The following is a 56,929-nucleotide window of genomic DNA, read 5'->3' as shown; positions in this document are numbered from 1 at the left end:
AGAATGGCAAAAATACTCTGGCGGTTCGTCTTGGGCCGGTCAATGCCCGCCGTTATCATGCCTGCCTGCTCACTGGCGCGCTGGTTTGCCTGGCGCTGTTTAACCTGATTTCGTTGCAGAGCGTGTGGGGCTGGCTGTTTGTGCTTGCCGCGCCGCTGCTGATTAAGCAGGCTCGCTTTGTGATGCGTGAGCTCAGCCCGTCCGCCATGCCGCCGATGCTGGAGCGCACGGTAAAAGGCGCGCTGCTGACTAACCTGTTGTTCGTCATCGGGATTGTCTTAAGCCAGACGCTCAGTTAGCTGACAAATATCAATTAACAATTGATGATTTTGCCAACAACGCATTTCGCACGATATACTGAACACATTCGCAGCAACTGAGCGTTAAACCTATGAAATACGATACCTCCGAGCTTTGTGACATCTACCAGGAAGATGTCAACGTCGTTGAACCGCTGTTCTCCAACTTTGGTGGGCGGTCGTCGTTTGGCGGACAGATCGTCACGGTGAAATGTTTCGAGGACAACGGGTTGCTGTACGATCTGCTCGAACAGAACGGCCGCGGCCGCGTACTGGTGGTCGATGGCGGCGGTTCCGTGCGCCGTGCATTGATTGATGCTGAGTTGGCCGGCATTGCCGTCCAGAATGAATGGGAAGGCCTTGTGGTATACGGCTCCGTGCGCCAGGTGGACGATCTGGAAGACCTGGATATCGGAATTCAGGCCATCGCGGCCATACCGGTAGGGGCGGCGGGTGACGGCATCGGCGAAAGCGACGTGCGCGTCAATTTCGGCGGCGTGACCTTCTTCTCCGGCGACCATCTCTACGCCGATAATACCGGCATTATCCTTTCCGAAGATCCGCTGGATATCGAGTAGTAAAACCGTAAGCGTGAACCATAAAAAAACCGCCAACAGCAATGTGGCGGTTTTTTTTGTCCCTCGGGATTCGCGGTCCGTTGGGAAGTCTACAGACTAACACCAAGGAACTTCATCATACTCTCGTCTAAACCTTGGGCAACCCCTCAGAACCTTTATAAAATCCTAATTGTCTATGAAAACCTTAACGCTATGGTTGATGCTCTTTATGATACAGCGTCCCTTTCCGCCATCTCGCAAATGGGCATCGGTCCAGGGAAAGGTGTATTCACTACCGTAAAGCAGGCTAACACCAGGGCTTTTTATGGTTGGATGTCAGTCAGCGAGAACCATAAAAAAAGCCGGGCGGCGGCATCGCCTTACCCGGCCTGTTCAGTTCATCCCAATGGGAATCAGACTTCTTCCATACGTCCCAACAGCGCCTGCAGGCGATCCTGCCAGCCGTTCTGCTGTTCGCGCAGCTGGTTGTTTTCGCGCTCCAGTTCTTCGCGGCCGTGCTGCGCGTTCTGAACTTCCTGCGCCAGGCTGTTGTTCTTCTCTTTCAGCTCTTCAATTTCCATCTGCAGCAGGGTGATGGTGTCAATCGCCTGCTGTACTTTCGATTCCAGTTTCTCAAACACTTCTAAAGACATGATGCTACCTCTCCTGAATTGCAAGGCGACGCTTTAACATAAACGCGCACGACATATACCGTCGATTGTATGGAGCGCGGCGCTCTGTGTCCAGCGACACACCGCGCAGATCGCGGTTTGCAACACTTTTAGGTCTGGTCCTGGTGCGTTCGCGTCATATACCCCTAAATTGTTAACTGATTCGTTAATGAAATGATTCAGCTCACATTCCTGTACCGATCCTGCACTGCTGCAAAAATGTGCTTTATGGCGCGAAAACGCTCATTTTATTGACGCAGACCACACATTTTGATTTCGATATTTCTCGTTTTTGCTCGTTAACGATAAATTAACACTATGTCTACAGGGCATCGTGGCTGTCACGGGCGGCCATGCTAACAATAAACATCAATTTCTTCAGGATTCCGATTATGAGTCAGACATCAACCTTAAAAGGCCAGTGCATTGCCGAGTTCCTTGGTACCGGGTTGTTGATATTCTTCGGAGTGGGCTGTGTCGCTGCACTGAAAGTGGCAGGTGCCAGTTTTGGTCAGTGGGAAATCAGTATCATCTGGGGTCTGGGCGTGGCGATGGCCATCTACCTGACCGCAGGAGTGTCTGGTGCACATCTTAATCCGGCGGTGACAATCGCACTGTGGCTGTTCGCGTGCTTCGACGGACGCAAAGTTGTTCCTTTCATTCTTTCTCAGTTTGCCGGCGCGTTTTGCGCAGCGGCGTTAGTTTACGGGCTTTATTACAATCTTTTCATCGACTTCGAACAGACGCATCATATGGTACGCGGCAGCGTCGAAAGTCTGGATCTGGCAGGCATCTTCTCAACCTACCCAAACCCGCATATCAATTTTGTGCAGGCGTTCGCAGTTGAAATGGTGATTACCGCTATTCTGATGGGCGTTATCCTGGCGCTGACCGACGACGGAAACGGCATTCCGCGCGGCCCGCTGGCCCCCCTGCTGATTGGCCTGCTGATTGCGGTGATTGGCGCCTCCATGGGCCCGCTGACCGGCTTCGCGATGAACCCGGCACGTGATATCGGACCAAAAGCGTTCGCCTTCATCGCAGGCTGGGGCGACGTCGCCTTCACCGGAGGCAAAGACATTCCTTACTTCCTGGTACCGCTGTTTGCGCCGGTTGTCGGGGCTGCGCTGGGTGCGTTCAGCTACCGCAAATTAATTGGTCGCCATTTACCGTGCGACACCTGTGTGGAAGAGGAGAAGGAAACGACTTCTACCGCACAACAAAAAGCTTCGCTGTAATCTGACTACGGGACACATACCATGACCGAAAAAAAATATATCGTTGCGCTCGACCAGGGCACTACCAGCTCCCGCGCTGTCGTAATGGATCATGACGCGAACATCGTCAGCGTGTCACAGCGCGAATTTGAGCAAATTTATCCTCGTCCAGGCTGGGTAGAACACGACCCGATGGAGATCTGGGCGTCACAAAGCTCCACGCTGGTCGAAGTGCTGGCGAAAGCCGATATCAGTTCCGACGAGATTGCCGCGATTGGTATCACTAACCAGCGTGAAACGACGATTGTCTGGGAACGTGAAACCGGTAAGCCTATTTACAACGCCATCGTCTGGCAGTGCCGCCGTACCTCTGAGATCTGCGAACAGCTGAAGCGCGACGGCATGGAAGAGTACGTGCGCAGCGCCACCGGTCTGGTGGTTGACCCGTATTTCTCCGGCACCAAAGTGAAATGGATCCTCGACCATGTGGAAGGTTCACGCGAGCGTGCTAAACGCGGCGAGCTGCTGTTCGGTACCGTTGACACCTGGCTCATCTGGAAGATGACCCAGGGACGCGTTCACGTCACCGACTACACCAACGCCTCGCGCACCATGCTGTTCAACATCAACACCCTGGAGTGGGATGACAAGATGCTGGACGCCCTGGATATCCCACGCGCGATGCTGCCTGAAGTGCGCAAGTCTTCAGAAGTGTACGGTCAGACCAACATCGGCGGTAAAGGCGGCACCCGTATTCCTATCGCCGGTATTGCTGGTGACCAGCAGGCGGCGCTGTTCGGCCAGCTGTGCGTCAAAGAAGGGATGGCGAAGAACACCTACGGCACCGGCTGCTTTATGCTGATGAACACCGGCGAGAAAGCGGTGAAATCAGAAAACGGCCTGCTGACCACCATCGCCTGCGGTCCACGCGGCGAAGTGAACTATGCGCTGGAAGGTGCGGTGTTCATGGCCGGTGCGTCTATCCAGTGGCTGCGCGACGAGATGAAGCTGATCAGCGATGCGTTCGATTCCGAGTACTTCGCGACCAAAGTGAAAGACACCAACGGCGTGTACGTGGTACCTGCGTTCACCGGTCTGGGCGCACCGTACTGGGATCCGTATGCACGCGGCGCAATTTTCGGCCTGACGCGCGGTGTGAACTCTAACCACATTATTCGCGCCACCCTGGAATCCATCGCCTACCAGACGCGCGACGTGCTGGAAGCGATGCAGGCTGACTCCGGCATTCGTCTGCACGCCCTGCGCGTGGACGGCGGTGCGGTCGCGAATAACTTCCTGATGCAGTTCCAGTCCGACATTCTGGGCACCCGCGTTGAGCGTCCTGAAGTGCGTGAAGTGACGGCGCTGGGCGCGGCGTATCTTGCCGGTCTGGCGGTAGGCTTCTGGCAGAACCTGGACGAGCTGCAGGAAAAAGCGGTGATCGAACGCGAATTCCGCCCGGGCATTGAAACCACCGAGCGTAACTTCCGCTACAGCGGCTGGAAGAAAGCGGTGAAACGCGCCCTGGCGTGGGAAGAGCACGACGAGTAAGCCCCCCAAAGGGGAGAGGGGACTTAAAACCCCCCTCCCCACTCTGTGATAAACTTCGTGCAATTCCTTTTGATTGCACGAGTACCTCATGAAACGTGAACTTGCTATCGAGTTTTCCCGCGTCACCGAAGCGGCCGCCCTTGCAGGCTATAAATGGCTGGGTCGTGGCGACAAAAATACCGCAGACGGCGCAGCCGTCCATGCCATGCGCATTGTCCTTAACCAGGTCAACATCGACGGCACCATCGTGATCGGCGAAGGCGAGATCGACGAAGCGCCAATGCTCTATATTGGTGAAAAAGTCGGTACCGGCAAAGGCGATGCCGTGGATATCGCCGTCGACCCGATCGAAGGTACGCGCATGACGGCAATGGGTCAGGCCAACGCCCTGGCGGTGCTGGCCGTAGGCGATAAGGGCTGCTTCCTTAACGCGCCAGATATGTACATGGAAAAGCTGATTGTCGGGCCTGGCGCAAAGGGCGCAATCGACCTCAGCCTGCCGCTGGAAGAGAACCTGCACAACATCGCCAAAGCCCTGGGCAAACCCCTTAGCGAACTGACCGTGACGATTCTGGCCAAACCGCGCCACGACGCCACCATCGCGCAGATGCAAAAGCTCGGCGTGCGCGTGTTTGCTATTCCTGACGGTGACGTTGCCGCCTCGATCCTGACCTGCATGCCGGACAGCGAAGTAGACGTGCTGTACGGCATCGGCGGCGCGCCGGAAGGTGTCGTCTCTGCGGCAGTGATCCGCGCGCTGGATGGCGACATGCAGGCTCGTCTGCTGCCCCGTCACGAGGTAAAAGGCGACAGCGAAGAGAACCGCCGTATCGGAGAAAACGAGCTGGCGCGCTGCGAAGCGATGGGCATCGAGGCCAATAAAGTGCTCGCGCTGGACGAGATGGCCCGTAGCGATAACGTTGTCTTCTCCGCGACCGGCATCACCAAAGGCGATCTGCTGAACGGTATCACCCGCAAGGGCAATATGGCGACGACCGAAACGCTGCTGATCCGCGGTAAATCGCGCACCATTCGCCGCATCCAGTCTATCCACTATCTCGACCGCAAAGACCCGGACGTACAGACGCACATTCTGTAAAACCGTTTGATCGATAGAGCTTTCCGGCCCTGACGGGCTGGAAATTGTCACCACAAGTACGGAAGATAGAACAGAGAAACAGCACAGGAGAAGATCATGGCGGACTGGGTAACAGGTAAAGTCACGAAAATAGAGTTCTGGACCGATGCGCTATTTAGTCTCACCGTCCATGCTCCCGTACACCCGTTTAAAGCCGGGCAATTCGCCAAGCTGGGGCTGGATGTCGACGGCGAACGCGTGCAGCGCGCCTACTCTTACGTTAACGCGCCTGATAACCCGGATCTTGAGTTCTATCTGGTCACCGTTCCGGACGGTAAGCTCAGCCCGCGCCTTGCCGCCCTCAAGCCCGGCGACGACGTGCAAATTGTGAGTGAAGCGGCAGGCTTCTTTGTGCTCGAAGAGATCCCTGATTGTGACACGCTCTGGATGCTGGCAACCGGCACGGCCATCGGCCCTTATCTCTCTATTTTGCAGTACGGCAAAGATCTGGAGCGCTTTAAAAACATCGTGCTGGTGCACGCTGCACGCTACGCTGCAGACCTGAGCTACCTGCCGCAGATGCGGGCGCTGGAACAGCAGTACGGCGGAAAGTTAAAGATTCAGACGGTGGTCAGCCGCGAAACCGTAGCAGGAGCGCTGACCGGTCGCGTGCCGGCGTTAATTGAGAGTGGAGCCCTGGAAGACGCGGTAGGTTTGCCGCTGAACGCTGAAACCAGCCACGTCATGCTGTGTGGCAATCCGCAGATGGTTCGCGACACGCAGCAGCTTCTGAAGGATACCCGGCAGATGACGAAACATCTTCGCCGCCGACCGGGCCATATGACCGCCGAACACTACTGGTGATCAGCGGTACTTCACCTCAACGGTGTCTTTACCGTATTTGTTTTCGCTCTGGGTGCCAATAAACGCGCCCAGATCGACAATCATCATCACGAAGATGACCGACGGCAGCAGCCTGCCCACAACCCACGGCAGGATGGACGGCAGCATCGCCCAGTTTCCCGCCACCAGCATCCACGCCAGAATAATCAGAAATGCCCACGCGCCGGAACGTCCGCGATCGTGCAGCCGTTTCACGACGACAGCCGCCGTTGGCCATAGCAGACAGACCAGCGCGAAGGCCGCCGTTTGCGTGCTTAGCCATGCGTTATAGGCAACGAAAAACAGAAGCAGCATGGCGACAATCCACGTCACCATCCAGATCCAGAAATCACGGCGTCCAATACGCCCTTTGAACGAAAACAGCCACTGCTGTATGGTCATGTAAGGTTCCTTATTATCGTATAGCGCGCATTTTACCCTGGAGTTGTGACCTTTTGACAAGCCGACCAGATATCGTTTTAATCATGAGCACTTACGGCCAGGGGCAATGTTGATGAAAAGTTCGGCACGTTCTCTCTTCCTGTGTTTAGCGCTGCTCAGCGTGGGTTATCCCCTGCACGCCGCCGAAACCACTGCCCCAACCACAGCTCCGTATCTGCTGGCGGGCGCGCCGTCATTCGATCAGTCCATCAGCGAGTTTCGTGAAACCTTCAATCAGGCCAACCCTACGCTGCCGCTGGATGAGTTTCGCGCCATCGATGGCCCCCGCGACACGCCTACCCTGACCCGTGCGGCAAGCAAGATTAACGAGAATTTGTATGCCTCCACGGCGCTGGAGCGCGGGACGTTAAAAATCAAAAGCATGCAAATCACCTGGCTGCCAATACAGGGGCCAGAGCAGAAAGCCGCTAAGGCGAAAGCGCTGGAGTACATGAGCGCGGTATTGCAGGCCTTTACCCCTGCGCTGACGAAAAAGCAAAGTCAGCAAAAGCTGCAAAAACTCCTTACCGCCGGGAAAAACAAGCGTTACTACGCCGATACCGAAGGCGCGATCCGCTATGTTGTAGCGGACAACGGCGAAAAAGGACTGACCTTCGCTGTTGAACCGATTAAGCTGGCACTATCTGACACTCTCGACGGGGCGAATTAATGACAAAAAGCAAAGCCTTTCGAGGGAAAATCTCTATACTGATTCACAGACCATGCTGCCCGACAGGGTGGCCATATTCCTTAATTCGCTTATTGAGCGTGGAGAATTGAAATGCGACATCCTTTAGTGATGGGTAACTGGAAACTGAACGGCAGCCGCCACATGGTAAACGAACTGGTTGCGAACCTGCGTAAAGAGCTGGCTGGCGTGACGGGCTGCGCGGTTGCTATCGCTCCGCCGGATATGTACCTGGATCTGGCTAAACACGCCGCTGACGGCAGCCACATCATTCTGGGCGCGCAGAACGTTGACGTTAACCTGTCTGGCGCGTTCACCGGTGAAACCTCCGCTGAAATGCTGAAAGATATCGGCGCGAAATACATCATCATCGGCCACTCCGAGCGTCGCACCTATCACAAAGAATCTGACGAGTTCATCGCGAAGAAATTCGCCGTGCTGAAAGAGCAGGGTCTGATCCCGGTTCTGTGCATCGGTGAAACCGAAGCTGAAAACGAAGCGGGCAAAACCGAAGAAGTGTGCGCACGTCAGATCGACGCTGTGCTGAAAACCCAGGGCGCGGCAGCGTTCGAAGGCGCGGTAATCGCTTACGAGCCAGTCTGGGCGATCGGTACCGGCAAATCAGCAACCCCTGCGCAGGCTCAGGCGGTTCACAAATTCATCCGTGACCACATTGCGAAAGCCGACGCCAAAGTCGCTGAGCAAGTGATCATCCAGTACGGCGGTTCCGTAAACGCCTCCAACGCTGCTGAGCTGTTCACCCAGCCAGACATCGATGGCGCGCTGGTTGGCGGTGCATCCCTGAAAGCGGACGCTTTCGCGGTGATCGTTAAAGCGGCAGAAGCGGCTAAACAGGCGTAATTGCCTTTGTGGCGGGTGGCGCTTGCGCTTACCCGCCCTACAAAAACGCTACAACTTACCTAACACGCTAAACCACAGATAATCCAGCGGCAGCAGCACCAGATAAGTTGCCACCGCCAGCGCCAGACAAAGCACCATCCCCGCCCTTGCAGGCACCTTCCCGAGCCCCATCGCCACCACAATCGGCGACGCCTGATACGGCAGCAGCGGCGTAGAATAGCCCAGCACCTGAATCATGATCACCGACAGCAGCGGGAAGCCGGTCGCGTCCGAGAAGCTCTGCGCCAGGGTGGTGTAAAGCGCCGGCACGCCGTTGGCGGTCATAATGAAGTTGAGTGCGGTGGTAATACCGGTCAGCGCCAGGAAACTGGTGAACGGTCGGTCTGCATTCAGCGGCATAATGCGGAGCAACGCCTCGCCCACCGCCGTTCCGATACCGGTTTGGGTCACGACGATCGCCAGCCCCAAAATACCGGCAACGTAGATACAGGTGCGCATATTCACCCCCGCAGAAAACTCCTCCCCGGTGATAAAACCTATACGCGGCAGCATAACGATGACCGACGCCGCCAGCCCCGTCCACGCGGGTCCCACGCCGTGCCAGCTCTCCGTCACCCACATCCCCAGCACCACCGCCAGCAGCCAGGCGAGACGCTTTTCGTCCCGCCCCATAGGCTCAGACGGCGCCTGTTCCTTCGGCGGTTTCGGGCTACCGGGAAATAGCCAGCAGATCAGGCCAATCAGGATCAGACCTTTGAGAATGCCCAGCACCGGCGTGTGCAGCAGCAGATACGGGACATAGTTCAGATGGATGCCGTACGAGCCTTCCGCCGCACCGCTCATCACCAGATTAGGGACGTTAGCGGGCAGAATCGTCGCCGAAAGCTGGAAAGTCCCAAACCCTACCGCCAGCGCCAGACCAAACCAGGTGCGGGAGCCGTCGGCGATACCGGCGCGTTTTGCCATCGCCGCGACAATCGGCATCAGCAGCGCAATACGTCCCATGTTCGACGGCATCACAAACGCCAGCGCATAGCTCAGCAGCACCACGCTCGCTACCATTAATACCCAGGAGTCGGTGAGCTTTGACGACAGCGCCCGGGCGGCCCTGTCCGCCAGTCCGGTTTTACGGATCGCCACGCCGAGCACAAAGCCGCTGAATACCAGCCAGAAAGCCGACGAGGCAAAACCGCCGAAGATGACCTCCGGCGGGGCGATTCTGGCGGTCATCGCCGCCGTGAAGAACAGCAGCGCGGTGATGAATTCCGGCAATAGCGACGTCGCCCACAGAACGATGGTGACGCCAACGATCAGTGAGGGTAGCAGCAGAGGATACGTTAACCAGAGCGACATACCTGTCTCCTGTAGAATTTTTCAGCAAGTCTACGGTGACAGGCAGCCCGAGTAAACGCGATTTATGGTGGGGTTACTTCAGGATAGCGCATTGATGATCCTGCAATTCCTCTGCCGACGCGCGGTTGAGCATCAACAGATTGCGCTCGGTCGCCAGCAACACAAACGAGCCATCCGACTGCTGCGCCATCGCCAGGGCAAAGCGCCCCATATGGTCGCGCGCTTCCGGCAGCTCTTCAGCCAGCATTATGAACGGGCTGCGCTGCACCAGTTCATTTTCCGTCACCCGGCGAGCAAGATACTCATGTCCTTCCAGCCCTCCGGGAAGAGGCAGCCACTGGGTGCTGATTTCTCCCTGTGCCGCGTTGAGCTTCTCGCGCACGTCCGGGCGCAGGCAGGAGATATGAATATGGAAATGGTTCTGCGTGCGCCCTGTCGGCGAGTTAATCGTCAGCGAAATGGCGCTGTCAGGCACCTCGGAGCCGCGCTTCAGGGTCATAAAGCTGCGCGACTGCCAGGCCAGCCAGAAAAAGTTCGGAGTATGAGATTCGGTCAAAAGCGGGCTTTCGGTGCCGTTGATGCGGTAGGTTGGCATCAGCAGGTACTGCAGCGGCCCGTTGCGATCTTTAAACACCACGTAGCCTGCATCCGTTTTCACCTGCGCACACGGCGCCGGGTTACGATTCTGGATCTGATTCGGCACACACTGGTCGAGAACGATATGTCGCAACGCATTCGGATTACCCGCTTTCATCCAGTACACGCCGCCAGCGGCAAGGGCGATGACAATGAGGATCAATAAGATAATTTTTTTCACAACGCGTTCCCTGTTTTCAATAGAGGCAAAAGAGTAACGCAAAATGATGACCAAATAAAAAACCCGGCGGATTTCTCACGCCGGGTCACCGTGTCATGGGCTAAGGGGTTAGCGCTGGCTGATCTGGTCGAAGGTGCCGCCGTTAGAGAAGTGCTCTTTCTGCGCTTTGGTCCAGCCACCGAACTCGTCATCAATGGTGAAGAGTTTCAGTTTAGGGAATACGCTTTCGTATTTCTTCGCAACGGCCGGATCGCGTGGACGATAGAAGTTTTTAGCCGCAATTTCCTGGCCTTCTGGCGAGTACAGATACTTCAGGTAGGCTTCTGCTACCGCTTTGGTGCCTTTCTTCTCAACCACTTTATCGACCACGGAGACGGTTGGCTCAGCCAGAATCGATTCGCTTGGGGTCACGATCTCGAACTTGTCTTTACCCAGTTCATTGGTAGCCAGCAGGGCTTCGTTTTCCCATGCGATCAGCACGTCGCCAATCCCGCGCTCGACGAAGGTATTGGTGGCGCCACGCGCGCCGGAGTCCAGCACCTCAACGTTTTTATACAGCGCTTTCACGAATTCCTGCGCTTTGGCCTGGTCGCCATTGTTATGGTGCAGCGCGTAGCCCCATGCGCCCAGGTAGTTCCAGCGAGCGCCGCCAGAGCTTTTCGGGTTAGGCGTGATGACTGACACGCCCGGCTTAATCAGGTCATTCCAGTCATGGATCTGTTTCGGGTTGCCTTTACGTACCAGGAAAACGATGGTCGAGGTGTATGGCGCGGAGTTATCCGGCAGGCGTTTGATCCAGTTTTTGTCGATACGGCCACGCTCGGCGATCGCGTCAACATCGTAGGCCAGCGCCAGGGTCACCACGTCGGCTTCAATCCCGTTGATAACGGAGGTCGCCTGCTTGCCAGAACCACCGTGAGACTGGCGAACCACGACGTTGTCGCCGGTTTCCTGTTTCCAGTGTGCTGCAAACGCTTTGTTGTATTGCTCGTACAGCTCACGCGTCGGGTCGTATGACACGTTCAGTAACTGGATGTCCTTAGCCAGAACGCTGGTCGATGCCAGCAATAATGTTAAACCCACGCCCCATTTATTCATCGCCCAGCTCTCTTGTGTAGTGTTTTGATGAATGCAGCGTGCCAGAAAGCGATTCGCGGATTAAAGAATAAAAAAAGATTGGCTATAACGTAGTGGAATAAAAAAGCGTGCACACATAAAAAAGCCGGGTGGCGGCTTCGCCTTACCCGGCCTACGAACCGTGCTTTTGTAGGCCCGGTAAGCGCAGCGCCACCGGGCAAAAAACGCCGATCAGTACAGTTTTTTCGCGCAGTCCAGCCAGTCACCTTTGAACGGACGCTTCATGTTTTCAATCGCGTCGATGATGTCATGGTGAACCAGTTTTTCGTTCTGAATACCGACGCAGCGGCCGCCGTGACCCTGCAGCAGCAGATCGATAGCGTACGCGCCCATACGGGACGCCAGAATACGGTCGTAAGGGCCTGGAGAACCACCACGCTGGATGTGACCCAGTACGGTCGCGCGGGTTTCGCGTTTGGTTTCGGCTTCGATGTACTTCGCCAGCTCGTCAACGTCACAGATGTGCTCGGTGATAGCCACGATTGCGTGTTTTTTACCCTTCGCGATGCCCGCTTTGATTTCAGCCACTAGATCTTCACGGCTAAATTCGACTTCTGGCACGACGATAAATTCGCAACCGCCCGCAATGGCTGCCGCCAGGGTCAGGTCGCCGCAGTAACGGCCCATCACTTCAACGATAGAGATACGCTGGTGAGAAGACGAGGTATCACGCAGACGGTCAATCGCTTCAACAACGGTACCCAGCGCGGTAAAGAAGCCGATAGTGTAGTCAGTACCTTTGATGTCGTTGTCGATGGTGCCCGGCAGACCGATGCACGGGAAACCCATTTCGGTCAGACGTTTTGCACCCATGTAGGAGCCGTCACCACCGATAACCACCAGGGCGTCCAGGCCGCGTTTCTTCATGTTTTCGATAGCCACTTCACGAACGTGTTCATCACGGAATTCCGGGAAGCGCGCAGAACCGAGGAAAGTACCGCCACGGTTGATCATGTCAGACACGCTGTAACGGTCGAGCTGAACCATACGATCTTCATACAGGCCCAGATAACCGTCATAAACGCCAAAAACTTCCAGGCCTTCCGTCAGCGCTGCACGGACAACACCACGAATTGCCGCGTTCATGCCCGGCGCATCACCGCCGCTTGTCAACACACCGATTTTCTTAATCATGACTACCTCTGAACTTAGGAATGCAAAATTGAAATCTGTTGCCGGAAGAAACTTATCGACCAACGAATACTGCAAATAGTATATCAATCCCTTCCAGCTGAATTGATTCAGGTCAGACCAAATGGCGGTAATTTATACACAAAATGCTGGCCTGGCTCACTTTTTTACAACGAATTACGAAAGCCCAACATGACCGGGTACAACCGAGCAGGGATCCTGGTGAATGATGACGTCTGAACCAGGAAAACGCTGCAAAATCGCCTGCTCGACCTGCTCAGCTATCACGTGAGCCTGAACCAGTGGCAGGTTGTCTTCCATTTCAATGTGAATCTGAATAAAGCGGGTCGGCCCTGACTGCCGCGTTCGAAGATCGTGTGCACCGCTGACGCCGGGCCAGGAGGTCACGATAGAAAAAATTTCATTTCGTTCTGAGTCCGGGAGGGCGCGGTCAAGCAGTGATTGCACCGCTTCATACCCCATCCGCAGGGCGCTATATAAAATATAGATACCAATCCCTAACGCAAACAACGCATCGGCCCGATGCCAGCCATACCAGGCCAGACCGAGCGCAATAAGAATAGCCCCATTCATCATAACATCAGATTGATAATGAAGCATATCTGCCCGTACAGCCTGACTTTGCGTTTTGCGAACAACCCAGCGCTGGAACGTTACCAGAACAAGTGTGCATATAAGCGCGACAATCGTCACAACGACGCCGACGCCGGGATCGTTCATCGGTGTTGGCGAGACGAGATGCTGAATGCCGGTGAGAAACAAGAACAGCGCAGAACCGGATATAAACATGCTTTGCGCCAGCGCGGCCAGCGACTCCGCTTTACCGTGCCCAAAGGTGTGCTCTTCATCCGCTGGCTGCAGCGAGTAACGCACCACCAGCAGGTTGGTCAGCGAGGCGGCAATATCCACCAGCGAGTCCACCAGCGCCGCCAGAATACTGACCGAACCGGTATACCACCACGCGAAAACTTTGATGACCAGCAAGCACGACGCCATTACCGTCGCGGCCATGGCGGCCCGGTTCACCAGTCTTCCATAGGATTGATTCATAAACGCTCCTGTCATGTCATGCCGCTAGTATAACGGAAGCATGTGGAGTCGAAGGATGAATAAACGGTTAACAAATCAGAATGCGGGGCAAAAAAAACCCCCACATCATGTGGGGGAAGACAGGGATGGTGTCTATGGCAAGGAAAACAGGGTTTACTGGTTACTACGGGTACTGCTATTGCTACTGAAAAACGTCGTTTCTGAGCTTCGCTGCATCCGTGCAACCTCACGCAGCTGGTCCATTCGCTGCTGATGTCTGGTGTTCAAAACCGCTTGCTGCTCGGGCGTTAGCAGGTGGAACATCTGGTTGCGGACCTTCGCCATTTCGACCTGGCGGGCAACCTGTTCCTGTGCCATTTTTTCGGCCTGAGCGCGTACAGCGCTTTCGTCAAAATTTTCTGCGGTGACAAGGCGATGCATTGTCTCCATTTCGCTAACATTAACAGGGGGCTGGTCGTGTCTCGCCCTCTGCATCAGATCTCGCATCTGTTGACGCTGATGTTCGGTTAAACTTATGCCGTCAAACATATGGCTTTGGCTGCTGTTCTGCGTTGCGCCCTCTTGTAAGGGACTGTTATCGCTGATGATAGCTTCAGCAGCCTGGCTAAACGCACTGAACGCCAGCGTTGAGGCCATGACGGCAGCGGTAACTTTGCGCATCACTTGCTCCCAAAATCTTTCGTGTCGCGATTCAACGAGAGACAGTCTACGATTCAGGCTGCAAACATGCGTCAGGGGGTGTAAAACAACGTAAAGTCATGGATTAGACAGCCTTGATGTCGTAATTTCTGCCTCGGAGGTATTTAAACAATGAATAAAATCCTGTTAGTTGATGATGACCGAGAGCTCACATCCCTTTTAAAGGAGTTGCTCGACATGGAAGGTTTCAACGTCCTGGTTGCCCATGATGGCGAGCAGGCGCTGAGTCTCCTTGACGACAGCATCGATTTACTTTTGCTCGACGTGATGATGCCGAAGAAAAACGGCATTGATACGTTGAAAGAGCTTCGCCAGACACACCAGACTCCCGTTATCATGCTGACCGCACGCGGCAGCGAACTCGATCGCGTACTCGGCCTTGAGCTGGGCGCGGATGACTATTTACCGAAGCCGTTTAACGACCGCGAACTGGTCGCCCGTATTCGCGCGATCCTGCGTCGTTCCCACTGGAGCGAGCAGCAGCAGAATACCGACAACAGCTCACCTACCCTTGAAGTCGACTCCCTGAGCCTGAACCCGGGCCGTCAGGAAGCGAGCTTTGATGGCCAGACGCTGGAACTGACCGGCACGGAGTTCACCCTGCTGTATCTGCTGGCGCAGCACCTCGGCCAGGTGGTTTCGCGTGAACATTTAAGTCAGGAAGTGCTGGGCAAACGTCTGACCCCGTTTGACCGCGCCATCGACATGCACATCTCTAACCTGCGCCGTAAGCTGCCAGAGCGTAAAGACGGTCACCCATGGTTTAAAACCCTGCGTGGTCGCGGTTATCTGATGGTTTCCGCTTCATGATAGGAAGCTTAACCGCCCGCATCTTCGCCATCTTCTGGCTGACGCTGGCACTGGTTTTAATGCTCGTACTGATGTTGCCAAAACTCGACTCACGCCAGATGACGGAGCTTCTCGACAGCGAGCAACGTCAGGGCGTGATGATCGAGCAGCACGTGGAAGCCGAGCTGGCAAACGACCCGCCGAACGATTTAATGTGGTGGCGCAGATTATTTCGCGCTATCGACAAGTGGGCGCCGCCCGGACAACGCCTGCTGCTGGTGACCAGCGAAGGCCGCGTCATTGGGGCCGATCGCAATGAAATGCAGATTATCCGCAACTTCATTGGCCAGGCGGATAACGCCGATCATCCCCAGAAGAAGAAATATGGCCGCGTAGAAATGGTAGGGCCTTTCTCCGTCAGAGACGGAGAGGATAATTATCAGCTCTACCTGATCCGTCCGGCGAGCAACTCCCAGTCTGATTTTATCAACCTGCTGTTTGACCGCCCTCTCCTGCTGCTGATTGTCACCATGCTGGTCAGCTCGCCGCTGCTGTTATGGCTGGCGTGGAGCCTGGCAAAACCGGCGCGTAAGCTGAAAAATGCCGCCGATGAAGTGGCGCAGGGTAACCTGCGACAACACCCTGAGCTGGAAGCCGGACCGCAGGAATTCCTTGCCGCCGGGACCAGTTTTAACCAGATGGTGAGCGCTCTCGATCGCATGATGACCGCACAGCAACGTCTGCTGTCGGATATCTCGCACGAACTGCGTACCCCGCTTACGCGCCTGCAGCTTGGCACCGCGCTGCTGCGCCGCCGCAGCGGTGAGAGCAAAGAGCTGGAGCGTATTGAAACAGAAGCTCACCGCCTGGACAGCATGATCAACGACCTGCTGGTCATGTCGCGTAATCAGCAGAAAAACGCGCTGGTCAGCGAAACGGTGAAAGCCAATCACCTGTGGCACGAGGTGCTGGACAACGCGGCGTTCGAAGCGGAACAGATGGGTAAATCCTTCACCGTCAACTTCCCACCGGGTCCATGGCCGCTGTACGGTAACCCCAACACGCTGGAAAGCGCGCTGGAGAATATCGTGCGTAATGCCCTGCGCTACTCGCACACGAAGATTGAGGTGGCGTTCTCGGTGGATAAAGACGGGATCACCGTCATTGTCGACGACGACGGTCCTGGCGTCAGCCCGGAAGACCGCGAGCAGATTTTCCGTCCGTTCTATCGTACCGATGAGGCGCGTGACCGGGAATCAGGTGGTACGGGGCTGGGCCTGGCGATTGTGGAAACCGCCATGCAGCAGCACCGTGGCTGGGTGAAAGCCGATGACAGTCCGCTGGGTGGATTGCGATTGACCCTCTGGCTGCCGCTGTATAAACGTTCATAACGCCCTGTCCCCGGCGTTTGCCGGGGACAGCTTACCTTACACCTCCGCGGTGACTGCCGCGCGGTTCTGCTTTTTGATCCGTTTCACCAGCAGCGTTGAGCAGACGAATCCCATCAGGCTGAACGCGATCATCACGCTAAAAACATAGTTGTAGCCTGCGATACCGGTGTGGGTATCCAGCAGCCAGCCATAAAGCGTGTAAGCAAACATGGCGGGCATGTAACCGATGATGCAGCCAAACGCCATTGCCGAGCCGGCATACTCACGCGGGGTGCCTATCTCATCCATCGGCGCGAAGAAAATGGCGCGCTGCGAGAAAATAATCGCTCCAAAACCTAAGGTTGCCGCCATCCCGATATAGACGTTCATCGATTGGTGGGGTAGCTGCATAAAGACAATCATCGCCGCGGCGGCAATCAGGAAGGTCCACTTCAGGTAGACAGTAGGCGATTTTGCCACTTTATCCGCCAGGAAACCGCCCACCGGTCCCCCCACCATTTTCAGGGCATACTGGTTGATAATGCCGTAGGCACCCACCAGCGCAACCGGAAGCATATAGATATCTTTGAGGAAAGGGATAAAGTATGTCAGCCCGCAGTAGGCAGCGTACACGAAGAAAATGCCAAACGCGGCTAGCCAGACGTTGGCGCAGGAGAGGATATGTTTGATCCCCTTGAGCACCTCCATGTTGGCATTCCCCTTTTCGCTGCCTTTGACCTTGTCGTCATCGACAATGAAGTAGGTGATCACCCCTGCGACCAGGGTAATCAGCGTGTAGTATAACAGCCCCGCCTGCATGCCCGCTTTGCCTTCCCCGAAGTGCACAAAGACGAACAGTGCCCCGGAGGCAACAACCACGTCCACCACGCCGCGGCCAGCCTCAAGAAAGCCAAACATACGCCCCTGTTCCTCCTGCGTTCCCAGCAGACGCACCGCTTTCAGCAATACTGGCCAGTAAACTACGTCAGCGAAAAAGGCCATCGCCGCAAAACAGAGCAGATACCCGGTAAATGACGGCAGCGTGGATAAGTAGAGGCCGCACAATCCCACGCCGATTAAACCAAACGGCAGCAGTATTTTTTTAGAGTAACGATCGGCAATATACAGAGAAAGGAACAGGCCCGTTGTCTGGACAATAGTATATACCGTAAAGCTTAAACCAATTTGGGTATTGGTTAATCCCCAGTCATTTTGCATAGGTACATAAAAGACATCTTTCATACTGGAAAGTTTGAATATCGTTCCGCCGCCTAAAATCAAAAAGCAGAGTCGTGCCCATTTATTCATGAACATAATTAACACCCTTAGCGTAGGTTGAGAAAACGTTCTCAATCAGAAAATGAATGCAATAATCCTCAGCCAGCTCAAAATGAAATGGCCTTCATGTTGACGTTCTTTTTTAACGACCTAAATACTAGTCAGATTGTTATAAATTTTTGACACACGTTACGTATATACTGAATTTGAGAAAGGGCGTGATGTTTTTCCTCCGCAAGACGGGTATCTACCATCGTGCTGTCGGGCAATGGGGTATAGCTCGCATTTCGCCACGGTATCCAGGGGTTATTCCCTTCATCGTCGAAACGGAACGCAGGAGCATAATATTCCACCTCTTCTTCTAAGCCAAAAGAGGTGACCTGGGGTTGCTCATCACCTAAAAGTAGTAATCTTTTTAGCATCTCCTCCACAGGTAGATCACCGTATCCGGTACGACAGGCTTCATGCCCCCAACCTTTCCCCTCGTTAATAATCCGCGCATCTTTAATATGCACCTGGGTAATCAAGGGGGCCATAACCTCTAATGCCGCCAGCGGCTCTTCGTTAGCATTAATCATATTGCCAAAGTCGAACAGAATGGAGAGGTTTTTCATCCCGCTGTTTTTCACCAGTGTCACCAGTTCATGGCCCTGTAAATCTTCATGTTGTTCAATAGTAAAACTCAGGCCGCAATCGTCATAACGAGATAAGTACTCAATATCACTGGCAATTTTATCGAGCACGTCTTTCAGATACCCTTCATAACGCGGGTAGAAGCGCACCGAGGTCGCTCCCGTCGCCAGGGCGATACGGATCGCATCATCCAGCGTCGCTTTATCCGAAGCGCTGGTTTCAATATGAATATCCAGATGATAGCCTTGCGCTTTTTCTTTAAACGTGCGTAACTTTTGGTCATTTAATTTTTGCAGGGATTGCGTTTCACCGTCTTCGACATGAATTTTTACCCCTTTTAATTTCTGCTGATACGCTATATCTAACAAATCACCCGGCAATACGCGTTCATAGCGCATATTTAAATGAAACGCGTAGGCGTGCAGATAGAGAGGTATATTTCTCGCACGTTCTGCCAGCCGCACTTTATCAATATTTTTCATTTTCTTCTCATTCATCATGAATAACGAGTTCCACTGATTCAAGGCGCCAGTATTCAAAATCGACCTGCACCACTTTTTTATCCCGTGTCGCTCGGTGTTTTTCCACCAAAATTCCGTAAGTATTCGGTGCCACACCCAGTTCTTTGCAGGCCAGCTCCGGCATATTGACCGGTTTGAAGATCATCTCTTTAATGGTTAAGGTATGACCGAATTCATCTTCCCAGACGCTGGCAAACGACTGGTTCTCCAGTTTATGGATATATCCCGGCGCGGTTTCTGCATCAATATATGACTCGTGGTAAAAGACCTTATGTTCATCGAGCCCACACCATCCTGTTACCCGATAGCAATTCTCAGACGCGGGAAACACCCTCTCAACCTGATGCGGTACGCTCTCCATGCTCTCACGGGATAAATAGCCCCAGGAAGGATTTCGCCCCTGGGCACGGGCTTCCGCATTAAAACTGGAGAGGGATTTTGGGTTATAGATAAAGCGCTTAGCAGAAATAAACCAGCCGCTGCGGTTCTTTCTAAATATCCGTGCACCCACCTCCAGCTCAATCAGCACTTGCCGTAAGGTCATGCGTTTGGCATCCAGCAGTTCGCACAACTCGCGCTCAGACGGTAGCTTCGAGCCAGCCGGTAAGTTTTGTTCACTCAGCCAGCGTTCAAAACGCTCCCTGAGCACATCCACGTAGTTTTTTTCTTTCATTCCACACCATCTGGTTTAAACCAATTTGATCATAAGATATTTGAGCCGGAAGAATTCTCAAGTGTTTTTACATGGCCAACACTTTTTTTGTGGGCCATGTATCAGGAATGAAGCAAGGAAAGGTTGAGTACGGTGTAAAAGAAGGGAGCATCCCCCGTTAGCACGGGGGAGACGAACGAAAGAGAAACCTATTTACCCCATAACCGACGGGCATTGTCTTCAATTTTGTTACTGAGCCGCCGTTTTTGCATGGTGCGCGTCCAGCTGGTCGACAACCCCGCCGCTGACAGCAGGCGGTGATACTGTTCGTCATCAAACGGCATATGCCAGGCAATGGCGCAGGCGTCATAAACAGACACATCGCTCAGGCGTGATGCCAGCTCAAGCGGTGCGTCCGCTGAAACCTGCCCAGCCAGCACCACACGGTACAGCCAGCCGGTTTTACCCGCGTTTTGCATCTGAGCCGACATGTCATGAATGTCGAAATGGTAGTTGAGCTTGAAGCACGGCGAGCGCGGCTGCGTCACCTGAATCAGGGCATCGCCCCAGCGGTAAATATCACCGATAAAGACGTTTTGCTCGGTCAGCCCTTCGGTCGAGAGGTTCTCACCGAACGCGGGCGCGACAAACAGATCCGCCTGTTCGGGGAATTCGGCTTTCCAGTGCTGATAGTGCTCGCGCGGGTAGTGGCACAGCGCGCGCTCGGGCCCGCCGTGGATTTTCTTTTCGGCCTGCTCGTCACCCGCCAGCCCGAGGTCGGTAAGCGTCAGCTCACCGTCGACCTGAATTTTAGCGATGGCGCTCGGGCGACTGCCGTCGTACTCCCTTACCTTGCCTGTAAACACGTTCACCGGGTAATGCATTGCTGCCTCCATTACGCAGATACAAAAAAAGCGAGTCATAAGACTCGCTTCTCACAGGCGTCAACGCAACCTTATTTTTTAGCGGCGAAACGTGCTGTAGCTTCGTCCCAGTTCACCACGTCCCAGAACGCTTTGATGTAGTCCGGGCGACGGTTCTGGAATTTCAGGTAGTAAGCGTGTTCCCACACGTCCAGACCCAGGATTGGGAAGCCGGATGCGCCAGAGATCGCTTCACCCATCAGCGGGGAGTCCTGGTTCGCAGTAGAAACCACCGCCAGTTTGTCACCTTTCAGAACCAGCCACGCCCAGCCAGAGCCGAAACGAGTAGCAGCGGCTTTTTCGAACTCCGCTTTGAAGTTGTCCACGGAACCGAAGTCGCGCTCGATAGCCGCTTTCAGGTCGCCCTGCAGGGTGGTACCGGTTTTCAGGCCTTTCCAGAACAGGCTGTGGTTAGCGTGGCCGCCAGCGTTGTTACGCAGAACGGTTTTCTTGTCCGCTGGCAGCTGGTCCAGCTTGGTGATCAGCTCTTCAACAGGCAGGTTAGCGAACTCTGGCAGGCTTTCCAGCGCGGCGTTCGCGTTGTTCACATAGGTCTGGTGGTGTTTAGTGTGATGGATTTCCATCGTCTGCTTGTCGAAATGCGGTTCCAGTGCGTCGTAGGCATACGGCAGGGATGGCAGTGTATAACTCATAATCCTCTCCATTATTGTCGGGCGGCACAGCTGTTAATGCCGCGTAAGCAGTTGGTTCATTATAGTTAATTAAATGATATTGAAAATGATTATCAATGCCGTAGTTTTTATAAGGTTATTCACATTCTGACAAAAGCCAAAATGGGTAATTCACTCAGGAGGTTAACGGAAGATGCTGCCGCGAAGACGACAGCATTGTCGGGTTAGTTTTGTTCCGCCACCAGCAGCGCGTAAGTGTCTGGCTCCAGGGCTTTAAAGATGTGCGGCTGGTCGGCGGGATAACAAATGTAATCCCCTGCGCCGAGCTCTTCCGCCGCGTCAAGCAGGCCAACCAGCGCCCGTCCCTGCGTGACAATGATATGCTCAACCGAGCCCGGCGGATGCGGCTGTGAAATACGGTCTGCACCCGGCTGGGTCATCAGAAGATAAACATCGCGGCGCGCGCCGGGGGGGCATGCGGCCAGTAAAATAGCCTCGTAATTAGCCTGTCCGGCGACCACTTTCGTCCCTTCACCGCGGCGGATCACCTGTGTGGTCGGCAACTGCGGCTCAAGCAGGCGGGCGAAAGGAATATCCAGCGCCACGCAAAGCGACCACAGCGTTTCCAGGCTAGGGTTACCGTTACCGGACTCCAGCTGGGAAAGGGTGGATTTTGCGATCCCGGCACGGCGGGCAATTTCCGCCAGTGAAAGCCCGGTTCGCAGGCGTTCTCGCACCAGACTTTTGGCGATCAGGCTGATCGGCTGCGTCATATAACGGCCTCTTGTTCTATAAAACGAACGAATCGTTCGTCTTGAAAATCAGTTTCGTTGCGTTCATTATAATGGATACACGTTCGATATGGCTAAAAATGTATGAAGCATCATCTCTCTTGCCTGAAAGGCGACACCATAAAAGCAATTATCCTGGTCTGCCTCGCGGTAGGCGTGGTCGGGATGTCATACGGCTCCCTGGCGATGGCCTACGGTTTCCCGGTCTGGGTACCGTTTGTACTCTCCATCACCGTACTCGCGGGCGCGTCAGAGTTTATGTTTATCGGCATTGTGGCAAGCGGCGGTAATCCACTGGCAGCCGCAGCCGCGGGGTTGCTGGTCAACGCGCGGCACGTGCCGTTTGGCGTGACGGTGCGTGAACTGGTAGGCAAACGCGGTCTGAGCCTGTTGGGCTGCCACATTATGAACGACGAAAGCGTGGTGTTTGGCCTGTCGCAAAAAACCGCCGAGCAGCGGAAGGCCGCCTACTGGCTGTGCGGCTTAGGCGTCGCCATCGTCTGGCCGCTCGGTGCGCTGCTGGGCGCAATGGTTGGCAAACTGTTACCTGACCCGGAAACCATCGGCCTGGACGCGGTATTCCCGGCCATATTACTGGCGCTGGTGGTTCCCGCATTTAAAAACCGTACCACGCTGATCCGCGCCTGCAGCGGGGCCGCGCTTTCACTGGCCGCCGTGCCGTTTGCCCCGGTAGGATTACCGGTGCTGCTCTCTTTACTGGGTCTTGCTGCGAGGAAAAAATAATGGGAAATATGACGTTTTTTATTCTCGGCATCGCCATTTTGTCTGCGGGAACGTATCTGATGCGTCTTGGGGGGGCGAAACTGGGCAGCAGGCTGGCACTGTCAGAACGCTCTCAGGCGCTGCTTTCGGACGCGGCAACAGTGCTGCTTTTTTCCGTGGCGCTGGCGACCACGTTTTATGAGGGCGACCATTTTGCCGGTATGGCGCGCGTGCTGGGCGTGGCGTTTGCGGTGTTTTTGGCCTGGAGAAAGATGCCGTTAATTGTGGTGATCGTGGCGGCGGCAGTGGTAACCGCGCTGCTGCGCGTGGCGGGCATAAACTAAAAAAGCGCCCCGGGGGCGCTCTTTCGACGGTGTGACAGCTTATTTCGTCAGTTCAGCGGTCATGTGTACGCGGTTACCTGAGAACGCCTGGGTAATTTTGTAAGATGACGCGCCGGCTTCCTGAGCCTGAGCCGCGATTTTCGCTTCTGCGCCGTCAATGGTTGACGCGGTTGCGGTCACGGTCTGAGCAGCGAAAGAACCGAAAGAAGTAGCCAGAGCGATTACAGCGACAAAAGTTTTGATGCTTTTCATAATATAAACCCTTTCATTAAGTTGTTTAGGTAAGGCACCGTGCCTTGATGAGATAAATACTAGACCTCATCATGAACAACTAAAAGCGGAAGGATTTGCTATTATTATTCAAAATTATTGATTAAGTGTTAATCGCTGTGGATGGGTATAAATGGTTGCCCTTCCCGGCTTGCAGAAGCCCACCAGCGTCAGGTTACAGCGCTCCGCTACCTCCACCGCCAGCGTGGTCGCCGCCGACACCGCGAACAAAATTTCCACACCGCACATGGCGGACTTTTGCACCATCTCGTAGCTGGCCCGGCTGGAAACGAGCGCCGCGCCCTGCTGCCAGACGTCACTTTCACGCGCCCGGCGCCCCAGCAGCTTATCCAGCGCCACATGGCGGCCAACGTCCTCATGCCCACCGGCAATCTCTCCCGACGGCAACACCCATGCCGCCGCGTGCGTACAGCCGCTCAGCTGGCCGATGGGCTGAACATCGTTCAGGTGCTCAAGCGCATGGTCGAGGTGAGCCAGATTAAAGGTCTGAGTAAACGGCAATGGCGCAACGGCTTTACCAATATCATTGAGTTGCTCAACGCCACAGACGCCGCAGCCGGTACGCCCGGCCAGCGCGCGGCGGCGCTCTTTCAGCCCCATAAAGCGGCGGCTGGAGAGTTCGATTTGCACTTCGAGACCGTTGCAGGCCTGCACCACGTCCATGCCGTAGATCTCTTGCGGATGCTCGATGATGCCTTCCGAGAGGGAAAAACCGATGGCGAACAGCTCAAGATCTTTTGGCGAAGCCATCATCACCACATGCGAGATACCGTTGTAAACGAGCGCAACGGGCACCTCTTCCGCCAGAAAATCCGGCGTGGCATGGGTGATGTGGGGCGGTCTGTGTACCGACAGTTCCACAATGCCCGCAGGCAGTGGTGACGAGTGGGGAGCACGGTTTTGTTTAGACACAGCGGTATTCCTGAACAACCACGGAGGTGAGCCTGCTATTGCAGCATAATCCACAGGCGTTACGCATAGTATGGATCAACTTTTCGACAACCATTCTCCTACTCATTTAGCAGGGGTGCAACCTGCCACCGGCTACACCGCTTTAACATGCAGAGCTGATAATGTGATCAATATCACACTTTATAATCAACATGGTGATAATACGTTCACTTTGTATTAACGCCATTAGAACAGCGGTACCGACAATGTGGTATTCTGATGATATCCCTCGTGGAATTGAGGGATTAACGCAAATTTTTCTCCTTTGCGGTCAATTCTCAACCGCGAAGTTAAAACTACATATGTAAGCAATGTCGAAACAAGGAGTGACCCATGCAGGTCAGCAGAAGGCAGTTCTTTAAGATCTGCGCTGGCGGTATGGCAGGCACCACGGCAGCGGCACTGGGCTTTGCGCCCGGCGTAGCGCTGGCGGAAACGCGGCAGTATAAACTGCTGCGCACCCGTGAAACCCGTAATACCTGTACGTACTGCTCTGTCGGTTGCGGGCTGTTAATGTATAGCCTCGGCGACGGTGCTAAAAACGCCAAAGCGTCTATTTTCCATATCGAAGGCGACCCGGATCATCCGGTCAACCGCGGCGCATTGTGCCCGAAAGGGGCCGGTCTGGTGGACTTTATCCACTCCGAAAGCCGCCTCAAATTCCCTGAATATCGCGCGCCGGGCTCCGACAAATGGCAGCAAATCAGCTGGGAAGAGGCGTTTGATCGCATCGCAAAACACATTAAAGAAGACCGCGATGCCAACTTTGTTGAGAAGAACGCCGACGGCGTTACGGTCAACCGCTGGCTCTCCACCGGGATGCTGTGTGCCTCTGCTTCCAGCAACGAAACCGGTTATTTAACCCAGAAATTTACGCGCGCACTCGGTATGCTCGCGGTCGACAACCAGGCGCGTGTCTGACACGGACCAACGGTAGCAAGTCTTGCTCCAACATTTGGTCGCGGTGCGATGACCAACCACTGGGTCGACATCAAGAACGCCAACCTCATTGTGGTGATGGGCGGTAACGCCGCTGAAGCGCACCCTGTCGGGTTCCGCTGGGCGATGGAAGCCAAAATCCACAACGGTGCGAAACTGATTGTGATCGATCCCCGCTTTACGCGTACTGCGTCAGTGGCGGATTTCTACACCCCTATTCGTTCAGGTACTGACATCACTTTCCTGTCAGGCGTATTGCTGTACCTGATGACCAACGAAAAATACAACCGCGAATACACCGAAGCCTATACCAACGCCAGCCTGATCGTGCGTGAGGATTACCACTTCGAAGATGGCCTGTTCAGCGGTTACGACGCCGAAAAACGCAAGTACGATAAAACCAGCTGGAACTACGAGCTGGATGAGAAAGGCTTTGCGAAGCGCGACACCACCCTGCAACACCCGCGCTGCGTGTGGAACCTGCTGAAAGAGCACGTCTCCCGCTACACGCCGGAGGTTGTCGAAAACATCTGTGGTACGCCGAAGGCGGACTTCCTGAAGGTGTGCGAGCTGATCGCCGAAACCAGCGCGAAGGACAAAACCGCGTCGTTCCTGTACGCCCTCGGCTGGACGCAACACTCCATCGGCGCGCAGAACATCCGTACCATGGCGATGGTTCAGCTCCTGCTCGGCAACATGGGGATGGCAGGCGGCGGCGTGAACGCCCTGCGCGGTCACTCCAACATTCAGGGTCTGACCGACCTCGGCCTGCTGTCTCAAAGCCTGCCGGGTTACATGAACCTGCCAAGCGAGAAACAGACCGATCTGCAAACCTACCTGACGGCCAGTACGCCGAAACCGCTGCTCGAAGGCCAGGTAAACTACTGGGGCAACTATCCGAAGTTCTTCGTCTCCATGATGAAAGCATTCTTCGGCGATAAAGCGACGGCGGAAAACAGCTGGGGCTTTGACTGGCTGCCGAAGTGGGACAAAGGCTACGACGTTCTGCAGTATTTCGAGATGATGCACCAGGGCAAAGTGAACGGCTATCTGTGCCAGGGCTTTAACCCGGTGGCCTCGTTCCCGAACAAGAACAAGGTTGTTGAGTCTCTGTCGAAGCTGAAGTTCCTGGTGACGATTGACCCGCTCAATACCGAGACCTCGACCTTCTGGCAGAATCACGGTGAATCGAACGACGTCGATCCGTCGAAGATTCAGACCGAAGTGTTCCGTCTGCCGTCAACCTGCTTCGCGGAAGAGAACGGGTCTATCGTTAACTCCGGACGCTGGCTGCAGTGGCACTGGAAAGGCGCGGACGCCCCGGGCATCGCCATGAACGACGGCGAGATCCTGGCCGGTATCTTCTTGCGCCTGCGTAAGATGTATGCGGAAGAAGGCGGCGCGAACCCGGAACCGGTCCTGAACATGACCTGGAACTACTCGACGCCGGAAAACCCTGCGCCAGAAGAAGTGGCGATGGAGAGCAACGGTAAGGCGCTGGCGGACGTTATCGACCCGGCCACCGGCACCGTACTAGCGAAGAAAGGCGATCAGCTCAGCACCTTCGCGCACCTGCGCGATGACGGCACGACCTCCAGCGGCTGCTGGATCTTTGCCGGTAGCTGGACGCCGAAGGGCAACCAGATGGCCAACCGCGATAACGCCGATCCGTCGGGCCTCGGCAATACGCTGGGCTGGGCATGGGCATGGCCGCTTAACCGCCGCATCCTCTATAACCGCGCATCCGCTGACCCGCAGGGCAACCCGTGGGATCCGAAGCGTCAGCTTCTGAAGTGGGACGGCGCGAAATGGGGCGGCGTGGATATTCCGGACTACAGCACTGCCGCACCGGGCAGCGACGTTGGGCCGTTTATCATGCAGCCTGAAGGGATGGGACGTCTGTTTGCTATCGATAAGATGGCGGAAGGTCCGTTCCCGGAACACTACGAGCCGTTTGAGACGCCGCTGGGCACCAACCCGCTGCACCCGAACGTGGTCTCTAACCCGGCAGCCCGTATCTTTAAGGGCGATTTCGAAGCGCTGGGTAAAAAAGACAAGTTCCCGTACGTGGGCACCACCTACCGTCTGACCGAGCACTTCCACTACTGGACCAAGCACGCGCTGCTTAACGCCATCGCGCAGCCGGAACAGTTTGTGGAGATCGGCGAGAAGCTGGCGAACAAGCTCGGGATTGCCCATGGCGATACCGTGAAGGTCTCCTCTAACCGCGGCTACATTAAAGCCAAGGCGGTGGTGACCAAGCGTATTCGCACGCTGAACGTTCACGGTCAGCAGGTGGATACCATCGGTATTCCGATTCACTGGGGTTATGAGGGCGTGGCGAAGAAAGGGTTCATTGCGAACACCCTGACGCCGTTCGTCGGTGATGCGAACACGCAGACGCCGGAGTTTAAGGCCTTCCTCGTGAACGTGGAAAAGGTGTAACGGAGACGACTTATGGCTTATCAATCTCAAGACATTATCCGTCGTTCCGCGACTAACGGTTTCACGCCCGCGCCTCAGGCGCGGGACCACCAGCAGGAAGTGGCGAAGCTTATCGACGTGACGACCTGTATCGGCTGTAAAGCTTGTCAGGTGGCCTGCTCTGAGTGGAACGACCTGCGTGACGAAGTGGGTCACAACGTCGGGGTGTACGACAACCCGGCAGACCTGACCGCCAAGTCCTGGACGGTGATGCGTTTCTCGGAAGTGGAGCAGAACGACAAACTGGAATGGCTTATCCGCAAAGACGGCTGTATGCACTGTGCGGATCCGGGCTGCCTGAAGGCATGTCCGTCAGAAGGGGCTATCATTCAGTATGCCAACGGCATCGTCGACTTCCAGTCCGAACAGTGCATCGGCTGCGGCTACTGCATCGCGGGCTGTCCGTTCGACGTACCGCGCCTGAACCCGGAAGACAACCGCGTCTACAAATGCACCCTGTGCGTGGACCGTGTTACCGTCGGCCAGGAGCCTGCATGCGTGAAGACCTGCCCAACCGGCGCGATCCACTTTGGCTCCAAAGAGGATATGAAAACGCTGGCGGCAGAACGCGTGGGCGAGCTGAAGACCCGTGGTTACGACAACGCGGGCCTGTACGATCCGGCCGGGGTTGGCGGTACGCACGTGATGTACGTGCTGCACCACGCCGACAAGCCGAATCTGTATCACGGCCTGCCGGAGAACCCGGAAATCAGCGCCACCGTGAAGTTCTGGAAAGGCATCTGGAAACCGCTGGCAGCGGTGGGCTTTGCTGCCACCTTCGCAGCGAGCATCTTCCACTACGTCGGCGTTGGTCCGAACCGCGCGGAAGAGGAAGACGACAACCTGCATGAAGAGAAAGACGAGGTGCGCAAATGAGAAAACGTGACACCATCGTGCGCTACACCGCGCCGGAACGCATCAACCACTGGGTCACCGCCTTCTGCTTCATGCTGGCGGCGATAAGCGGGCTGGGGTTCTTCTTCCCGTCCTTCAACTGGCTGATGCAGATCATGGGGACACCACAGCTGGCGCGCATCCTGCACCCGTTTGTGGGCGTCATCATGTTTGCGTCGTTCATCATCATGTTTTTCCGTTACTGGCACCATAACCTAATCAATCGGGATGATATCTTTTGGGCGAAGAATATTCGTAAGATCGTCGTCAACGAGGAAGTGGGTGATACCGGGCGTTATAACTTCGGCCAGAAATGCGTATTCTGGGCGGCGATTATCTTCCTGGTCCTGTTGCTGGTGAGCGGCGTGATCATCTGGCGTCCGTACTTTGCGCCTGCTTTCTCAATCCCGGTGATCCGATTCGCGCTGATGCTGCATTCATTTGCCGCAGTGGCGTTAATTGTGGTTATCATGGTGCATATCTACGCCGCCCTTTGGGTGAAAGGCACCATTACCGCGATGGTGGAAGGATGGGTAACCAGTACGTGGGCGAAGAAGCATCACCCGCGCTGGTACCGTGAAGTCCGCCAGAAACAGGAAAAGTCATCTGAATGAGTATTCGCATAATCCCGCAAGATGAGCTGGGGTCGAGCGAGAAACGCACGGCGGATTATATTCCGCCGTTGTTATTCCCCAGACTCAAGAACCTCTACAACCGCCGCGCAGAGCGTCTGCGCGAGCTGGCAGAGAACAACCCGCTGGGCGATTTTCTGCGCTTTGCCGCGCTGGTCGCCCACGCGCAGGAAGTGGTGCTGTACGACCATCCCCTGCAAATGGACCTGACCGCGCGCATCAAAGAAGCCAACGCGCAGGGTAAGCCGCCGCTGGACATTCACGTCCTGCCGCGCGACAAGCACTGGCAGAAGCTGCTGCATTCGCTGATTGCCGAGCTTAAACCCGAGATGAGCGGTACCGCGCTGGCGGTCATTGAGAATCTGGAAAAAGCGTCCGAACAAGAGCTGGAAGAGATGGCGAGCGCGCTGTTTGCCTCTGACTTCTCGCTGGTGAGCAGCGATAAAGCGCCGTTTATCTGGGCTGCCCTGTCGCTCTACTGGGCGCAAATGGCAAGCCTGATCCCAGGTAAAGCGCGCGCCGAATACGGCGAAGCGCGCCAGTTCTGCCCGGTCTGCGGCTCCATGCCGGTATCGAGCATGGTGCAAATCGGCACCACTCAGGGGCTGCGCTACCTGCACTGCAACCTGTGTGAAACCGAGTGGCACGTGGTGCGCATCAAGTGCAGCAACTGCGAACAGACCCGCGATCTGAACTACTGGTCGCTGGAAAATGAAGACGCGGCGGTGAAAGCCGAAAGCTGCGGCGACTGCGGCACTTACCTGAAGATTCTGTATCAGGAAAAAGACCCGAAAGTCGAAGCGGTGGCCGACGATCTTGCCTCGCTGATTCTGGACGCGAAGATGGAGCAGGAGGGCTTTGCCCGCAGCTCGATCAACCCGTTCCTGTTCCCGGGTGAAGGGGAGTAATTCCCTGTGACAGTGCCGGGCAGCGCGTGCTTGCCCGGCCTGTAATTCGACAGCAGTAGCCGCCGTCTTTCATGCCAGATACTCTCTATTCTCGTTGAGAGACGCGTTATCGCCTTTGCGAGGCGCTTTCCAGCTTGTTGCCCTCAACAATATTCTTGTTTTCTTTTGAATCAAACCAGGCTATAAAACTGTTCATCCATACAGTAAAAGGGAATTTTCATGGCGCTGGAACAGGGTATTGCACAACTGGTTCAGGGATTTATCGCTGCAGGTCGACCCTCGTCACGTCGCCAGAGCATTGAGGTGCGACGAGCAGGCTATATTGCCAGCACGGGGCTTGCCGGGGAGACCGAAACGCGCGTACAGGTGGAGACGCTTGTTCTTGAGGGTCTTACCATTCGGGTATTTTCACCTCTCAATGCACCTGAAATATTGCCTGCAACCATCTACTATCACGGCGGATGCTTTATCAGCGGCGGCTTTGATACCCATGACAACCAACTTCGTCAGTTAGCCTGCTACAGTAACTGCCGGGTGATTGCGATTCAGTACAGGCTGGCGCCGGAGCATACCTTCCCCGCCGCACATGACGATGCGGAAAGAGGTGCCGATCTGGTCTGGCACTATGCGGACAAATTGGGCGTGGATAAAAACCGGATCACCCTTTGCGGAGACAGCGCAGGGGGACATCTTGCGCTGGTAACGGCGCTGCGGCTTAAGGTTAAAGGGCTGTGGCAACCTGCGCAGCTTATTCTTATCTACCCCATGCTCGACGCCACGGCCAGTTTTGAAAGCTATGCACTCAATGGCACGGATTACATCATCACCCGCGATACCCTGCTCAGTGGGTATGAAATGTACCTCGCTGACACCGACCGCCAGCACCCCGAAGCAAGTCCGCTGTGGCGCGATGATTTTTACGGTCTTCCGCCTGTGCACGTTATTACCGCAGAGTACGATCCGCTCTGCGATGAGGGCGAAATGTTGTTCCAGCATCTGACGGAGCAGGGTGTGAAGTGTACCGCTCAGCGCTGGCTGGGCGTCATCCATGGCTTCTTTCAGCTTGGCGGCATCAGCCAGTCAGCGCGAGATGTTATGCGGGATATCGCCGGGCGAATTCAGCACGCCCGGTAAGAGTGAACAGGAGATTACTCCTCCTCGTTCCCACCCTCTTCATACGCGCCGAAGGGCTTCGCCGGAAGAACGATATAGGTGCCTTCAAACACCGCGCCCGGTGTTTTATCGCCAAACAGTTCAACCTGCATTTGGACGCGAGCCTTGCGGCCACGTGCCAGACGGTCCAGATCGCCGCCCAGTGACCCCAGATCGGCCACCGCGCTCGGCTTGCCGCTGATCGGTGCGCTATAGCGGATGTGAGCATCGGCCAGAATGATGGTGCCACCCAGATGGCGCTCGCGCAGCATCAGCCAGATCAGCCCCCAGCCGGTGAGCGTGGCCAGTGAGAACAGGCTGCCGGCAAACAGCGTGTGGTGCGGGTTCTGATTGCCGGTTTCCGGCATGGTGGTAATAAATTTTTGTCCGGTGTACTGCTGAATGCGCACGCCCATTTTTTCACTGAGCGGAATATGCTGATACCAGGCCTGCTGGAGCTGTCCGCACCAGTCGGCGCGATGCAGAATATCGTCCAGCGTGGCGATGGGTTTGATCATCAAAAAATGACGAATCGGCGTGGTTTGCGGGGTCGTGATCTCCCCCTGATTCACAAAACCAAGTTTGGCAAAGAATTCTACGGCATCTTCGCGGGCGCTACAGGTGACGCGCTTGACCCCTTCCTGACGGGCGACGGACTCCAGGGTCATCGCCATTAGCGTCCCCAGACCTTTGTCCTGCACGGAGGGATGAACCGCCATAAAGCGAATAGACGCTTCGTTATCGGCGTTGATATACAAACGCCCGACGGCGACGAGGTTACCCTCTTCGTCCATCACCATCTGATGGTGGGCCATCGCGTCCCAGGCGTCGCGTTCAGAGCCTTTTGGCTGATGCAGTGGCTTGCGCAGCATTTCCCAGCGGAACTGGTAATAAGCGTCTAACTCTTCTTCCGTTTGCGGTACTCGAAGGTGATACATAGCTGTACTCTCTCTTGTTACCCGCGGCCATGCCGTAAGTATGCTCATACCTGGAGCCAGAATGTGACAGGGCCATCGTTCACCAGCGACACCTGCATATCTGCAGCGAATCGTCCGGTTTGCGTATTCATTTCCTGCTGGCGACAACGCTCAACAAAGTACTCGTAAAGTGCTTCTGCACGATCCGGCGCGGCGCCTTTAGAGAAACTCGGGCGCATGCCGCGCTCGGTATCCGCTGCCAGCGTAAACTGGGAAACCACCAGCACGCTGCCGCCTGCCTGCTGAACGTTCAGGTTCATCTTGCCTTCCGCATCGCTGAAAATACGGTAGCCCAGCACGCGCTCACATAAGCGGTTGGCTTTTTGTTCGTCGTCATCCTTTTCGACACCTAACAACACCAAAAGTCCTGGGCCAATTTCACCCGTCACCTCTCCCTCCACGGTGACGCTGGCACGGGTTACGCGCTGTATCAATGCAATCATGGTTGGTCTGCTTCTAATTGTTTTTCAGCTTCTGCTGCTTTTTTCAGTTCGCGGTAAACACCGAGAGTGACAGTTATTTCGGCACCAAGCAAGACGATACACCAGGTCCAGTAGACCCAGACAAACAAAATGGGGATCACCGCCAGCACGCCGTAAATAAGCTGATAGGACGGAAACATGGTGATGTAGAGGGCAAACCCTTTTTTACCGAGCTCAAAAAGCAACGCCGCCACCAGCGCCCCCACAACCGCATCGCGGTTAGGCACGCGCGTGGTCGGCACGACGCTATAGAGCAGCCAGAACGAGAGCCACGACAGGATCAACGGGAAGATGCGAAGCGCATTATCAATTACGCCGTTTAACTCACTCGCCCAGCGCAAGGAGAGAAGATACGAACTGATCGCCAGGCTCGCCCCGGCCAGCAGCGGCCCCAGCGTGAGAATCATCCAGTACACGGCAAAGGAATACACCTTTGGCCGCGCTTTTTTACTCCGCCAGATCGTGTTCAGCGCGTTATCAATGGCATACATCAATAACAGCGCCGTGACGATAAGACCGCACGCCCCCACTGCCGTCATCTTGCTGGAATTGGCAACAAACTGCTCAATGTAGTTCTGGATAACATCCCCGGTTGCCGGAATGAAATTCGCGAAGACAAAATGACGAAGCTGCACGCTGACGTCCGCAAACATCGGAAAGGCGGAGAACAGGGCAAAGATGACCGCCACCAGCGGCACTAACGAGAGCAATGACACGTAGGCGAGGTTACCCGCCAGCGTGGTCATATTGTCCTCATCAATCCGGTGCCAGAGCAGTTTCAGCCAGGCCCGCAGCGGGCGAGTATGGTGCGTGGCTTTTTGATGAACGGTTTTTAGCATAGCTGCTTCGCAAAGTAGTCAGGTATCGTCTCTTTTCCGGTCACCAGAATTGACGTAATACCCAACTGGTTAGCTCCCTCTATATTATCGGCGTTGTCATCAAAAAAGACCGCATCGGCCGCGGTGAATCCCTCTGCCTGCAGAACAGCCTGATAAATTCGCGCTTCAGGCTTACGCATACCCATCTCCTGCGAAAGATAGATCTTATCTGCCGCCGCCTTAACTTCAGGGTATTCCTCAGGCCAGAACGTCGTGTGCAGACGGTTGGTATTTGATAGCACAACGACCCGATGCCCCTGCTCGCGCAGTTTGTGCATGATGTCGATCACCTCAGGCCGAATGGCGACAAATACCGCCTGCCAGCCGTGGGAAAACTGCTCGTAGCTTAACGGTAGATCCATCTCCTGACAGAAACGTTCCGCGAATTCCTCATCACTGATCTCGCCCCGCTCATGCTGATGGAAGGTCTCGCCCATCGCGAAATTTTGCTTTAACGTTGCCAGCGGCACGCGGCTAAAGTCGCTCCACGCACCCAGCACGCGATTAAAATCGATATCGACGATTACGTTTCCTAAATCAAAGATATAAAGCATGGTTATCTCCTGCTCGCCGTGGAGAGGTAACTGTAGCGGGAAAGATAAAGTTTGGCTATGCACGAGATTCAGCTGAGAGGGAGCAGTATGAAGAACAAAAATTTAGCCCGGGAAGATGATATTGGCTTTCGGGCGATAGGCTGGGATGAGTTTTATTTAAGTGCGTTTTTGCGAAGATATACGTTTTAATTCATTTTGCAAAAAATTATAGAAAAACGCTTCCATAAGCTTTTTCTCATCACCATATTCCCCCAGTTTTTTCCATGACAATCCCATTTCTCGCGGCTTTGCGAGAAATTGCAACAAGTTTACTTTACTTAAATTTACATTTAGATACAAATACTCTATTTATCTTCTTTTTTATAATGCTAAGTTTACATTACTTTACACATGGAGCTGCACTTTCGTGAAGATTAAAAAGGGATACGTCCTCAGTGCCGTATTAATAGCAATACTCTGCGCATTCGCTATTTATTCATACAATGCCTACCGATTTAAAAAAGCCAGCAGAGATATTTTATATCAACTCTCTAGCCAACTGATTGTGAAGCAAGGGCTTGAACCAAAACTTTCAACCCACCTCGTTTTTGATACGTTATATATCGACGGAAACATATCCAAAGATGATGACAAAATCATTGTGGGGCTTATCAGAAAAAACCTTATCCCTGTCAGAACGATATCCATAAACAGTGGTGGTGGCGATGTCGAAACTGCAATAAAAATAGCACAAGTTATTCATGATAAAGAAATTAACATTGAGGTCAGGCGATTATGCCTTTCTTCCTGTGCTAACTATCTTTTCCCAGCGGCAAAAAACAAAATCATCAACTATGGTTCCATTATTGGTTTCCATGGGTCGCCTAATTCTGATGACAATAAGTTAACAACTACGGTTAACGGAGAAATCAATACAGACACAACGATAACAGATCGCATTTTCTCAGAAATAAGAAAAACGGATAAAGCATTCTACAAAGATATAAATGTGTCATGGATGATGCCACTTTGCGGGCAAAAAGAAAATATTGGTGATCCAGACACAGGTCTGTCGACGTACAGCGAAAAGGATTTTACGCGTTTTGGCGTAAAAAACATTTCATTCACGGATGGTGAAATGGTATGGAAAAAGTCTATGGATATTATGGGTATACCTTTTGCTCACTATTGCAAGGAAAATTAATAATGCGTGAACTCAATGAAAGTGAATTAAGTAACGTCAGCGGTGCAGGAATGTGGGGTTCTATCGGTAGTGCGATTGGTGGGATGTTCGGTGGTGGTAGCGCTGGTTGTAATGGCAGCTATTCTCACACCAGCACCACTAACAAAGATGGTTCTCACTCTGAAAGCACATCCTTTAGCGGTGGTTGCTCGGTTAACGTTGGTGGTAAAAGCGGTGGTTCATCAAAAGGTAATGGTGGTTCGAAAAGTGGCGGTGGCCGCCAGGGTAATGATCACGGTAGACATTAATTCCTGAACCATTATAACTCATAGCCGCTGATATTTGGCGGCTATTTCCACCCCGCAGGAGGCCAGATATGTTTCGCAAGGAAGCTATTGAATATCAGAGTACACGGTGGGAAGGGAAAGCTGTTCTTCTGCCGGGCATCCCTTTTGCTCTTATCATATTGCTCAGCATTTTTTTTATTGCTTCCATTTCTATTTTTATTACCAAAGGTTCCTACACCCGTCGCGTCATCGTTCACGGTGAAATAACCACTTTCCCTGGCTCAGTGAATATCTCTGCATCAATGCAGGGTACAGTCGTGCAGAGTTTTGTTAATGAAGGCGATCGCGTAAAAAAAGGTGATGCTCTCTTTCTCATTCATTCGGGTGTATCGACGCAATCAGGCCTGGTTGATGAGAATAAAAAAAAGGAGATCGCGCTACAGATAAAGAGTATCAGCGTAATGATGGCAAATTTGAACTCTTCGAAAAACCGTACGCTCAACGCGCTGACGACTCAAAAAGATCATTATCAGTCCAGTTTTAATACCTCATCTGGGCTACTGGTGCAGGCTGAGCGGGAACTGCATCAGATTGAGAAGAACGTTAACGATTACCGTGGTTATCAGGAAAAAGGTCTGGTCACCAAAGACCAGATGAGTAGCCAAAACGCACTACTCTACCAACAGCAGAGCAATGTTTCTGACCTGGTCGCCAGAAAATCACAGGACCAGGTTCAGATCGATGCGCTCAATCAGCAAATCCAGTCCCAGAGCGCTGATTATGACCAACAGATTTACCAGCTTGAGCAAAAAATATACGAACTGCAAAAAGAAAAGTTAAATACAGAAGCGGAAGGTAATTATGTCATCGTGGCAACAGCCGATGGCTTAATCGACTCCATCAATACGGCGCAAGGTAAGATGATCGGCGCAGGCGATGTACTGGCGCGAGTTCAGCAGAATATCCATTCTCCATGCTATCTCGAAACCTGGGTTCCGGATGAAGTTCTTCCTTATCTGGCGATTGGCCAGCGCGTTAATGTTAGTTACGACGCCTTTCCTTATGAAAAATTTGGTCAGTTCAGGGCATCAATATCAGCAATATCCAGGCTTCCGGCATCGAAGCCAGAACTCCTGTCAAAGCAGACCATCGCACATGAATTCTATGACGATAAAAAGTCCTGGTACAAAATCATGATCAAACCTGACCTACAGTCTGTGCAAGTTCATGGAAAACAACTCTCACTGAGCCAGGGAGCCAAAGCGCAGATTTCTCTTTTCCTTGAAAAGAGACATATCTATGAGTGGTTATTATCGCCATTTTACGAAATGAAAATGAGCGTAACGGACGCAGGTAATGAATAATCTTTATACACTTGAGACGCTGCTGCGCAAGTTGGATCTGAAAATATTTAAACGCATCCCAGTTGTCTTTCAAACCGAAGCGTCCGAATGTGGCCTGGCCTGTCTTTCAATGATATGCAGTTTTTATGGCAAGCAGGTGGATCTACTGCAACTCCGGCAACAATTCAATTTGTCATCACGTGGGGTCAACCTCAATGCGATAAAAGCAATTGCCAGTGAACTGGAGATGTCGTCACGCGCATTGTCCGTGGACCTTCAGGAATTACATGACGTGCGTAAGCCCTGCATATTGCATTGGGATTTTAACCATTTTGTCGTACTGATTAAGGTCGATAAGAACAGCGCGGTGATCCACGACCCTGCGTTTGGACGACGGGTGATTAGCATGCCCGAATTGTCCCAACATTTTACTGGTGTTGTGCTTGAGGTATGGCCGGGAACCACTTTCTCAGTTCAAAAGAAGCAAAACAGGTTAAAAGCGACCACGTTATTAAAGAATATCAATGGACTGATAACTTCACTGACGAAGGTATTTTTCTTATCGCTGGTGATTGAGTTGATCAGCCTGCTAATGCCAGTGGGGACACAATTAGTCACGGATAATGTGATTGCATCCGGAGATTACGGTTTACTTAATATCATCTGTCTTGGGTTGTTTATTCTGATTCTGTTACGTTTGACGGTCAGTGTCATACGCTCCTGGACCACGCTGATACTGGGAACACTCATCGACGTCCAGTGGAGTTTTAGCCTCTTTTCTCACCTTATTAAGCTACCGACCACCTATTTTGAAAGACGCAAACTGGGGGACATTCAGTCTCGCTTCCACTCGCTTGATGTTATACGGGCCACTTTTACCACAGGTTTGACTGGTAGCATTATTGATACGCTAATGCTCATGGGTTTGCTGGTAATGATGTTTTTATACAACCTGCAGCTCAGCATGATAGTGGTCTCTTTTACCGCAATATACACCTTCATTCGGTTTGCTACCTATCGATACTATCGCCAGCTATCCGAAGAAGAGTTAATCAAGGAAGCACGCCTTAATTCTTATTTTATGGAAACCCTGTACGGTATCGCGACGATTAAGATTCAGGGGATGACTGACCTGAGAATCAATAACTGGTTTAATCTTTTTTCAGATAAGGTCAATACAGGCATTCGTTTGACGCGAATGGATCTTTTCTTTGGTGGCGTCGTCTCTTTTATCGCCGCCTGCGACCAAATTGTTATCCTGTGGGTTAGCGGCAGGCTGATGATGGATAGTCATTTAACCATCGGTATGTTTATCGCATTTAACACCTTCAGGAGTCAGTTCTATGACCGAATAAATGCCCTGATCAACTTTATCATTCAGCTGAAGATCATCAACTTACACAATGAACGCGTTGCCGATATTGCGCTGCAGGAAGCATCTTCTTCAACGGCCACCAGCCCGCTGCGTTTACCACACGGAGCCTTAACGCTCGAAACTCAGGATCTGACTTACCGTTATGATAACCATGCGGACCCTATCTTCAGCAAACTGAATCTGACCATTCATGCCGGAGAGAGTATTGCTATTACGGGCGTATCGGGTTCAGGTAAAAGCACCTTGATGAAAGTGTTGTGCGGTTTATTCGAACCGTCGAACGGCTGCGTCCGAATTAATGGCATTGATATTAAGCAACTTGGTTTCGAGCATTATGCTGAACGCATTGCCTGTATCATGCAGGAAGATAAGCTGTTTTCAGGCTCAATCAAAGAGAATATCGCCGGTTTTCGGCCTGACATTGACGAGCAGTGGATGGTGCAATGCGCTATCGCAAGCCATATTCATAATGACATTTTAAAGCTACCAATGGGTTACGAGACACTGATTGGTGAACTTGGGGAAGGGTTGTCCGGCGGTCAAAAACAGCGGATTTATATTGCCCGGGCATTATACCGTAAACCGGGTATTTTATTCATGGACGAGGCGACCAGCCACCTTGATAAAACCAGTGAAAGTCAGGTCAATCAGTCTATACAGGCGATGAACATTACGAGGATTATTATCGCGCATCGCGAAACCACGATTTCATCGGCAGATCGGGTGTTCGTGATAAATGGAGCAGAGTTACCCTAATCCGTGAATTTCGCAGGAAAAAGATAGCGTTGGGACATAACGTCCCCGGGTAATGAAGAATTCTGGCGATCATCGAATAAAAAAGCCGCTGAGGGATCAGCGGCTTTTTACCTGCCGGGTGGCGCGTGCGCTTACCCGGCCTATAGATTGACCGTATTAGTCTTCTTTCGCACCGCGCATAGCACGTTTACGATCGTTCTCGGTCAGGTGACGTTTACGGATACGAATTGACTGTGGAGTCACTTCTACCAGTTCGTCATCATCGATGAATTCCAGAGCCTGCTCCAGAGTCATCTTGATCGGTGGAACCAGAACCGTTGCTTCGTCAGTACCGGACGCACGCATGTTGGTCAGTTTCTTACCGGTCAGGCAGTTTACGGTCAGGTCGTTAGAACGACTGTGAATACCGATGATCTGGCCTTCATAAACTTCAGCACCGTGACCCAGGAACAGCTTACCGCGATCCTGCAGACCGAACAGCGCAAACGCAACCGCTTTACCCTGACCGTTGGAGATCAGTACGCCGTTGTTACGCTGGCCCACTTCGCCCGGACGAACGTCGTCGTAGTGGCTGAAGGTGGAGTACAGCAGGCCGGTACCAGAGGTCATGGTCATGAACTCAGAACGGAAGCCGATCAGGCCACGGCTTGGGATCACGTAGTCGAGACGTACGCGGCCTTTGCCATCTGGATTCATGTTTTTCAGGTCGCCTTTACGCTCACCCAGAGCCTGCATCACAGAACCCTGGTGCTGCTCTTCAACGTCCAGCGTTACGTTTTCGAATGGCTCTTGTTTACGGCCATCGATCTCGCGGAAGATTACTTTCGGACGGGAAACCGCCATTTCGAAACCTTCACGACGCATGTTTTCGATCAGAACAGACAGGTGCAGCTCACCACGACCCGAAACGCGGAATGCATCAGCGTCTTCGGTTTCTTCAACGCGCAGCGCAACGTTGTGCACCAGCTCTTTGTTCAGGCGGTCAAGGATCTGACGAGAGGTAACGAACTTACCTTCTTTACCACAGAACGGAGAGGTGTTGACGTTGAAGAACATGGATACGGTTGGTTCATCAACGGACAGGGCTGGCAGCGCTTCGACGTTCTGCGGATCGCAGATGGTGTCGGAGATGTTCAGTTCACCCAGACCGGTGATAGCGATAATGTCGCCCGCTTCAGCGATGTCGCTCTCGATACGCTCAAGACCCAGGTGAGTCAGTACTTTACCAACTTTACCGTTACGGGTTTTGCCTTCGCTATCGATGATAGTAACCTGCTGGTTAGGCTTCACTTTACCGCGCTTGATACGACCAATGCCGATTACGCCAACGTAGTTGTTGTAGTCGAGCTGAGAGATCTGCATCTGCAGGGTACCGTCGAGATCGACGTTTGGCGCAGGAACACGGTCAACAATCGCCTGATACAGCGGGGTCATGTCTTCAGCCATGTCTTCGTGGTCCAGACCTGCGATACCGTTCAGCGCAGAGGCGTAAACGATAGGGAAGTCCAGCTGCTCGTCGGTCGCGTCGAGGTTAACGAACAGGTCGAAGACCTGGTCAACAACCCAGTCAGGACGCGCGCCAGGGCGGTCAACTTTGTTGATAACAACGATTGGCTTCAGACCATGGGCAAAAGCTTTTTTGGTCACGAAGCGCGTCTGTGGCATTGGGCCATCCATTGCGTCAACGACCAGCAGAACGGAGTCTACCATGGACATTACACGTTCAACTTCACCACCGAAGTCGGCGTGCCCTGGGGTATCAACGATGTTGATACGGTAGTCATTCCATTTAATCGCGGTGTTTTTCGCGAGGATGGTAATCCCACGCTCTTTCTCCAAATCGTTGGAGTCCATCACGCGTTCTTGGGTTTCGGCACGCGCATCAAACGTACCGGATTGCTGCAGCAGCTTGTCAACCAGGGTAGTTTTACCATGGTCTACGTGCGCGATGATGGCGATGTTACGCAAATTTTCGATCACAACTTTGCCTCAGGCATTTAGAAATAGCGCGTTATTGTACACGGATTAATCGCACTACAAAACAGGATCACAAACATCCCCCGCAAACAAGTCATGCAGGGATGCTTTGTGATCGCTTTCACGGAGCGGTAAAAGGGCTCTTTAACGTAAATTGCACCAATATGGTGCTCAATGTTCACATTGAAGCACTATACTGGTGCAACAAATCCATCGTGGTGCAGCCCTTTTGCACTATGGTGCGCATGATAACGCCTTTTTGGGGTGTTTTAAAAGTTGGCACAGATTTCGCTTTATAAAAAATACATGGCACCAGCCAGTACAAACAGAAATTGAAGACCTCGTTACCACGACGACAATGACCAATCTGGAGAGTTAAGTATGTCCGCTGAACACGTTTTGACGATGCTGAACGAACATGAAGTGAAGTTTGTTGATCTGCGCTTCACCGATACCAAAGGTAAAGAACAGCACGTCACAATCCCTGCTCATCAGGTGAACGCCGAATTCTTCGAAGAAGGCAAAATGTTTGACGGCTCCTCCATTGGTGGCTGGAAAGGCATTAACGAATCCGACATGGTTCTGATGCCGGACGCGACCACTGCGCTCATTGACCCGTTCTTCGAAGAACCAACCCTGATCATCCGTTGCGACATCCTCGAGCCAGGCACGCTGCAGGGCTACGACCGTGACCCACGTTCTATCGCAAAACGCGCTGAAGAGTACCTGCGTTCTACCGGCATCGCAGACACCGTTCTGTTCGGACCAGAGCCAGAGTTCTTCCTGTTTGACGACATCCGTTTCGGCGCTTCAATTTCTGGTTCCCACGTGGCTATCGATGACATCGAAGGCGCATGGAACTCTTCCACCAAATACGAAGGTGGTAACAAAGGTCACCGTCCTGGCGTGAAAGGCGGTTACTTCCCGGTTCCTCCGGTCGATTCTTCACAGGACATCCGTTCTACCATGTGTATGATCATGGAAGAGATGGGCCTGGTTGTTGAAGCGCACCACCACGAAGTGGCGACTGCTGGCCAGAACGAAATCGCTACCCGCTTTAACACCATGACCAAGAAAGCGGATGAGATTCAGATTTACAAATACGTTGTGCACAACGTTGCGCACCGTTTCGGTAAAACCGCGACCTTCATGCCAAAACCAATGTTTGGCGATAACGGTTCCGGTATGCACTGCCACATGTCTCTGTCCAAGAACGGTACCAACCTGTTCTCTGGCGACAAATATGCCGGTCTGTCCGAGCAGGCGCTGCATTACATCGGTGGTGTTATCAAACACGCTAAAGCGATCAACGCCCTGGCGAACCCAACCACTAACTCCTACAAGCGTCTGGTCCCGGGCTACGAAGCGCCAGTGATGCTGGCCTACTCTGCACGTAACCGTTCTGCTTCTATCCGTATTCCTGTGGTGGCGTCTCCTAAAGCACGTCGTATCGAAGTGCGCTTCCCGGATCCAGCGGCTAACCCATACCTGTGCTTCGCAGCACTGCTGATGGCCGGTCTGGACGGTATTAAGAACAAGATCCACCCGGGCGAAGCGATGGACAAAAACCTGTACGACCTGCCGCCAGAAGAAGCGAAAGAGATCCCACAGGTTGCTGGCTCTCTGGAAGAAGCCCTGCAGGCGCTGGACGCAGACCGCGAGTTCCTGACTGCAGGTGGTGTGTTCACTGATGAAGCGATTGACGCTTACATCGCCCTGCGTATTGAAGAGAACGACCGTGTGCGTATGACGCCACACCCGGTTGAGTTCGAACTGTACTACAGCGTTTAATAAAGTTGTTTTACCCGGCGTGACAAGCGCCGGGGGTAGTTGCCGTGGAAACTTTTAGCCCATCTCCGGATGGGCTTTTTTCTCCACCAACAACCTGATCTCACGCGCTATTTACGCCGAAAACGCTATACTGCACTAAAACAGTGCAACAACTCCAGGAGACTGCTGAATGGCAACTGGCACGCTGCCCGATGCTGGGCAGATCCTCAATTCTTTGATTAACAGCATTTTGCTGGTCGATGACGAGCTGGCCGTTCATTACGCCAACCCGGCGGCGCAGCAGCTGCTCGCCCAAAGCGCACGTAAACTGTTCGGCACCCCGCTTCCTGAACTCCTGAGCTATTTTTCGCTGAATATTGGCCTGATGCAGGAAAGTTTGCAGGCTGGCCAGGGGTTTACCGATAACGAAGTGACGCTGGTGATCGACGGGCGCTCGCACATTCTGTCGCTGACCGCGCAGCGTCTTCCCGATGGGATGATCCTGCTGGAAATGGCGCCGATGGATAATCAGCGTCGACTGAGCCAGGAGCAGCTTCAGCATGCGCAGCAAATTGCCGCCCGTGACCTGGTGCGCGGTCTGGCGCATGAAATCAAAAACCCGTTGGGTGGATTACGCGGCGCGGCGCAGCTTCTGACCAAGGCACTCCCCGATCCCGCGCTGGCGGAGTACACCAACGTCATCATTGAGCAGGCGGACCGTCTGCGAAATCTGGTAGACCGTCTTCTTGGTCCGCAGCAGCCGGGAATGCACGTCACTGAAAGCATCCATAAAGTGGCTGAACGGGTGGTGAAGCTCGTCTCAATGGAGCTGCCGGAGAACGTCACGCTGGTACGTGATTACGACCCAAGCCTGCCGGAACTGGCCCATGATCCGGACCAGATTGAGCAGGTCCTGTTGAATATTGTGCGTAATGCCCTGCAGGCGCTGGGGCCTGAAGGGGGCGAGATTATTTTACGCACCCGCACCGCCTTCCAGCTCACGTTACACGGCGTGCGCTACCGGCTGGCGGCCCGAATCGACGTTGAGGATAACGGGCCCGGCATTCCATCGCATCTGCAGGATACCCTGTTCTACCCGATGGTAAGCGGTCGCGAAGGCGGGACCGGCCTGGGCTTATCCATTGCCCGCAGTTTGATCGATCAACACTCCGGGAAAATTGAATTTACCAGTTGGCCGGGACACACCGAGTTTTCGGTTTTCCTGCCGATTAAAAAATAAAGGTGACGTTTATGCAACGAGGGATAGTCTGGGTAGTCGATGACGATAGCTCCATCCGTTGGGTGCTTGAACGCGCGCTCACAGGGGCAGGATTAAGCTGCACGACGTTTGAGAGCGGCAGCGAAGTGCTCGATGCACTCACCACCAAAACGCCGGATGTTCTGCTTTCGGATATTCGTATGCCGGGCATGGACGGGCTGGCGCTGTTAAAGCAGATCAAACAACGCCACCCTATGCTTCCGGTCATCATAATGACCGCGCATTCCGATCTGGATGCCGCAGTGAGCGCCTATCAGCAAGGGGCGTTCGATTACCTGCCCAAACCGTTTGATATTGACGAAGCGGTGGCGCTGGTTGAGCGCGCGATTAGCCATTATCAGGAGCAGCAACAGCCGCGCCACGCGCCCGATTTTGGGCCAACGACAGACATCATCGGCGAAGCGCCGGCGATGCAGGACGTGTTTCGCATTATCGGTCGTCTGTCCCGCTCGTCCATCAGCGTCTTGATTAACGGCGAATCGGGAACCGGTAAAGAGCTTGTGGCGCATGCATTGCATCGCCATAGCCCGCGGGCAAAAGCGCCGTTTATCGCTCTGAATATGGCGGCGATCCCGAAGGATTTGATTGAGTCCGAACTGTTCGGCCATGAAAAAGGGGCATTTACCGGCGCTAATACCATTCGTCAGGGGCGTTTCGAACAGGCTGACGGTGGCACGTTGTTCCTGGACGAAATTGGCGATATGCCGCTGGATGTTCAGACCCGCCTGCTGCGCGTGCTGGCCGACGGACAGTTTTACCGCGTGGGCGGCTATGCGCCGGTGAAGGTAGACGTGCGCATTATTGCCGCGACCCACCAGAACCTGGAGCAACGCGTGCAGGAAGGGAAATTCCGTGAGGATTTATTCCATCGCCTGAACGTCATCCGCGTTCATCTGCCGCCGCTGCGTGAGCGTCGGGAAGATATTCCCCGCCTGGCGCGTCATTTTCTGCAGGTGGCCGCCCGCGAGCTGGGTGTGGAAGCCAAGCAGCTTCACCCGGAAACCGATGCCGCTCTGACGCGCCTGGCGTGGCCGGGCAACGTGCGTCAGCTGGAAAACACCTGCCGCTGGTTAACCGTGATGGCCGCCGGGCAGGAAGTGCTGATTCAGGATTTACCCGCTGAGCTGTTTGAAGCGACCGCGCCTGAAAGCACTACCGGGCACGCGCTGCCGGACAGCTGGGCGACGCTGCTGGCACAGTGGGCCGACCGCGCGTTGCGTTCCGGTCATCAAAACCTGCTGTCTGAAGCTCAGCCAGAGATGGAGCGTACGCTGTTAACTACCGCGCTTCGTCATACGCAGGGTCACAAGCAGGAAGCCGCTCGCCTGTTGGGATGGGGACGTAATACCCTGACGCGCAAGCTTAAAGAGTTGGGAATGGAGTGATCTTCCCCGAAGTGTAAAGGTTATTAATTGAGCGCAAATCGCCGTTATTTTGCGCTTTACTGTTCCGATGAGTTTTGTATGATCGTGCCCGGAAATTGGGGGTGAACATCATGCTGGAAACAATCGTGAATATGCTCTCTAGCGGAGCCGCTGAAAGCCACACGCCACAAACCGCCGTTGCGGCTATGTTGTGTGCGGCGCTGGTTGGGCTGTTTAGCTAGCGGGGTTGAACGTAAAAGCCGGGTGGCGGCTTCGCCTTACCCGGCCTACGTTTGCGCTTTTGCGGCTTAAATCACCCGCGAGAACTGCTGCAGTCGCGCTTTCTGACGCAGATACGCGTCGAAGCACATGCAGATATTACGGATCAACAGACGCCCTTTCGGCGTGACCTCAATCGCGCTCTCCGACACATCCACCAGCCCGTCTTTCGCCAGCGGCGCCAGAAGCTTCAGGTCTTCTGCGAAATAATCGCTGAAGTTCAGCTCCCACTGCGCTTCCACGTCGCTGAAATCGAGACGGAAGTTGCAGATAAGCGCCTTAATCACATCGCGACGGACACAGTCATCGCGCGTTAATGCAATGCCGCGCCACAGCGCGTTGCCCGTCTCATCAACCTGCTGGTAATACAGCTTCAGTTCTTTTTGGTTTTGCGCGTAGCAGTCGCCAATCATGCTGATGGCGGAGACGCCCATTCCCAGCAAATCGGTATCGCCCTGGGTCGTGTAGCCCTGGAAGTTGCGGTGCAGGACCCCTTCGCGCTGAGCTACCGCCAGTTCGTCATCCGGACGGGCAAAGTGATCCATCCCGATAAACTGATAACCGGTTTCGGTCAGCGAGGTGATCGTTTCCTGCAGGATATCCAGCTTCTGCTGGGCAGAAGGCAGATCGGCATCTTTGATTTTGCGCTGGGCAGCAAACAGCGTCGGCAGATGCGCGTAGTTAAAGACGCTCAGGCGGTCCGGGTTGAGTTCGGCCACGCGCTTCAGGGTGAAGGCGAAGCTTTCCGGCGTCTGCTTTGGCAGGCCGTAAATCAGGTCAATATTGGTCGAGGTGAAGCCAATCTCACGCGCGTGATTGAGTAAGGCAAAGATAAATTCTTCGTCCTGCTCGCGATTCACCAGACGCTGAACCTCTTTATTGAAATCCTGCACGCCCATGCTCAGACGATTGAAGCCTTCGGCGCGTAAGTGATCCAGTACATCCAGCTCAATTTCACGCGGATCGACTTCGATCGAGATTTCAGCGTCAGCGTTAAAACTGAAATTGCCGCGCAGCAGGGTCATCAAGCGGCTTATTTGCGCTTTATTCAGATAGGTTGGCGTGCCGCCGCCCCAGTGAAGCTGACTGACGTGACGGCCAGCAAACAGCGGCGCGCGATGCACAATTTCTTGTTCGAGCGCATCAAGGTACTGGTCGGCTTTATGCTGCTGACGGGTCACGATTTTATTGCAGCCGCAGAAGTAACACAGCTTATGGCAGAACGGAATATGGACGTAGAGAGACAGCGGACGCTCAGGATAGCGCGCGACAGCCTGCTGGAAATCACGCTCTCCGAAGGCATCGGAGAACTCCAGCGCGGTGGGGTATGACGTATAACGCGGCCCGGAATAGTTATATTTCTGGATTAGGGCCAAATCCCAGTCGATAGTTGGTGCTGACATGCTCACTCCTTCCGTTGGTGTCGCGTTCGTATACGGCGGCCCGTTCTGGCCCCATCGCGGGTCATCACTCGGGTGCGCAGCCACTTCTGTCGCCGCGACAACCGCCGTAGTTTAACGAATAACCACACCAGATAACATATAACCGGAAGGGTTATAAGCAGGACTATCGTGCCTGCCGGGTGCAAATGTTAGTTTCCACCCTTCAGAAGACGCATCATATCTTCCTGCTTTTCGTCTTCTTCTTCGTCGTCTTCGTCATCGTAAGACAGGCCCAGCTTCTGCATCAGCTCGTCGATGCGATCCAGTTTGGCATCCACCCATGACTGCTCTTCGGCGGTCAGGGTTTCACCCTCTTCAAGACGTTCCAGCAGCGCGTCCAGGCGCTCATCGTTCTCCAGCAAATCCAGCTCAGCCTGCGGTGAAAGCATAGGTTTCTCGCTCTTTGGTTTGTGCTGCTTAGTGACCGGGGTGTCTGTCACGCCCAGTGGAATGGGAGTTTTACTGCCGATACGAGGATCTTTCTGCTGTTTGCCTTTTGCAGAAGCGCCCGCTGCACCACCACCGTTGGCACGGCTACCCGCAGCATGACCGCGATGTTTTTTGTCGCGTTTGCGATCGCGCGCTTCCTGGTTCAGTTCTTCGCGCGTTTTGCGGCGTGCTTTTGCAGGGCGTTTCGCGCCCGCAGCGGAGGTTGGTTTTTTCATGATGTTTTATCTTTAAGTCGTTTTCTTCAGTATAGAATTGCGGCGAAATCTAGCAGAAAGCAAGCAAAGAAAAAAGGCGACAGAGCAATCTGTCGCCTTTTTTCCTGACTCACAACCCTTAGCGGGTCAGACATTCCGTGTTTGCCAACAACAAACCCTGTTTATCCCTTGGCTAATACCGTCCGTGATACGGTTCCCTTTCCTGCTTTAAACGCCTCCAGGCGCTGGTCATCCTGACAATCCTGCGTCTTCGCCTCCTGGCGCTCCTGACCCTAATCCTTAAGTCGATATCCTGTTGGCTTCCTCGCCCTGACGCACACTTTACCTTGTTCCGTTAAACTAACAAGCAACGAAACGGTACAAAAAGGGATTTTCAGACAATTACCCGGGAATAAGCTTATGATTTAAAACAGTTTGGCTTTTTTGACGCCTGCGAATTCTCTGAAATCTCCCATAGCCTCTCTGGCCGATCTCTCACACTGGTTGGGGCATTCGCCTACAAGTCCTGGCAATCAGAAAAGCCTTTTGCCTGCATTCAGGTATAATCCCCCTCAGATTACGATTTTGGAGACGACCACGTGACTACCTGGAACTACCAACAGACGCATTTTGTCACCAGTGCGCCCGATATTCGCCACCTCCCTTCTGATACCGGTATTGAAGTGGCCTTTGCTGGCCGCTCCAATGCGGGGAAGTCCAGCGCCCTGAATACGCTGACCAATCAGAAGAGCCTGGCGCGTACCTCAAAAACACCTGGCCGTACCCAGCTCATCAACCTGTTTGAAGTCGCAGAGGGCAAACGCCTGGTCGACTTACCGGGCTACGGTTACGCGCAGGTACCGGAAGAGATGAAAATCAAGTGGCAGCGTGCGCTGGGGGAATACCTGGAAAAACGCCTGTGCCTGAAAGGTCTGGTGGTGCTGATGGATATTCGCCATCCCCTGAAAGATCTGGATCAGCAGATGATCGACTGGGCTGTGGCAAGCGATATCGCCGTGCTGGTGCTGCTGACGAAAGCCGATAAGCTGGCAAGCGGCGCGCGCAAAGCGCAGGTGAATATGGTTCGCGAAGCGGTGCTGGCGTTCAACGGTGACGTGCAGGTTGAGCCGTTCTCCTCGCTGAAAAAGCAGGGCGTGGACAAGCTGCGTCAGAAGCTCGACACCTGGTTTAGCGAGCTGGAACCCGCGACGGAAGCGGAAGAAGAGTAATACCGAGCGCGGCGATGGCCGCGTTTTTTTTGCCTGAATTTTTCTTTGCCGCAATAAAAAACGCCCCAGTCATTACTGACTGGGGCGGCTAAAATATTCAGCCAAATCCGATTACGTGAAGTAAAAGGTCTGAAAGATAGAACATCTTACCTCTGTACCCTACGCCGATAACTCTACCCCTTTTTGTGCTGCAGAAAAAGCACTTTTTGTAGTTTTTTTTCATTCTTTACATAGGGAATTCTAATGATCGTCACAAAACGCGCGTTGTTATGTTGCAAACTTACATAAAAGGCGCGTTATGCGAAGAACCATTAGTGAGCCTGATCCCAGTTTTCACCACTTCCCACTTCCACCAGCAACGGCACGTCAAGCGTCATGCTGCTTTCCATCAGTTCGTGGATCTTCTTCGACACGGCGTCGAGGTCCTCTTTGTGCACTTCAAATACCAGTTCATCGTGTACCTGCATGATCATTTTCACGCGAGGCTTCTCTTTCTCCAGCCAGGCATCAACGGCGATCATTGCACGCTTAATAATGTCCGCCGCGGTACCCTGCATCGGGGCGTTGATCGCCGCACGCTCTGCGCCAGCGCGACGCGCCGCGTTGCTGGATTTGATGTCAGGTAAGTAGAGACGGCGACCATCAAGGGTTTCGACATAACCTTTCTCCTTCGCCTGCGCGCGAGTGCGTTCCATATATTCCAGCACCCCCGGATAACGCTCGAAGTAGAGATCCATATACTTCTGCGACTCTTTACGCGGAATGTTGAGCTGGCGCGAAAGCCCGAATGCACTCATGCCGTAAATCAGACCGAAGTTGATCGCCTTAGCGCTGCGGCGCTGTTCGTTGGTCACGCTGTCCAGCGGCAAACCGAAGACTTCTGCCGCGGTTGCCCGGTGGATATCCTTCCCTTCGGCAAATGCGCTCAACAGGCCTTTGTCACGGGACAGGTGCGCCATAATGCGCAGCTCAATTTGCGAGTAGTCCGCCGAGACAATCAGATAATCCTCTGGAGCGATGAAAGCCTGGCGAATACGACGGCCTTCTTCGTTACGTACCGGGATATTCTGCAGGTTGGGATCGGTTGATGAGAGTCGACCGGTCGCCGCGACAGCCTGATGGTATGAGGTATGCACGCGGCCCGTTTTCGGGTTGATCATCAGCGGGAGCTTATCAGTGTAGGTAGACTTCAGCTTCGCGAGACCACGGTACTCCAGAATCACTTTCGGCAGCGGATAATCCAGCGCCAGCTCTTCCAGCACCTCTTCAGAGGTTGACGGCGCACCGCCAGGGGTTTTCTTCAGCGGCTTGATGCCCTGCTTTTCAAACAGGATGGTTTGCAGCTGCTTCGGTGAAGAAAGGTTAAACGGCTCGCCTGCAAGCTCATGCGCTTTTTGCTCCAGCTCGGTCAGGCGCTGCGCCAGTTCCCCGGAGTGGTTATGCAGCACCGTTGGATCGATTTTCACGCCGTTACGTTCAATGCGTGACAGCACGGGCACCAGCGGCATCTCGATATGCTGGAACACATTCAGCGGACCTTCGTGCTTCTGCAGTTTTGGCCACATTTTCAGGTGCAGCTGCAGCGTGACGTCAGCGTCTTCCGCCGCGTAGCGTCCTGCCTCTTCGAGAGCAATCTGGTTAAAGGTGAGCTGATTTTTCCCTTTGCCGGCAATCTCTTCGAAGGTGATCGTTTTGTGCTTGAGCCAGCGGTCAGATAAGGAATCCATATCATGGCGACCCGCGACGCTGTCCAGAATGTAGGATTCGAGCATGGTGTCGAAGGCGATCCCGCGCAGTTCAATGCCGTAGTTTTGCAGAATGCCACGATCGTACTTGAGGTTTTGCCCAACCTTAAGCGCCTTTTCGTCTTCCAGGATCGGCTTCAGCAGCTCAAGCACGCGTTCACGGGAGAGCTGCTCCGGCGCATCCAGGTAATCGTGCGCAACGGGAACATAGGCCGCATGACCAGGCTCTGTCGCAAATGACAGGCCTACCATATTGGCAGAAATGTTATCGAGACTGTCCGTTTCGGTGTCAAAGGCGAAGACCGGCGCTTTTTTCAGTTTCTCGATCCAGGCGATCAGCTGCGACTCTTCAAGAAGGGTTTCGTAGTTGTCGAAGGTAAGCACCACGGCTTCTTCTTCCGCCTGCTCTTCTGCGTCAACGACAATCGTCTCCTTCGGTTTTGCCGCAGGTTTCGCCCCTTTTGCCTGCAGCCACTTGCCGGCTTCCACGTCAGTGGTCCAGCGCTTAAATTCGTATTTCTTAAACAGACTTAGAAGCTCGTCCGCAGAAGGCTGCTGCACTTCCAGCTGCTCACAGCCCAGCTCCAGTTCGACATCGGTTTTAATGGTTGCCAGCTTATAGGAGAGATAAGCCACCTCTTTGTTCTCTTCCAGCTTCCCGGCCATGGTTTTTGCACCACGGAAGGAGAGCCCGGCGATTTTGTCTGATTCGGCGTAGAGCGTATCCAGCCCGCCAAGCCCCTGAAGCAGCGCCTGCGCGGTTTTCTCACCGACGCCGGGAACACCAGGGATGTTATCCGAGGAGTCGCCCATCAACGCGAGGAAGTCGATAATCAGCTCAGGCGGCACGCCATACTTAGTGACCACTTCTTCTGGCCCCAAAATGGTGTTGGTCATGGTGTTAATCAGGGTGATACCTGGCGTTACCAGCTGCGCCATATCTTTATCACCGGTGCTGATCAGCACAGGACGACCCATTTTTTCTGCTTCACGCGCCAGCGTGCCGATGACGTCATCGGCTTCAACGCCGGAGACCGCCAGCAGCGGCAGCCCCATCGCTTTTACCATGGCGTGCAGCGGCTCAATCTGCGCACGCAGATCGTCAGGCATTGGCGGACGGTGGGATTTGTAATGCTCAAACAGCTCATCGCGGAAGGTTTTACCTTTCGCATCAAAGACGACGGCCGCATGGGTTGGCTGATACTGAAGGATCAGGCTGCGCAGCATGTTCAGCACGCCATACATTGCGCCGGTGGGTTCCCCTGCGCTATTGGTCAGAGGAGGAAACGCATGGTATGCCCGATACAGGTAAGAAGAGCCATCGACGAGAATAAGAGGGTTTTCTGGGATCTGAACCATAATGTCCGTGCCTTTAATCAATTTATGGGTAAAGGATGCCACAGAAGGATGAAAACATCAGTTATTAGCGCCAGATACAGGAAAAGATTTTGCGATCGTGAGGATCGCTCGCAAAAATCAAACTGTGGATAAGTTTGTGTATATTTTCACTTCATATGAATAACAGACGCAAAAAACACATATGAGGTAATATTTAGATCTTAATTATCATGCTGTTATGTTGTCATATCTTATCTATATGGCCAACTGATGGCAATTTAGTCTATGTGGATATAAGCCTTGATTCGCGCAGAACCCCAGAGAAATCTGCTGCGCCAGGGTAAAAGCCGCCAAATCATCATGTGAAAGCGCCATTCATTTGTCTGTTTTCTGGTAAAATCAGCGCCCAGCGTCGACTAGTCGGTCGCTCACTTACAGCTAACTATTTGAAAAAGCTCATCATGTCGAGATTGCTCGCTGCAATAACATTACTGCTAAGCATCATTTTAACTATTCTGGTGACGATCGCCTGTTCCGTGCCGATCATTCTCGCCGGGATCATTAAACTGCTGCTGCCTGTACCCGTGGTGTGGCGAGCCGTGTCCGCATTTTGTAACTTCATGATGTATTGCTGGTGCGAAGGGCTGGCGATCCTGTTGTGCCTTAACCCGCATCTGAAGTGGGATGTCAAAGGGCTGGAGAGTCTCAACAAAAAGAACTGGTACCTGCTGATCTGCAATCACCACAGCTGGGCGGACATCGTGGTGTTATGCGTGCTTTTTCGCAAACACATCCCGATGAACAAATACTTCCTGAAACAGCAGCTCGCCTGGGTGCCTTTTATCGGGCTGGCCTGCTGGGCGCTCGATATGCCGTTTATGAAACGCTATTCGCGCAGCTATTTGATTCGTCATCCGGAACGTCGCGGTAAGGATGTGGAGACCACGCGCCGTTCCTGTGAAAAGTTTCGCGCACATCCAACGACCATCGTGAACTTTGTTGAAGGTTCCCGGTTTACGGAAGAGAAGCGCCAGCAAACTCGCTCTCCTTATCAGCATCTGTTGCCGCCGAAAGCGGCGGGGATTGCGATGGCGCTTAACGTGCTGGGAGCACAGTTCGATAAACTTCTTAACGTCACGCTCTGCTATCCGGAAAACGACAGGACGCCGTTCTTCGATATGCTCAGCGGCAAACTGACGCGCATTGTCGTGCACGTCGACCTGGTTCCGATTGACGCTGAACTGCACGGTGATTACGTAAACGATAAGAACTTCAAACGTCGTTTCCAGCAGTGGCTTAATACGCTCTGGAAAGAGAAAGACGAACAGATAGACAAGATAAAATCTTCATACAAAGACGCCGGTCAGTGACCGGCGTTTTTACATCAACGAAATTACTTCTTCTCAACCAGGTATTTCACGGTATCTGCATACTGCTGTACGAAAATATCCATGCTGCTGGTGTCCATGCCCTGCATGTTCAGCTGATATTTGCCGTTAACAAACATCGCCGGAACGCCCTGAAGCTGGAGATCAGCAGCCGCTTTTTCCTGCTGGGCAACCAGTGATTTCACCACGAAGCTGTTCCATGCGGCATCGTACTCTTCACCTTTCACGCCCGCATCAACGAACACTTTACGGATATCCGCAGTGGTCTGAACGGTCTGGGTTTTCTGTACGGCTTCAAACATTGGCGAAGTGATCTTATCTTCCACGCCCAGTGCCATCGCCACCGCCCATGCCTGAGTCAGGTCTTTACCCAATGGGCCCAGGAACTCAACGTGGTACTTGGTCATTTTGGTGCCTTCCGGCAGCTTTTTCTTCACGTTGTCAGAAACATGCAGCACCTGCTCGAACTGATAGCAGTGTGGGCAATAGAACGAGAAGAACTCCAGAACCTGTGGCTCGCCAGCGACCGGCTTGTCCAGCGTGATGAACTGTTTGCCGTCGGTAAACTGCGCAGCAGAAGCGCTAAATGCCAGAATCATACCTGCCAGCGCCAGCCAAATTTTTTTCATGATTAACTCTCTCCTGGGTGTGTCCAATTAATACATCGGCGTTAATTGCAGAGGGGGCTCCTGAAGAACCTTAACCTGCTCAGTAAATGTAGATATCTGGCTACGCCAGTAATCCTCTCCGGTAAGCCACGGGAAATTGCGAGGAAATGCCGGATCGTCCCAACGCCTGATTAACCATGCGAGATAATAAACAAAACGCATCGCACGTAAAGGCTCAATCAGGGCAATTTCGTCTGAATTAAACGGGCTAAGTTCTTCATAAGCTTCAATAATGGTTTCAAGCTGCATGCGTTGCTCGGCTTTGTCGCCATTGAGCAGCATCCACAGGTCCTGAACCGCTGGCCCCATACGCGCATCATCGAGATCGACAAACAGCGGGCCATCACGCCAGAGAATATTCCCGGCGTGACAATCGCCATGCAGGCGCAGAACGGAAATATCATCGCGCCAGCAGGTTTTCACTGCAGCAATAAGCTTATCGGTGGCGTTGAGGAAATCATCCTTTAGCGCAGCGGGGATCATTGCAGACGTTTCGAATAGTTCGCGCGGTTCAAGGAGGTATTCCTGAATCCCCATCGTTGGACGGGCAATAAAGGCTTTTTTGCGTCCCGTCTGGTGGATACGCCCAAGATAGCGGGCAACCCATTCCATCTGATCGATATTATCCGCTTCAAACTGACGACCACCCAGGCTTGGGAATACTGCGTAGTAATACCCTTCGTGCGTGAGGAGCGTTTGGTTATTGAATTTTAGCGGTGCGGCAACGGGAACATCGTCATCCAGCAGATCGTGAGCAAACTGATGCTCTTCCTGAATTTGTTCAGCGGACCAGCGTTCAGGACGATAGAACTTTACGACGAAGCGCTGACGATCCTCGTCCTGAAATTGATAGACGCGGTTTTCGTAGCTGTTTAATGGGGTTAGCCCGGAATCCACCCGAATACCCTGTTCAAACAGGGCATCCATAATGGTGTCCGGGTGTAATGTCTGGAAAGTAAAAGCCTGGTCGTTCATCCGATCATCCGGAAATTATACGAATGATTCAGGATATCATCTTGTGGCGATTTCGGTGCCGCCGCTTACAAGCTTTTACTCTTTAATTACGCCTCGGGCGCGCAATAATGCGGTCTTAAAATCTTCCTCATAATCTTTCTGAATACCAGGAATAACAGCATCTTTGGCGGAGTCGCGCATTTTAAGGTGGTAGATCAGGATGTCGTCAGAAAGGTCTGCCAGATCGCCGTCAAAACCTGACTCTTTCGCCAGTTTCTGTAAAAATTGCATCAGATTTAGCTCTGGCTCTTTTTGCCAGGCGGGCTGGAGGAGTTCAATAACTTCATTCAGACGTTTACATTTCATGGTGGTGCTCCTTTCATTTAGAGTGACACGTTAGCAGGGTCAATCCCACAATAAAAGAGGCGATATTCGTGAATGTTAGCCAGGAAATCATCGGGGTCGTTCTGGCAGGCGGCAGAGCAACGCGAATGGGCGGTAAAGATAAGGGGCTTCAGCTTCTTAATGGAAAGCCCTTGTGGCAGCATGTCGCCGATACGCTTGCCGGCCAGGTGACGGCAATGGCCATCAGCGCGAACAGGCATATCGACACTTACCGACGCAGCGGGTACGCCGTTTATCAGGATAGCCTTGAGAATTACCCGGGACCGCTTGCCGGTATGCTTTCGGTCATGCAACAGTCGCACGGAGAGTGGTTTATCTTCTGCCCTTGCGATACGCCGTTTATTCCCTCCTGTCTTGTCGAGCGTCTGCTCCTGCTTCGTGGTACAGCTCCTGTGGTTTGGGTACATGACGGCGAGCGTGACCATCCTGCTGTCGCGTTGATGCATCGTTCGCTAGCGCCTGCTCTGCAGAGCTATCTGGCTGCGGGAGAGCGCAGGGTGATGGTCTTCATGCGTGAGTCTGGTGGCCATTCCGTTGATTTTAGCGATGTGAAATCAGCGTTTGTGAACGTGAACACGCATGAAGATTTGCAGATGATGCAGGAGAAAAAATGATACCTCTTTTAGCCATTTCCGCATGGAGTGGGACCGGGAAAACCACGCTGCTGAAAAAGCTGATACCCGCGCTGTGTGCCAGAGGCCTTCGTCCTGGATTGATTAAGCATAGTCATCACAACATGGATATCGATACGCCAGGAAAAGACAGCTATGAGCTGCGTAAGGCCGGAGCAGCACAAACGATGGTAGCAAGTCCTCAGCGCTGGGCGTTAATGACAGAAACGCCGGACGAGGCGCCGCTGGATCTCGCTTATCTGGTCAGTCGGATGGATCATTCCACCCTGGATCTGGTGCTGATTGAAGGATTTAAGCATGAGGCAGTGCCTAAGATCCTGCTGTTCAGAAGCGATGCCGGGCATGATTTCAGCGAGTTAACGCTGGATGAGCATGTGATTGCGGTGGCCAGTGATGTGGTATTGCCGCTTGAGGTTCCGGTGCTGGACTTAAATGATGTGGATGGGATTGCGGGCTTTATTGTGACGTGGAGTGCGGTCTGACGTGCCGGGTGGCGGCTTGCCTTACCCGGCCTGCCGTTTTTTTGGCGCATAAACGCAAAAAGGCCATCCTTTCGGATGGCCTCTTCACTTGTTTGATGCCTGGCAGTTCCCTACTCTCACATGGGGAGACCCCACACTACCATCGGCGCTACGGCGTTT

Annotated in this window: 56 protein-coding genes (1 of these 56 cut by a window edge); 29 read left to right on the top strand and 27 right to left on the bottom strand. The window is 53.6% G+C overall.

Annotation, left to right across the window (positions count from 1 at the left end; all coding sequences use genetic code 11):
• Positions 1–299, top strand: partial view of a 1,4-dihydroxy-2-naphthoate polyprenyltransferase gene (menA, locus tag ACDO57_RS22380; RefSeq protein ID WP_032648463.1) — the 3' end only. The gene continues 622 nt to the left of window position 1, outside the view; only the last 299 of its 921 coding nucleotides appear in the window; its start codon lies off the left edge, out of view; its stop codon occupies positions 297–299.
• Between the two features lie 92 nt (positions 300–391).
• Complete coding sequence (gene rraA, locus ACDO57_RS22375) at positions 392–877, top strand: ribonuclease E activity regulator RraA (RefSeq protein ID WP_023309687.1); 486 nt, start codon at positions 392–394, stop codon at positions 875–877.
• Between the two features lie 392 nt (positions 878–1,269).
• On the opposite strand, the gene zapB is transcribed toward rraA, so the two are convergent.
• Positions 1,270–1,509, bottom strand: a complete 240-nt coding sequence (gene zapB / locus ACDO57_RS22370; protein ID WP_010436935.1) for a septal ring assembly protein ZapB — start codon at positions 1,507–1,509, stop codon at positions 1,270–1,272.
• Positions 1,510–1,919: 410 nt separating this feature from the next.
• Here zapB and ACDO57_RS22365 point away from each other — a divergent pair, with 410 nt between their 5' ends.
• From ACDO57_RS22365 to fpr, 4 genes are all read left to right on the top strand, one after another.
• Positions 1,920–2,765 carry an MIP/aquaporin family protein gene (locus tag ACDO57_RS22365; RefSeq protein WP_014885705.1) on the top strand — a complete coding sequence of 282 codons (846 nt, stop codon included), beginning with the start codon at positions 1,920–1,922 and terminating at the stop codon, positions 2,763–2,765.
• 21 nt (positions 2,766–2,786) lie between these two features.
• Positions 2,787–4,295, top strand: a complete 1,509-nt coding sequence (gene glpK, locus ACDO57_RS22360; RefSeq protein ID WP_014885706.1) for a glycerol kinase GlpK — start codon at positions 2,787–2,789, stop codon at positions 4,293–4,295.
• An 88-nt stretch (positions 4,296–4,383) separates the two neighbouring features.
• Complete coding sequence (glpX, locus tag ACDO57_RS22355; RefSeq protein ID WP_024909193.1) at positions 4,384–5,394, top strand: class II fructose-bisphosphatase; 1,011 nt, start codon at positions 4,384–4,386, stop codon at positions 5,392–5,394.
• A 96-nt stretch (positions 5,395–5,490) separates the two neighbouring features.
• Positions 5,491–6,237, top strand: a complete 747-nt coding sequence (fpr, locus tag ACDO57_RS22350; RefSeq protein WP_024909194.1) for a ferredoxin--NADP(+) reductase — start codon at positions 5,491–5,493, stop codon at positions 6,235–6,237.
• Here fpr and ACDO57_RS22345 read toward each other — a convergent pair whose 3' ends face one another.
• Positions 6,238–6,657 (bottom strand): DUF805 domain-containing protein, encoded by a 420-nt coding sequence (locus ACDO57_RS22345; protein ID WP_023333860.1) that lies wholly within the window; start codon positions 6,655–6,657, stop codon positions 6,238–6,240. It abuts the gene before it with no gap.
• Positions 6,658–6,769: 112 nt separating this feature from the next.
• On the opposite strand from ACDO57_RS22345, the gene ACDO57_RS22340 reads away from it, so the two are divergent.
• Together ACDO57_RS22340 and tpiA are read left to right on the top strand one after the other, a co-directional pair.
• Positions 6,770–7,366, top strand: coding sequence for a DUF1454 family protein (locus ACDO57_RS22340; protein ID WP_024909195.1), 597 nt, complete (start codon positions 6,770–6,772; stop codon positions 7,364–7,366).
• Between the two features lie 111 nt (positions 7,367–7,477).
• Positions 7,478–8,245 carry a triose-phosphate isomerase gene (gene tpiA / locus ACDO57_RS22335; RefSeq protein ID WP_014172206.1) on the top strand — a complete coding sequence of 256 codons (768 nt, stop codon included), beginning with the start codon at positions 7,478–7,480 and terminating at the stop codon, positions 8,243–8,245.
• Positions 8,246–8,293: 48 nt separating this feature from the next.
• Here the strand turns inward: tpiA and ACDO57_RS22330 are convergent, their stop codons facing one another.
• The 6 genes from ACDO57_RS22330 to cpxP form a co-directional block, all read right to left on the bottom strand.
• On the bottom strand, positions 8,294–9,598 hold the full coding sequence (locus ACDO57_RS22330; RefSeq protein WP_370884602.1) for an SLC13 family permease: 1,305 nt from the start codon (positions 9,596–9,598) through the stop codon (positions 8,294–8,296).
• Positions 9,599–9,671: 73 nt separating this feature from the next.
• Positions 9,672–10,415 carry a CDP-diacylglycerol diphosphatase gene (locus tag ACDO57_RS22325; RefSeq protein WP_032648501.1) on the bottom strand — a complete coding sequence of 248 codons (744 nt, stop codon included), beginning with the start codon at positions 10,413–10,415 and terminating at the stop codon, positions 9,672–9,674.
• Between the two features lie 108 nt (positions 10,416–10,523).
• The gene (locus ACDO57_RS22320; protein ID WP_267217763.1) at positions 10,524–11,513 is read right to left on the bottom strand and encodes a sulfate ABC transporter substrate-binding protein; all 990 of its coding nucleotides are present in this window, start codon (positions 11,511–11,513) and stop codon (positions 10,524–10,526) included.
• A 210-nt stretch (positions 11,514–11,723) separates the two neighbouring features.
• Entirely contained in the window at positions 11,724–12,686 is a 963-nt protein-coding gene (gene pfkA, locus ACDO57_RS22315) for a 6-phosphofructokinase (RefSeq protein WP_023309696.1), read from the bottom strand.
• Between the two features lie 174 nt (positions 12,687–12,860).
• A complete protein-coding gene (gene fieF, locus ACDO57_RS22310; protein WP_024909199.1) occupies positions 12,861–13,754 on the bottom strand; it encodes a CDF family cation-efflux transporter FieF in 894 nt (297 codons plus the stop codon).
• Positions 13,755–13,907: 153 nt separating this feature from the next.
• Positions 13,908–14,414: a cell-envelope stress modulator CpxP gene (cpxP, locus tag ACDO57_RS22305; RefSeq protein WP_024909200.1), complete on the bottom strand. Its 507-nt coding sequence runs from the start codon at positions 14,412–14,414 to the stop codon at positions 13,908–13,910.
• Positions 14,415–14,564: 150 nt separating this feature from the next.
• Between cpxP and cpxR the strand changes: the two genes are divergently transcribed.
• Both cpxR and cpxA read left to right on the top strand, forming a co-directional pair.
• Positions 14,565–15,263 carry an envelope stress response regulator transcription factor CpxR gene (gene cpxR, locus ACDO57_RS22300; RefSeq protein ID WP_006179159.1) on the top strand — a complete coding sequence of 233 codons (699 nt, stop codon included), beginning with the start codon at positions 14,565–14,567 and terminating at the stop codon, positions 15,261–15,263.
• A complete protein-coding gene (gene cpxA / locus ACDO57_RS22295) occupies positions 15,260–16,633 on the top strand; it encodes an envelope stress sensor histidine kinase CpxA (RefSeq protein ID WP_023309731.1) in 1,374 nt (457 codons plus the stop codon). Before cpxR ends, cpxA begins: the two co-directional genes overlap by 4 nt.
• Positions 16,634–16,669: 36 nt before the next feature.
• Here cpxA and ACDO57_RS22290 read toward each other — a convergent pair whose 3' ends face one another.
• The 6 genes from ACDO57_RS22290 to ACDO57_RS22265 form a co-directional block, all read right to left on the bottom strand.
• Positions 16,670–17,920: an MFS transporter gene (locus ACDO57_RS22290; RefSeq protein WP_148769973.1), complete on the bottom strand. Its 1,251-nt coding sequence runs from the start codon at positions 17,918–17,920 to the stop codon at positions 16,670–16,672.
• A 131-nt stretch (positions 17,921–18,051) separates the two neighbouring features.
• A complete protein-coding gene (locus ACDO57_RS22285) occupies positions 18,052–19,005 on the bottom strand; it encodes a sugar phosphate isomerase/epimerase family protein (protein ID WP_370884601.1) in 954 nt (317 codons plus the stop codon).
• A 7-nt stretch (positions 19,006–19,012) separates the two neighbouring features.
• On the bottom strand, positions 19,013–19,717 hold the full coding sequence (locus ACDO57_RS22280; RefSeq protein ID WP_048989393.1) for a UTRA domain-containing protein: 705 nt from the start codon (positions 19,715–19,717) through the stop codon (positions 19,013–19,015).
• A 188-nt stretch (positions 19,718–19,905) separates the two neighbouring features.
• Complete coding sequence (yiiM, locus tag ACDO57_RS22275) at positions 19,906–20,580, bottom strand: 6-hydroxyaminopurine reductase (RefSeq protein WP_370884600.1); 675 nt, start codon at positions 20,578–20,580, stop codon at positions 19,906–19,908.
• Positions 20,581–20,651: 71 nt separating this feature from the next.
• Positions 20,652–21,272, bottom strand: a complete 621-nt coding sequence (sodA, locus tag ACDO57_RS22270; protein WP_370884599.1) for a superoxide dismutase [Mn] — start codon at positions 21,270–21,272, stop codon at positions 20,652–20,654.
• 203 nt (positions 21,273–21,475) lie between these two features.
• Entirely contained in the window at positions 21,476–22,024 is a 549-nt protein-coding gene (locus ACDO57_RS22265; RefSeq protein ID WP_023309744.1) for a helix-turn-helix domain-containing protein, read from the bottom strand.
• A 102-nt stretch (positions 22,025–22,126) separates the two neighbouring features.
• Here ACDO57_RS22265 and ACDO57_RS22260 point away from each other — a divergent pair, with 102 nt between their 5' ends.
• Positions 22,127–22,786, top strand: coding sequence for an AzlC family ABC transporter permease (locus tag ACDO57_RS22260; RefSeq protein ID WP_023333870.1), 660 nt, complete (start codon positions 22,127–22,129; stop codon positions 22,784–22,786).
• A complete protein-coding gene (locus ACDO57_RS22255; protein ID WP_033146957.1) occupies positions 22,786–23,109 on the top strand; it encodes an AzlD domain-containing protein in 324 nt (107 codons plus the stop codon). Before ACDO57_RS22260 ends, ACDO57_RS22255 begins: the two co-directional genes overlap by 1 nt.
• Before the next feature lie 39 nt (positions 23,110–23,148).
• Here ACDO57_RS22255 and ACDO57_RS22250 read toward each other — a convergent pair whose 3' ends face one another.
• Both ACDO57_RS22250 and fdhD read right to left on the bottom strand, forming a co-directional pair.
• Complete coding sequence (locus ACDO57_RS22250; RefSeq protein WP_023309747.1) at positions 23,149–23,361, bottom strand: DUF1471 domain-containing protein; 213 nt, start codon at positions 23,359–23,361, stop codon at positions 23,149–23,151.
• A gap of 114 nt (positions 23,362–23,475) precedes the next feature.
• Positions 23,476–24,312: a formate dehydrogenase accessory sulfurtransferase FdhD gene (gene fdhD / locus ACDO57_RS22245; RefSeq protein ID WP_370884598.1), complete on the bottom strand. Its 837-nt coding sequence runs from the start codon at positions 24,310–24,312 to the stop codon at positions 23,476–23,478.
• Positions 24,313–24,684: 372 nt separating this feature from the next.
• Between fdhD and fdnG the strand changes: the two genes are divergently transcribed.
• The 5 genes from fdnG to ACDO57_RS22220 all read left to right on the top strand — a co-directional run bounded on the left by fdnG (position 24,685) and on the right by ACDO57_RS22220 (position 31,342).
• Complete coding sequence (gene fdnG / locus ACDO57_RS22240) at positions 24,685–27,735, top strand: formate dehydrogenase-N subunit alpha (protein ID WP_090420837.1); 3,051 nt, start codon at positions 24,685–24,687, stop codon at positions 27,733–27,735.
• 12 nt (positions 27,736–27,747) lie between these two features.
• Positions 27,748–28,650, top strand: coding sequence for a formate dehydrogenase subunit beta (gene fdxH, locus ACDO57_RS22235; protein WP_008501831.1), 903 nt, complete (start codon positions 27,748–27,750; stop codon positions 28,648–28,650).
• On the top strand, positions 28,647–29,282 hold the full coding sequence (gene fdoI, locus ACDO57_RS22230; protein WP_008501832.1) for a formate dehydrogenase cytochrome b556 subunit: 636 nt from the start codon (positions 28,647–28,649) through the stop codon (positions 29,280–29,282). Before fdxH ends, fdoI begins: the two co-directional genes overlap by 4 nt.
• A complete protein-coding gene (gene fdhE / locus ACDO57_RS22225; protein WP_008501833.1) occupies positions 29,279–30,208 on the top strand; it encodes a formate dehydrogenase accessory protein FdhE in 930 nt (309 codons plus the stop codon). The genes fdoI and fdhE overlap by 4 nt, the downstream gene beginning before the upstream one ends.
• Before the next feature lie 219 nt (positions 30,209–30,427).
• Positions 30,428–31,342 (top strand): alpha/beta hydrolase, encoded by a 915-nt coding sequence (locus ACDO57_RS22220; RefSeq protein WP_370884597.1) that lies wholly within the window; start codon positions 30,428–30,430, stop codon positions 31,340–31,342.
• A 14-nt stretch (positions 31,343–31,356) separates the two neighbouring features.
• On the opposite strand, the gene fabY is transcribed toward ACDO57_RS22220, so the two are convergent.
• Genes fabY through yihX form a run of 4 tightly spaced genes read right to left on the bottom strand, consistent with a single transcriptional unit; the run spans position 31,357 to position 34,251 of the window.
• Positions 31,357–32,298, bottom strand: coding sequence for a fatty acid biosynthesis protein FabY (fabY, locus tag ACDO57_RS22215; RefSeq protein WP_023309755.1), 942 nt, complete (start codon positions 32,296–32,298; stop codon positions 31,357–31,359).
• Between the two features lie 44 nt (positions 32,299–32,342).
• Positions 32,343–32,780 (bottom strand): D-aminoacyl-tRNA deacylase, encoded by a 438-nt coding sequence (gene dtd / locus ACDO57_RS22210; protein ID WP_008501836.1) that lies wholly within the window; start codon positions 32,778–32,780, stop codon positions 32,343–32,345.
• A complete protein-coding gene (locus ACDO57_RS22205; protein WP_370884596.1) occupies positions 32,777–33,658 on the bottom strand; it encodes a virulence factor BrkB family protein in 882 nt (293 codons plus the stop codon). The genes dtd and ACDO57_RS22205 overlap by 4 nt, the downstream gene beginning before the upstream one ends.
• Positions 33,652–34,251: a glucose-1-phosphatase gene (yihX, locus tag ACDO57_RS22200; RefSeq protein WP_045909089.1), complete on the bottom strand. Its 600-nt coding sequence runs from the start codon at positions 34,249–34,251 to the stop codon at positions 33,652–33,654. The genes ACDO57_RS22205 and yihX overlap by 7 nt, the downstream gene beginning before the upstream one ends.
• A gap of 406 nt (positions 34,252–34,657) precedes the next feature.
• Between yihX and ACDO57_RS22195 the strand changes: the two genes are divergently transcribed.
• From ACDO57_RS22195 to ACDO57_RS22180, 4 genes are all read left to right on the top strand, one after another.
• A complete protein-coding gene (locus ACDO57_RS22195; protein WP_024909214.1) occupies positions 34,658–35,434 on the top strand; it encodes a hypothetical protein in 777 nt (258 codons plus the stop codon).
• Positions 35,435–35,436: 2 nt separating this feature from the next.
• Complete coding sequence (locus ACDO57_RS22190; RefSeq protein ID WP_023309759.1) at positions 35,437–35,721, top strand: hypothetical protein; 285 nt, start codon at positions 35,437–35,439, stop codon at positions 35,719–35,721.
• 68 nt (positions 35,722–35,789) lie between these two features.
• Positions 35,790–37,064, top strand: a complete 1,275-nt coding sequence (locus ACDO57_RS22185; RefSeq protein ID WP_157189888.1) for an HlyD family secretion protein — start codon at positions 35,790–35,792, stop codon at positions 37,062–37,064.
• The gene (locus ACDO57_RS22180) at positions 37,057–39,174 is read left to right on the top strand and encodes a peptidase domain-containing ABC transporter (RefSeq protein WP_024909216.1); all 2,118 of its coding nucleotides are present in this window, start codon (positions 37,057–37,059) and stop codon (positions 39,172–39,174) included. Before ACDO57_RS22185 ends, ACDO57_RS22180 begins: the two co-directional genes overlap by 8 nt.
• Before the next feature lie 156 nt (positions 39,175–39,330).
• Here ACDO57_RS22180 and typA read toward each other — a convergent pair whose 3' ends face one another.
• Positions 39,331–41,154: a ribosome-dependent GTPase TypA gene (typA, locus tag ACDO57_RS22175; RefSeq protein ID WP_023331638.1), complete on the bottom strand. Its 1,824-nt coding sequence runs from the start codon at positions 41,152–41,154 to the stop codon at positions 39,331–39,333.
• 378 nt (positions 41,155–41,532) lie between these two features.
• Between typA and glnA the strand changes: the two genes are divergently transcribed.
• The 4 genes from glnA to ACDO57_RS22155 all read left to right on the top strand — a co-directional run bounded on the left by glnA (position 41,533) and on the right by ACDO57_RS22155 (position 45,806).
• The gene (gene glnA, locus ACDO57_RS22170; protein WP_024909217.1) at positions 41,533–42,942 is read left to right on the top strand and encodes a glutamate--ammonia ligase; all 1,410 of its coding nucleotides are present in this window, start codon (positions 41,533–41,535) and stop codon (positions 42,940–42,942) included.
• 169 nt (positions 42,943–43,111) lie between these two features.
• On the top strand, positions 43,112–44,161 hold the full coding sequence (gene glnL, locus ACDO57_RS22165; protein ID WP_023333897.1) for a nitrogen regulation protein NR(II): 1,050 nt from the start codon (positions 43,112–43,114) through the stop codon (positions 44,159–44,161).
• 11 nt (positions 44,162–44,172) lie between these two features.
• The gene (gene glnG / locus ACDO57_RS22160; RefSeq protein ID WP_024909218.1) at positions 44,173–45,585 is read left to right on the top strand and encodes a nitrogen regulation protein NR(I); all 1,413 of its coding nucleotides are present in this window, start codon (positions 44,173–44,175) and stop codon (positions 45,583–45,585) included.
• 110 nt (positions 45,586–45,695) lie between these two features.
• Positions 45,696–45,806 carry a YshB family small membrane protein gene (locus tag ACDO57_RS22155; RefSeq protein ID WP_023333898.1) on the top strand — a complete coding sequence of 37 codons (111 nt, stop codon included), beginning with the start codon at positions 45,696–45,698 and terminating at the stop codon, positions 45,804–45,806.
• 66 nt (positions 45,807–45,872) lie between these two features.
• Here ACDO57_RS22155 and hemN read toward each other — a convergent pair whose 3' ends face one another.
• Both hemN and yihI read right to left on the bottom strand, forming a co-directional pair.
• A complete protein-coding gene (gene hemN / locus ACDO57_RS22150) occupies positions 45,873–47,246 on the bottom strand; it encodes an oxygen-independent coproporphyrinogen III oxidase (protein ID WP_048989735.1) in 1,374 nt (457 codons plus the stop codon).
• Positions 47,247–47,434: 188 nt separating this feature from the next.
• Complete coding sequence (gene yihI, locus ACDO57_RS22145; protein ID WP_014885763.1) at positions 47,435–47,950, bottom strand: Der GTPase-activating protein YihI; 516 nt, start codon at positions 47,948–47,950, stop codon at positions 47,435–47,437.
• 578 nt (positions 47,951–48,528) lie between these two features.
• On the opposite strand from yihI, the gene yihA reads away from it, so the two are divergent.
• Entirely contained in the window at positions 48,529–49,158 is a 630-nt protein-coding gene (gene yihA / locus ACDO57_RS22140; protein ID WP_023309768.1) for a ribosome biogenesis GTP-binding protein YihA/YsxC, read from the top strand.
• 311 nt (positions 49,159–49,469) lie between these two features.
• Here the strand turns inward: yihA and polA are convergent, their stop codons facing one another.
• Positions 49,470–52,262: a DNA polymerase I gene (gene polA, locus ACDO57_RS22135; RefSeq protein ID WP_370884595.1), complete on the bottom strand. Its 2,793-nt coding sequence runs from the start codon at positions 52,260–52,262 to the stop codon at positions 49,470–49,472.
• Positions 52,263–52,702: 440 nt separating this feature from the next.
• Between polA and ACDO57_RS22130 the strand changes: the two genes are divergently transcribed.
• Entirely contained in the window at positions 52,703–53,611 is a 909-nt protein-coding gene (locus ACDO57_RS22130) for an acyltransferase (protein ID WP_148769969.1), read from the top strand.
• A gap of 23 nt (positions 53,612–53,634) precedes the next feature.
• Here the strand turns inward: ACDO57_RS22130 and dsbA are convergent, their stop codons facing one another.
• The 3 genes from dsbA to ACDO57_RS22115 form a co-directional block, all read right to left on the bottom strand.
• Positions 53,635–54,258 carry a thiol:disulfide interchange protein DsbA gene (gene dsbA, locus ACDO57_RS22125; protein ID WP_045909081.1) on the bottom strand — a complete coding sequence of 208 codons (624 nt, stop codon included), beginning with the start codon at positions 54,256–54,258 and terminating at the stop codon, positions 53,635–53,637.
• A gap of 27 nt (positions 54,259–54,285) precedes the next feature.
• Complete coding sequence (locus tag ACDO57_RS22120; protein ID WP_370884594.1) at positions 54,286–55,272, bottom strand: serine/threonine protein kinase; 987 nt, start codon at positions 55,270–55,272, stop codon at positions 54,286–54,288.
• 75 nt (positions 55,273–55,347) lie between these two features.
• Entirely contained in the window at positions 55,348–55,617 is a 270-nt protein-coding gene (locus ACDO57_RS22115; RefSeq protein ID WP_008501866.1) for a YihD family protein, read from the bottom strand.
• Between the two features lie 68 nt (positions 55,618–55,685).
• Between ACDO57_RS22115 and mobA the strand changes: the two genes are divergently transcribed.
• On the top strand, positions 55,686–56,270 hold the full coding sequence (gene mobA, locus ACDO57_RS22110; RefSeq protein WP_024909224.1) for a molybdenum cofactor guanylyltransferase MobA: 585 nt from the start codon (positions 55,686–55,688) through the stop codon (positions 56,268–56,270).
• On the top strand, positions 56,267–56,770 hold the full coding sequence (gene mobB / locus ACDO57_RS22105) for a molybdopterin-guanine dinucleotide biosynthesis protein MobB (protein ID WP_024909225.1): 504 nt from the start codon (positions 56,267–56,269) through the stop codon (positions 56,768–56,770). Before mobA ends, mobB begins: the two co-directional genes overlap by 4 nt.
• Positions 56,771–56,929: the final 159 nt, after the last annotated feature.

It is taken from the genome of Enterobacter cloacae complex sp. 2015409 (assembly GCF_041365315.1).
Taxonomy (GTDB): domain Bacteria; phylum Pseudomonadota; class Gammaproteobacteria; order Enterobacterales; family Enterobacteriaceae; genus Enterobacter; species Enterobacter pseudoroggenkampii.
This window is presented reverse-complemented; position numbering and strand designations above follow the sequence as displayed.

Bases quoted from the DNA above. Each gene is read 5' to 3' on its own strand.
- rraA (WP_023309687.1), top strand. From the start codon at position 392: ATGAAATACGATACCTCCGAGCTTTGTGACATCTACCAGGAAGATGTC.
- zapB (WP_010436935.1), bottom strand. From the start codon at position 1,509: ATGTCTTTAGAAGTGTTTGAGAAACTGGAATCGAAAGTACAGCAGGCG.
- ACDO57_RS22365 (WP_014885705.1), top strand. From the start codon at position 1,920: ATGAGTCAGACATCAACCTTAAAAGGCCAGTGCATTGCCGAGTTCCTT.
- glpK (WP_014885706.1), top strand. From the start codon at position 2,787: ATGACCGAAAAAAAATATATCGTTGCGCTCGACCAGGGCACTACCAGC.
- glpX (WP_024909193.1), top strand. From the start codon at position 4,384: ATGAAACGTGAACTTGCTATCGAGTTTTCCCGCGTCACCGAAGCGGCC.
- fpr (WP_024909194.1), top strand. From the start codon at position 5,491: ATGGCGGACTGGGTAACAGGTAAAGTCACGAAAATAGAGTTCTGGACC.
- ACDO57_RS22345 (WP_023333860.1), bottom strand. From the start codon at position 6,657: ATGACCATACAGCAGTGGCTGTTTTCGTTCAAAGGGCGTATTGGACGC.
- ACDO57_RS22340 (WP_024909195.1), top strand. From the start codon at position 6,770: ATGAAAAGTTCGGCACGTTCTCTCTTCCTGTGTTTAGCGCTGCTCAGC.
- tpiA (WP_014172206.1), top strand. From the start codon at position 7,478: ATGCGACATCCTTTAGTGATGGGTAACTGGAAACTGAACGGCAGCCGC.
- ACDO57_RS22330 (WP_370884602.1), bottom strand. From the start codon at position 9,598: ATGTCGCTCTGGTTAACGTATCCTCTGCTGCTACCCTCACTGATCGTT.
- ACDO57_RS22320 (WP_267217763.1), bottom strand. From the start codon at position 11,513: ATGAATAAATGGGGCGTGGGTTTAACATTATTGCTGGCATCGACCAGC.
- pfkA (WP_023309696.1), bottom strand. From the start codon at position 12,686: ATGATTAAGAAAATCGGTGTGTTGACAAGCGGCGGTGATGCGCCGGGC.
- fieF (WP_024909199.1), bottom strand. From the start codon at position 13,754: ATGAATCAATCCTATGGAAGACTGGTGAACCGGGCCGCCATGGCCGCG.
- cpxP (WP_024909200.1), bottom strand. From the start codon at position 14,414: ATGCGCAAAGTTACCGCTGCCGTCATGGCCTCAACGCTGGCGTTCAGT.
- cpxR (WP_006179159.1), top strand. From the start codon at position 14,565: ATGAATAAAATCCTGTTAGTTGATGATGACCGAGAGCTCACATCCCTT.
- cpxA (WP_023309731.1), top strand. From the start codon at position 15,260: ATGATAGGAAGCTTAACCGCCCGCATCTTCGCCATCTTCTGGCTGACG.
- ACDO57_RS22290 (WP_148769973.1), bottom strand. From the start codon at position 17,920: ATGAATAAATGGGCACGACTCTGCTTTTTGATTTTAGGCGGCGGAACG.
- ACDO57_RS22285 (WP_370884601.1), bottom strand. From the start codon at position 19,005: ATGAAAAATATTGATAAAGTGCGGCTGGCAGAACGTGCGAGAAATATA.
- ACDO57_RS22280 (WP_048989393.1), bottom strand. From the start codon at position 19,717: ATGAAAGAAAAAAACTACGTGGATGTGCTCAGGGAGCGTTTTGAACGC.
- yiiM (WP_370884600.1), bottom strand. From the start codon at position 20,580: ATGCATTACCCGGTGAACGTGTTTACAGGCAAGGTAAGGGAGTACGAC.
- sodA (WP_370884599.1), bottom strand. From the start codon at position 21,272: ATGAGTTATACACTGCCATCCCTGCCGTATGCCTACGACGCACTGGAA.
- ACDO57_RS22265 (WP_023309744.1), bottom strand. From the start codon at position 22,024: ATGACGCAGCCGATCAGCCTGATCGCCAAAAGTCTGGTGCGAGAACGC.
- ACDO57_RS22260 (WP_023333870.1), top strand. From the start codon at position 22,127: ATGAAGCATCATCTCTCTTGCCTGAAAGGCGACACCATAAAAGCAATT.
- ACDO57_RS22255 (WP_033146957.1), top strand. From the start codon at position 22,786: ATGGGAAATATGACGTTTTTTATTCTCGGCATCGCCATTTTGTCTGCG.
- ACDO57_RS22250 (WP_023309747.1), bottom strand. From the start codon at position 23,361: ATGAAAAGCATCAAAACTTTTGTCGCTGTAATCGCTCTGGCTACTTCT.
- fdxH (WP_008501831.1), top strand. From the start codon at position 27,748: ATGGCTTATCAATCTCAAGACATTATCCGTCGTTCCGCGACTAACGGT.
- fdoI (WP_008501832.1), top strand. From the start codon at position 28,647: ATGAGAAAACGTGACACCATCGTGCGCTACACCGCGCCGGAACGCATC.
- fdhE (WP_008501833.1), top strand. From the start codon at position 29,279: ATGAGTATTCGCATAATCCCGCAAGATGAGCTGGGGTCGAGCGAGAAA.
- ACDO57_RS22220 (WP_370884597.1), top strand. From the start codon at position 30,428: ATGGCGCTGGAACAGGGTATTGCACAACTGGTTCAGGGATTTATCGCT.
- fabY (WP_023309755.1), bottom strand. From the start codon at position 32,298: ATGTATCACCTTCGAGTACCGCAAACGGAAGAAGAGTTAGACGCTTAT.
- dtd (WP_008501836.1), bottom strand. From the start codon at position 32,780: ATGATTGCATTGATACAGCGCGTAACCCGTGCCAGCGTCACCGTGGAG.
- ACDO57_RS22205 (WP_370884596.1), bottom strand. From the start codon at position 33,658: ATGCTAAAAACCGTTCATCAAAAAGCCACGCACCATACTCGCCCGCTG.
- yihX (WP_045909089.1), bottom strand. From the start codon at position 34,251: ATGCTTTATATCTTTGATTTAGGAAACGTAATCGTCGATATCGATTTT.
- ACDO57_RS22190 (WP_023309759.1), top strand. From the start codon at position 35,437: ATGCGTGAACTCAATGAAAGTGAATTAAGTAACGTCAGCGGTGCAGGA.
- ACDO57_RS22185 (WP_157189888.1), top strand. From the start codon at position 35,790: ATGTTTCGCAAGGAAGCTATTGAATATCAGAGTACACGGTGGGAAGGG.
- ACDO57_RS22180 (WP_024909216.1), top strand. From the start codon at position 37,057: ATGAATAATCTTTATACACTTGAGACGCTGCTGCGCAAGTTGGATCTG.
- glnA (WP_024909217.1), top strand. From the start codon at position 41,533: ATGTCCGCTGAACACGTTTTGACGATGCTGAACGAACATGAAGTGAAG.
- glnL (WP_023333897.1), top strand. From the start codon at position 43,112: ATGGCAACTGGCACGCTGCCCGATGCTGGGCAGATCCTCAATTCTTTG.
- glnG (WP_024909218.1), top strand. From the start codon at position 44,173: ATGCAACGAGGGATAGTCTGGGTAGTCGATGACGATAGCTCCATCCGT.
- ACDO57_RS22155 (WP_023333898.1), top strand. From the start codon at position 45,696: ATGCTGGAAACAATCGTGAATATGCTCTCTAGCGGAGCCGCTGAAAGC.
- hemN (WP_048989735.1), bottom strand. From the start codon at position 47,246: ATGTCAGCACCAACTATCGACTGGGATTTGGCCCTAATCCAGAAATAT.
- yihI (WP_014885763.1), bottom strand. From the start codon at position 47,950: ATGAAAAAACCAACCTCCGCTGCGGGCGCGAAACGCCCTGCAAAAGCA.
- polA (WP_370884595.1), bottom strand. From the start codon at position 52,262: ATGGTTCAGATCCCAGAAAACCCTCTTATTCTCGTCGATGGCTCTTCT.
- ACDO57_RS22130 (WP_148769969.1), top strand. From the start codon at position 52,703: ATGTCGAGATTGCTCGCTGCAATAACATTACTGCTAAGCATCATTTTA.
- dsbA (WP_045909081.1), bottom strand. From the start codon at position 54,258: ATGAAAAAAATTTGGCTGGCGCTGGCAGGTATGATTCTGGCATTTAGC.
- ACDO57_RS22120 (WP_370884594.1), bottom strand. From the start codon at position 55,272: ATGAACGACCAGGCTTTTACTTTCCAGACATTACACCCGGACACCATT.
- ACDO57_RS22115 (WP_008501866.1), bottom strand. From the start codon at position 55,617: ATGAAATGTAAACGTCTGAATGAAGTTATTGAACTCCTCCAGCCCGCC.
- mobB (WP_024909225.1), top strand. From the start codon at position 56,267: ATGATACCTCTTTTAGCCATTTCCGCATGGAGTGGGACCGGGAAAACC.